The 43,445-nt window shown below is 61.5% G+C and carries 40 protein-coding genes (1 of these 40 cut by a window edge); 10 read left to right on the forward strand and 30 right to left on the reverse strand.

What is annotated here, in order from left to right; genetic code table 11:
- Nucleotides 1–104, forward strand: partial view of a 1,4-alpha-glucan branching protein GlgB gene (glgB, locus tag B597_RS37480; protein WP_024162156.1) — the end only. The gene continues 2,110 nt to the left of window position 1, outside the view; the window shows 104 of its 2,214 coding nt (coding positions 2,111–2,214); the start codon falls outside the window, past its left edge; the stop codon is at nucleotides 102–104.
- Nucleotides 105–407: 303 nt separating this feature from the next.
- Here glgB and B597_RS37485 read toward each other — a convergent pair whose 3' ends face one another.
- From B597_RS37485 to B597_RS37510, 6 genes are all read right to left on the reverse strand, one after another.
- A complete protein-coding gene (locus B597_RS37485) occupies nucleotides 408–1,415 on the reverse strand; it encodes a lysylphosphatidylglycerol synthase domain-containing protein (RefSeq protein ID WP_024162157.1) in 1,008 nt (335 codons plus the stop codon).
- A complete protein-coding gene (gene clsB / locus B597_RS37490; protein WP_024162158.1) occupies nucleotides 1,412–2,653 on the reverse strand; it encodes a cardiolipin synthase ClsB in 1,242 nt (413 codons plus the stop codon). Before clsB ends, B597_RS37485 begins: the two co-directional genes overlap by 4 nt.
- Entirely contained in the window at nucleotides 2,650–3,453 is an 804-nt protein-coding gene (locus B597_RS37495; protein WP_003294929.1) for an endonuclease/exonuclease/phosphatase family protein, read from the reverse strand. The genes clsB and B597_RS37495 overlap by 4 nt, the downstream gene beginning before the upstream one ends.
- Nucleotides 3,450–4,367, reverse strand: coding sequence for a DUF72 domain-containing protein (locus tag B597_RS37500; protein WP_003294928.1), 918 nt, complete (start codon nucleotides 4,365–4,367; stop codon nucleotides 3,450–3,452). Before B597_RS37500 ends, B597_RS37495 begins: the two co-directional genes overlap by 4 nt.
- 7 nt (nucleotides 4,368–4,374) lie before the next feature.
- Nucleotides 4,375–5,628, reverse strand: a complete 1,254-nt coding sequence (locus B597_RS37505) for a zinc-dependent alcohol dehydrogenase (RefSeq protein WP_003294927.1) — start codon at nucleotides 5,626–5,628, stop codon at nucleotides 4,375–4,377.
- Nucleotides 5,629–5,908: 280 nt separating this feature from the next.
- The gene (locus tag B597_RS37510) at nucleotides 5,909–6,820 is read right to left on the reverse strand and encodes a LysR family transcriptional regulator (protein ID WP_003294926.1); all 912 of its coding nucleotides are present in this window, start codon (nucleotides 6,818–6,820) and stop codon (nucleotides 5,909–5,911) included.
- 123 nt (nucleotides 6,821–6,943) lie between these two features.
- On the opposite strand from B597_RS37510, the gene B597_RS37515 reads away from it, so the two are divergent.
- Genes B597_RS37515 through B597_RS37525 form a run of 3 tightly spaced genes read left to right on the forward strand, consistent with a single transcriptional unit; the run spans nucleotide 6,944 to nucleotide 8,593 of the window.
- A complete protein-coding gene (locus B597_RS37515; RefSeq protein ID WP_192939403.1) occupies nucleotides 6,944–7,735 on the forward strand; it encodes a DODA-type extradiol aromatic ring-opening family dioxygenase in 792 nt (263 codons plus the stop codon).
- Between the two features lie 29 nt (nucleotides 7,736–7,764).
- Complete coding sequence (locus B597_RS37520; protein ID WP_003294922.1) at nucleotides 7,765–8,046, forward strand: DUF2218 domain-containing protein; 282 nt, start codon at nucleotides 7,765–7,767, stop codon at nucleotides 8,044–8,046.
- Between the two features lie 25 nt (nucleotides 8,047–8,071).
- The gene (locus B597_RS37525) at nucleotides 8,072–8,593 is read left to right on the forward strand and encodes a cytochrome b (RefSeq protein ID WP_003294921.1); all 522 of its coding nucleotides are present in this window, start codon (nucleotides 8,072–8,074) and stop codon (nucleotides 8,591–8,593) included.
- Nucleotides 8,594–8,600: 7 nt separating this feature from the next.
- On the opposite strand, the gene B597_RS37530 is transcribed toward B597_RS37525, so the two are convergent.
- The 7 genes from B597_RS37530 to glgA all read right to left on the reverse strand — a co-directional run bounded on the left by B597_RS37530 (nucleotide 8,601) and on the right by glgA (nucleotide 20,443).
- Nucleotides 8,601–9,446, reverse strand: coding sequence for a M23 family metallopeptidase (locus tag B597_RS37530; RefSeq protein ID WP_003294920.1), 846 nt, complete (start codon nucleotides 9,444–9,446; stop codon nucleotides 8,601–8,603).
- A gap of 188 nt (nucleotides 9,447–9,634) precedes the next feature.
- Entirely contained in the window at nucleotides 9,635–11,785 is a 2,151-nt protein-coding gene (glgX, locus tag B597_RS37535; protein ID WP_003294919.1) for a glycogen debranching protein GlgX, read from the reverse strand.
- 99 nt (nucleotides 11,786–11,884) lie between these two features.
- Nucleotides 11,885–12,229, reverse strand: coding sequence for a DUF2934 domain-containing protein (locus tag B597_RS37540; protein WP_003294918.1), 345 nt, complete (start codon nucleotides 12,227–12,229; stop codon nucleotides 11,885–11,887).
- Nucleotides 12,226–15,036, reverse strand: coding sequence for a malto-oligosyltrehalose synthase (locus tag B597_RS37545; protein WP_024162160.1), 2,811 nt, complete (start codon nucleotides 15,034–15,036; stop codon nucleotides 12,226–12,228). The genes B597_RS37540 and B597_RS37545 overlap by 4 nt, the downstream gene beginning before the upstream one ends.
- Nucleotides 15,033–17,108, reverse strand: coding sequence for a 4-alpha-glucanotransferase (malQ, locus tag B597_RS37550; protein WP_024162161.1), 2,076 nt, complete (start codon nucleotides 17,106–17,108; stop codon nucleotides 15,033–15,035). Before malQ ends, B597_RS37545 begins: the two co-directional genes overlap by 4 nt.
- On the reverse strand, nucleotides 17,105–18,880 hold the full coding sequence (gene treZ / locus B597_RS37555; protein ID WP_003294917.1) for a malto-oligosyltrehalose trehalohydrolase: 1,776 nt from the start codon (nucleotides 18,878–18,880) through the stop codon (nucleotides 17,105–17,107). Before treZ ends, malQ begins: the two co-directional genes overlap by 4 nt.
- 12 nt (nucleotides 18,881–18,892) lie before the next feature.
- Complete coding sequence (glgA, locus tag B597_RS37560) at nucleotides 18,893–20,443, reverse strand: glycogen synthase GlgA (RefSeq protein WP_003294916.1); 1,551 nt, start codon at nucleotides 20,441–20,443, stop codon at nucleotides 18,893–18,895.
- Nucleotides 20,444–20,743: 300 nt separating this feature from the next.
- Between glgA and B597_RS37565 the strand changes: the two genes are divergently transcribed.
- The gene (locus tag B597_RS37565) at nucleotides 20,744–21,250 is read left to right on the forward strand and encodes a CinA family protein (RefSeq protein ID WP_003294915.1); all 507 of its coding nucleotides are present in this window, start codon (nucleotides 20,744–20,746) and stop codon (nucleotides 21,248–21,250) included.
- 34 nt (nucleotides 21,251–21,284) lie between these two features.
- Here B597_RS37565 and B597_RS37570 read toward each other — a convergent pair whose 3' ends face one another.
- Nucleotides 21,285–22,397, reverse strand: a complete 1,113-nt coding sequence (locus B597_RS37570; RefSeq protein ID WP_031323526.1) for a mechanosensitive ion channel family protein — start codon at nucleotides 22,395–22,397, stop codon at nucleotides 21,285–21,287.
- 201 nt (nucleotides 22,398–22,598) lie between these two features.
- Between B597_RS37570 and B597_RS37575 the strand changes: the two genes are divergently transcribed.
- On the forward strand, nucleotides 22,599–23,129 hold the full coding sequence (locus B597_RS37575) for a ferritin-like domain-containing protein (RefSeq protein ID WP_003294911.1): 531 nt from the start codon (nucleotides 22,599–22,601) through the stop codon (nucleotides 23,127–23,129).
- Nucleotides 23,130–23,218: 89 nt separating this feature from the next.
- The gene (locus tag B597_RS37580; RefSeq protein WP_003294909.1) at nucleotides 23,219–23,503 is read left to right on the forward strand and encodes a DUF2061 domain-containing protein; all 285 of its coding nucleotides are present in this window, start codon (nucleotides 23,219–23,221) and stop codon (nucleotides 23,501–23,503) included.
- A gap of 15 nt (nucleotides 23,504–23,518) precedes the next feature.
- Here the strand turns inward: B597_RS37580 and B597_RS37585 are convergent, their stop codons facing one another.
- The gene (locus B597_RS37585; protein ID WP_003294908.1) at nucleotides 23,519–23,794 is read right to left on the reverse strand and encodes a DUF1652 domain-containing protein; all 276 of its coding nucleotides are present in this window, start codon (nucleotides 23,792–23,794) and stop codon (nucleotides 23,519–23,521) included.
- Between the two features lie 275 nt (nucleotides 23,795–24,069).
- Between B597_RS37585 and B597_RS37590 the strand changes: the two genes are divergently transcribed.
- Entirely contained in the window at nucleotides 24,070–24,363 is a 294-nt protein-coding gene (locus B597_RS37590) for a hypothetical protein (protein WP_003294906.1), read from the forward strand.
- Nucleotides 24,364–24,393: 30 nt separating this feature from the next.
- A complete protein-coding gene (gene ligD, locus B597_RS37595; RefSeq protein WP_024162162.1) occupies nucleotides 24,394–26,955 on the forward strand; it encodes a DNA ligase D in 2,562 nt (853 codons plus the stop codon).
- A 229-nt stretch (nucleotides 26,956–27,184) separates the two neighbouring features.
- On the opposite strand, the gene B597_RS37600 is transcribed toward ligD, so the two are convergent.
- The 4 genes from B597_RS37600 to B597_RS37615 are packed head-to-tail and all read right to left on the reverse strand — an operon-like array spanning nucleotide 27,185 to nucleotide 33,424.
- Nucleotides 27,185–27,547 carry a copper-binding protein gene (locus B597_RS37600; RefSeq protein ID WP_024162163.1) on the reverse strand — a complete coding sequence of 121 codons (363 nt, stop codon included), beginning with the start codon at nucleotides 27,545–27,547 and terminating at the stop codon, nucleotides 27,185–27,187.
- Nucleotides 27,544–30,723 (reverse strand): efflux RND transporter permease subunit, encoded by a 3,180-nt coding sequence (locus B597_RS37605; RefSeq protein WP_024162164.1) that lies wholly within the window; start codon nucleotides 30,721–30,723, stop codon nucleotides 27,544–27,546. The genes B597_RS37600 and B597_RS37605 overlap by 4 nt, the downstream gene beginning before the upstream one ends.
- Nucleotides 30,720–32,183, reverse strand: coding sequence for an efflux RND transporter periplasmic adaptor subunit (locus B597_RS37610; RefSeq protein ID WP_024162165.1), 1,464 nt, complete (start codon nucleotides 32,181–32,183; stop codon nucleotides 30,720–30,722). The genes B597_RS37605 and B597_RS37610 overlap by 4 nt, the downstream gene beginning before the upstream one ends.
- On the reverse strand, nucleotides 32,180–33,424 hold the full coding sequence (locus B597_RS37615; protein ID WP_003292006.1) for a TolC family protein: 1,245 nt from the start codon (nucleotides 33,422–33,424) through the stop codon (nucleotides 32,180–32,182). The genes B597_RS37610 and B597_RS37615 overlap by 4 nt, the downstream gene beginning before the upstream one ends.
- 113 nt (nucleotides 33,425–33,537) lie before the next feature.
- On the opposite strand from B597_RS37615, the gene B597_RS37620 reads away from it, so the two are divergent.
- Complete coding sequence (locus tag B597_RS37620; RefSeq protein WP_024162166.1) at nucleotides 33,538–33,795, forward strand: hypothetical protein; 258 nt, start codon at nucleotides 33,538–33,540, stop codon at nucleotides 33,793–33,795.
- 237 nt (nucleotides 33,796–34,032) lie between these two features.
- Here B597_RS37620 and B597_RS37625 read toward each other — a convergent pair whose 3' ends face one another.
- From B597_RS37625 to B597_RS46480, 11 genes are all read right to left on the reverse strand, one after another.
- The gene (locus tag B597_RS37625) at nucleotides 34,033–35,325 is read right to left on the reverse strand and encodes a tyrosine-type recombinase/integrase (protein ID WP_003292004.1); all 1,293 of its coding nucleotides are present in this window, start codon (nucleotides 35,323–35,325) and stop codon (nucleotides 34,033–34,035) included.
- A 118-nt stretch (nucleotides 35,326–35,443) separates the two neighbouring features.
- Complete coding sequence (locus B597_RS46455; RefSeq protein WP_226924974.1) at nucleotides 35,444–36,625, reverse strand: integrase; 1,182 nt, start codon at nucleotides 36,623–36,625, stop codon at nucleotides 35,444–35,446.
- Between the two features lie 470 nt (nucleotides 36,626–37,095).
- On the reverse strand, nucleotides 37,096–37,317 hold the full coding sequence (locus B597_RS37635) for a hypothetical protein (RefSeq protein WP_003292001.1): 222 nt from the start codon (nucleotides 37,315–37,317) through the stop codon (nucleotides 37,096–37,098).
- A 1-nt stretch (nucleotide 37,318) separates the two neighbouring features.
- Nucleotides 37,319–38,602, reverse strand: coding sequence for a type II secretion system protein GspD (locus B597_RS37640; RefSeq protein WP_003292000.1), 1,284 nt, complete (start codon nucleotides 38,600–38,602; stop codon nucleotides 37,319–37,321).
- 5 nt (nucleotides 38,603–38,607) lie between these two features.
- Nucleotides 38,608–39,699, reverse strand: a complete 1,092-nt coding sequence (locus B597_RS46460) for a zonular occludens toxin domain-containing protein (RefSeq protein ID WP_082321531.1) — start codon at nucleotides 39,697–39,699, stop codon at nucleotides 38,608–38,610.
- Nucleotides 39,699–40,073, reverse strand: a complete 375-nt coding sequence (locus B597_RS0223480; protein WP_003291998.1) for a hypothetical protein — start codon at nucleotides 40,071–40,073, stop codon at nucleotides 39,699–39,701. Before B597_RS0223480 ends, B597_RS46460 begins: the two co-directional genes overlap by 1 nt.
- A 79-nt stretch (nucleotides 40,074–40,152) precedes the next feature.
- Nucleotides 40,153–41,517 carry a hypothetical protein gene (locus B597_RS46465; RefSeq protein ID WP_082321533.1) on the reverse strand — a complete coding sequence of 455 codons (1,365 nt, stop codon included), beginning with the start codon at nucleotides 41,515–41,517 and terminating at the stop codon, nucleotides 40,153–40,155.
- Nucleotides 41,518–41,521: 4 nt separating this feature from the next.
- Complete coding sequence (locus B597_RS37650) at nucleotides 41,522–41,782, reverse strand: hypothetical protein (RefSeq protein ID WP_003291997.1); 261 nt, start codon at nucleotides 41,780–41,782, stop codon at nucleotides 41,522–41,524.
- Nucleotides 41,783–41,807: 25 nt separating this feature from the next.
- Complete coding sequence (locus B597_RS47830; RefSeq protein WP_024162171.1) at nucleotides 41,808–41,930, reverse strand: hypothetical protein; 123 nt, start codon at nucleotides 41,928–41,930, stop codon at nucleotides 41,808–41,810.
- A 118-nt stretch (nucleotides 41,931–42,048) separates the two neighbouring features.
- Nucleotides 42,049–42,390: a hypothetical protein gene (locus B597_RS46470; RefSeq protein ID WP_003291996.1), complete on the reverse strand. Its 342-nt coding sequence runs from the start codon at nucleotides 42,388–42,390 to the stop codon at nucleotides 42,049–42,051.
- A 430-nt stretch (nucleotides 42,391–42,820) separates the two neighbouring features.
- On the reverse strand, nucleotides 42,821–43,445 hold a 625-nt coding region (locus B597_RS46480), incomplete at its 5' end, for a phage/plasmid replication domain-containing protein (RefSeq protein ID WP_024162174.1).

Consider the following 43,445-nt stretch of genomic DNA (forward strand, 5'->3'; position numbering starts at 1 on the left):
GCGGCGGCATGCTTGCCGAGCCGGTGGAGAGCCACGGCGAGAAGGTCTCGCTGTCGCTGACCCTGCCGCCACTGGGTGTGCTGGTGCTGCGGCCGCAGGTTTAGCAAGATGAGGAGAAACGCCACTCGGGGCAGCCCGGGTGGCGTTTTTGCTTCTATCGCAGCTCGATCGGTGGGCTGAAGCCCACCCTACGGGGAGTCCGCCACGCTGTAGGGTGGGCTTCAGCCCACCAGATACCCACCTCGGTAGTCCGCCACGCTGTAGGGTGGGCTTCAGCCCACCAGATGCCCACCTCGGTAGTCCGCCACGTTGTAGGGTGGGCTTCAGCCCACCAGAGATGCCCACCTCGGTAGTCCGCCACGTTGTAGGGTGGGCTTCAGCCCACCAGGCGTTCAAATTCGGCAAGCTCAAGCCGATTCCTGCGAGGCCGCCTGTTGGGTTTCGGCCTGGTTACCGCTGCGCAGCTTCTTCGCGCGGGCTTCCAGCACGACGTAGACCAGCGTGGCCAGCAGCAGCGGAATCAGGAAGTAGATCACGCGGTAGCCGATCAGACCGCCGACGATGGCGCCCTTGCTCATGTCGTCGGCGAGCATGGCGACGAACACCGCCTCGATCACTCCCAGCCCGGCGGGGATGTGGGTGACCACGCCGGCGATGCTGCTGATCAACAGGATGCCCAGTACCTCCGGATAGGCCGCCTGCCGGGACAGCATGAAATACACCACAAGCGCCATCAGCGACCAGTTCGCCGCACCCAGTACCAGCTGTACCAAAGCCAGGCGCAGGGACGGCAACTGGATTTCATGCTTTCGGATGGTCCAGGAGCGTCGCTTGGAAAAACCACACAGTCCCAGGTACACGACGCACACCAATAACAGCCCGAAGCCCAGGAAGCGCAGGGCGGTGAAGCCGATTTCCCAGTTCGCTGGCGGTGTGACCCAGCCCATGGCGAAGATCAGCCCGGCCAGCCACATGTAGCCCAGCCAGTTGGTCAGCAGGCTCAGGGTGAAGACCCGGGTTATCTGCGATGGACGCAAGCCGAGGCGCGAATAAAGACGAAAGCGCAGGGCGATGCCGCCAACCCAGGCGCTCAGGTTGAGGTTGAAGGCATAGCAGACGAAGGTCACCGGCAGAATCTGTCGCATGGGCAGGTCGTGGCGCGCATAGCCCTTGCCCAGCACGTCGAAGAAACAGTAGACGACGTAGCTGCCAAGCGCCGCCGCACCGGCCATCCACAGGGTTTCGGCGCGGTAGTTGCGCAGGGTGCTAAAGACCTCCTGCCAGTCCAGATTGCGTGCCAGCCCGACCAGCAGGCCGGCAACGAGGATGAAGAAGACGTAGGTCAGTATCTTCTTGATCAGCGGCCAGCGCCGCCGCCAGCCGCTCTTTGCCTCGCCTTGGGTCGTATGGCTCATCGTTGTTCTCGCTGCAGGGGGGCGGGCACCGGGTCCAGTGGCGGGCTCTCGGGTTCGAGCAACTCCAGACGTGGCTTGTGGGTGGGAAACAGATCCACCAGGCCGGGGAAATGACGCAGGAAGTGGAAGATCAGGAAGGCCAGCGGCGCCCGCCACCAGAAGCCGCGGATGATCCGCTCAAGCGGGATGCGCCGGCAGTCGGTCTGCAGCAGATGATCGAGGCGCTCGTGCAGGTGGCGGTTGAACAGGTGATCACGAATGATCAGGTTGGCCTCCAGGTTGAGCGACAGGCTCAGCGGGTCGAGGTTGCTCGAGCCAACCGTCGACCATTCGTAGTCGGCCAGCGCGACCTTGCCGTGCAGCGGCCGGCGACAGTATTCGTGGATCTCCACGCCGTCGCGCATCAGGTAGTTGTAGAGCATGCGTGCGCCGAACTTGGCGATGGGCATGTCCGGTTCGCCCTGGAGGATCAGCCTTACCCGTACTCCGCGCCGTGCGGCGTTACGGATTTCCCGCAGTACGCGATAGCCGGGGAAGAAATAGGCGTTTGCAATCAATAGCCTGGAGCGTGCATCTCGAATGGCTTGCAAGTAATGCTGCTCGATGTCGTTGCGGTGCTGGTCATTGTCCCGGGTAACGAACAATGCCCGCGCCTCGCCGCGGCTTATGCCGCCATAGCCCGGCGTAGGCTGCCGCAGGCGCCGCCGCCACCAGCGTTGCGGTGGCCTGTCCGGTGCGATCTGGCTCAGGGCGAAATGATGGATGTCGCGTACCACCGGCCCTTCGACCTGCAGGGCATAGTCCTGCTTGGCAGCCGGGCCGAAGTCGCTCAGATGATCGGCGGAGAAATTGATTCCGCCGATGAAGGCGGTTTCACCATCGACCACGACGATCTTGCGGTGCATGCGGCGGAACACGTTCAGCCGCCGGCCGAGCAACCGCTTACCCGGGTCGAACATGTGGATACGCACGCCGACACGGGTCATGTTCGTGACGAACTCACCGCACAGGTCGGCCGAGCCGTAGCCGTCGACGGTAACATCGACGCTGGCGCCGTTCTCGGCGGCCGCGATCAGCGCCTTCTGCAATTCGGTGCCGACCTTGTCCTGGAACAGGATGAAGGTTTCCAGAAGCACCTCTTTCCTGGCCAGGGCGATGGCCTCGAATACGCGAGGAAAGAATTCCTCGCCGTTTTCCAGCAACTGAAGGCGATTGCCGTCTCTCCAGTGGTAACTCATAGGTGTATCTCCACCGCTAGGGGCAGATGATCGGACAAGTGTGTCCAGGGTTTGTTACCGAGGATCTGCGCGCGGTGACTGCTGGCATGGCGCACGTAGATGCGATCCAGGCGCAGCATTGGCCAGCGTGCGGGAAAGGTTTTCGCCACCTGGCCCTGGGACACCGCGAAGACTTCGTGCAGTCCGGCGCAGCGATCGAGCGTGCGCGTGGCCTTCAGCCGCCAGTCGTTGAAGTCGCCGGCAACCACCACTGGCGCACCTTCGGGGAGCGAATCGAGCAGATTACAGAGCAGCTCCAGTTGCTGCTGGCGGTGCGATTCGCGCAGGCCCAGATGGACGCAGATGGCATGGAACTCGTCGTGTCCCGGTACCTGCAGCACGCTGTGCAACAGGCCGCGGCGTTCGGGGCCGGCGATGGAAATGTCCAGGTTTTCGTAGCGGATGATCGGAAACTTCGACAGCAGGGCGTTACCGTGGTCGCCATCGGGATAGACCGCATTGCGGCCGTAGGCGAAGTCGGTCCAGATGCTGTCGGCGAGAAACTCGTAATGCGGGGTCTTCGGCCAGTTGTGAAAGCGCATCGCGTGTTTTTCATGGGTGCCGAGCACTTCCTGCAGGAACACCACGTCGGCGGAGACGCTGCGTACCGCTTCGCGCAGTTCGGGCAGGATGAAACGGCGGTTCAGCGCGGTGAAGCCCTTGTGGGTGTTCACCGTGAGGATACGGATGGCATTGACTGCCGTGGCCATGTGCGCATCGAGGTCGGCACTTGCGATCGGATGGTCTTTATCCAGAGTCAATCGACAGCTCCTTCCAGTTGTCCAGGGGTGGCCTGCAGGTGTTCGTCCAGGCCCAGCCTGTGCAGCAGTTGCCGCGCGTCGTAGGGCGCGCGAACCTTCACGTCGTTGTCAAAATAGCAATAGACGTCGCGCGATCGTCGCGCTCTGGGCTTGCGCGAACTGATCAGCCGCGCGTCGTCGGGCTGGCCGCCGCTGCTCCAGCTGCGGATGCGCTGGTACCAGGCATCCAGCGCCGCATCGGTGTAGCCGCTGGTGTAGAGCTCTTCGGCGCCATGCAGGCGGATGTAAGTGAAGTCGCTGGTCAGGTCCTCCTGATGCGGCCACTTGCCAGCGGTATCGGCTATCACCAACGCCACCCGATACTTGCGCAGGAGATCGATGAAGTCCGGATCGATGAAGCTCTCGTGCCGGATCTCCACGGCGTGACGCATGCGCCGCTTGCGATCGATCGACAGGTGAAGACGACCTTCCATACGCGCTTCGCATTGCCTGGCAATGGCCAGCGCCGCATCGGTGTCATGAGGCAACTGGCGGAGAAACGCTTCGAAAAGCTCGGCATCGAATCGGAACGACGGCGGGAACTGCCAGAGGATCGGACCCAGCTTCTCCTTGAGCAGGAAAAGCCCCGAGGCAAAGAAGTTGGCGAGCGGCTTGTCCACCTCGCGCAGCCGGCGCACATGGGTGATGTAGCGCGGTCCCTTGACGCTGAAGACGAAGCCCTTGGGCGTATCGGCATACCAGGCGGCGTAGCGTTCAGGCGTCTGCAGCGAGTAGAACGAGCCATTGATCTCGATGCTGTTGACCGCCCGCGAGGCGAAGCGCAGTTCGTTCTTCTGCGTCAGCCCCTTGGGATAGAAATCACCACGCCAGGGTGCATAGCGCCAGCCGGAGATGCCGATGTGGATGGCGGCCATGCGCGAGCTACCTGGGGTTCTGCACGGTCGTCGGATCGCTGGCCGGGAAGGTATCGGCCACCGCCTCGTCGAGCACCTTCTCCTCGCTGCCGTGCGAGTCGCCTCGCTGTGGCTGCAGCTCGACCTTGATCCAGCCGTTTTCGCGGCGATCGAAGGCTTCGAAGGCGGCAATCACGTCGGTCATCGGCTTTACCTGGGTGAGAATCTTTGCCGGATCGATGCGGCGTGCCTGGATCATCTCGATCAACAGCGGGATGTATTTGCGGTGGTGGCAGTTGCCCATGTTGATGGTGATGTTCTTGTTCATCGCCATGCCAATGGGGAAGGTCATCGCGTCCGGAGGGTAAACCCCGATGATCGACAGCGTGCCGGCCTTGGCGATGCTCTGTACCGCCCATTCCAGCGCCTGCGCCGGGGCATCGCCGGGCTGCCACAGGCCGCCAGCAGTGGCGCCATCGGCAGGCTTGCCGCCACAACAGCCATGCTCGGCATCGATGCCAACCGCGTCGATCACCCGATCCACGCCGATCCCGCCGGTCAGGCGCTTCAGGGTCTCGACTGGGTCCTCACGGTTGAAGTTGATGATTTCCGCTCCCTGGCGCTGGGCCATGCGCAGACGGTCGTCATGCTGGTCGATGGCGAATACACGGCCGGCGCCCAGCAACTTGGCACTGGCGATGGCGAACTGGCCAACCGGACCGCAGCCATAGACCGCCACCGTATCGCCACTACACACTTCAGCCATTTCCGCGCCGAAATAGCCGGTCGGGAAGATGTCGGAGAGGAGAATGGCCTGATCGTCGTTGATCTCCGGCGGCAGCTTGACCAGGCCGATGTTGGCGAACGGGATCCGGGCCTTCTCGGCCTGCAGGCCGTGGAACGGGCCGGTGGTTTCCGGTCCGCCGTAAAAGGAAGTACCGGCCTCCTTGCCATTCGGATTGGCGCCGTCGCACTGGGCGAAATAGCCGGCACGGCAATAGGAGCAGTTACCGCAGGCGATGGTGGAAGGAATCACCACACGATCGCCGACCTGCAGGTTGCGCACGTCCGCGCCCAGCTCCTCGACGATGCCGACGCCTTCATGGCCGAGAATGGTGCCGGGTTGCATGCCACTGACGGTGCCCCGCACGAAGTGCAGGTCGGTGCCGCAGATGGCCGAAGCGGTGATGCGAACGATGGCATCGGTAGGGGCGAGGATGCGCGGTTCGGGTACGTCTTCGAGACGTATATCGCCGACGGCATGGTAGACCACAGCTTTCATAGCGACTCCATATCGGCCCGTGACGTGCACGGCACGGCCACCGGGCGTTGACTGTCGGGGCGAAACGGGCAGCGCGGCAGACGAAGCGAACCGGCGCGATGCTCGAATCTCATGCCCCGCGGGGTTACGAGAAAATTCGAACGTGCGCGACCCGATGGCGGCCGGGCACATCTGTTCCGACTTGTCCCGGCCTTGGCGGTTCATCTTTTCTGTCGTCGAGGGCGTATCCGGCGGGTTTCAGCAACAGGCCAGGCGACTGCCGGCCGTTCGGAGCGGCGATTCAGTCGAGGCTCCAGGGTTGCCTCTCGGCAAATGCGTCGACCAGGTAGTCGATCATCACTCTGACCTTGGCCGGTGGGCGGCGGTCCGCCGGGTAGACCGCATGGATGCCAAGGCCCATGCATGGCTGGTCCAGTTCCAGTGCGACCAGTTCGCCGCTACGCAGCGCGGGAGCGACGATGAATTGTGGCTGGTAGATCACGCCCTGGCCGCCCACTGCGGCGGCCACCAGGGCCTCGCCGTTGTTGGCCAGCAGGTTGCCGCTGACGGCCGCCCGCACCTCGCCGCGCTCGCCGAAAGCCCAGTGCTTGCCGCCGCCCAGGGAAGAGAGGCTGTAGCCCAGGCAGTTATGCTTGGCGAGGTCGGATACGCTGCGTGGTAGACCCCACTGGTGCAAATAGCGCGGCGCAGCGCAGACCTGCAACGGGCAATCGGCCAGGCGCCTGGCCTGCAGCGGACTGTCACGCAGCCAACCGATGCGCACGGCCATGTCCCAGCCGCCATCGAGCAGGTCGACCTGACGATCGGTCAGTCCCAGCTCCACTTTCACGGCTGGATGCCGCCGACTGAAGTCGGGAATGAGCGGGGCAATGAAGCGGGTGCCGAACGTCAACGCCACGTTCATGCGCAGCAATCCGGTGGCCTCGATCCGCTGCGAGGCAACGCTGGCCTCGGCCTCATCGATGTCCGACAGGATCCGCTGGCAGGCGTCCAGGTAATGGCTGCCGGCCTCGGTGAGGCTGAGCCGGCGCGTGCTGCGATGGAACAGCTTGACGCCCAGGCGGCTCTCCAGGGCATCCACATGTTTGCTGGCCATGGCCGGCGACATGCCCAGGTGCCGCCCGGCTGCCGAGAGACTGCCCGCGGCTGCGGCACGCGTGAAGACGCGCATGCCGGTGAATCGATCAAGCATCCGGGCTCCTACTCTCAGTTAAAAGTGTTGATGGATCAGGCGAGGTTCTCATTCCGTGAAGTGTAATTCATGCTTGCCCGCATCGTAGTTGCGAGTGTTTTCCATATGTCCACAGGCCAGCTCATGCCAACCCTGTTCGTGCCGCACGGCGCCGGCCCCTGTTTCTTCATGGACTGGAATCCGCCGACCGCCTGGCACGCCATGGCCGTGTTTCTCCAGGGCCTGGCCTCCACGCTGCCGGCAAGGCCGAAAGCCATCGTACTGATCTCGGGACACTGGCTGCAGCCGACCTTCAGCGTCACCAGCGCCGCACGGCCCGGGCTCATCTACGACTATCACGGCTTCCCGCCGCACACCTATGAGCTGCGCTACCCAGCGCCGGGGCAGCCGCAGTTGGCGGCGCGTATCGTCGCGCTGCTGGATCAGGCAGCGCTGGCCGGCCACGCGGATGCGCAACGCGGTTTCGACCATGGCACATTCATTCCGCTGAAACTGATGTTCCCCGAGGCCGACGTGCCGGTGGTGCAGCTGTCCCTGCGCAGCGACCTCGACCCTCTGGCGCACATAGAAGCCGGTCGCGCCCTGCATGCACTGCGCGGGGAAGGGGTCCTGATCGTCGCTAGCGGGATGAGCTTTCACAACATGCGCGGCTACGGCGATCCGCGTTTCGCAGCGATTTCCGACGAATTCGATCGTTGGCTCACTGCCGCGGTCGAGTCCGCGCCCGCGCAACGCGATCTCGCGCTGCAGCGATGGGAGCAGGCGCCCGCCGCGCGCCTGTGCCATCCGCCGCGTGCCGAGGAACATCTCATTCCATTGCTGGTGGCCGCTGGCGCCGCTGGGCACTCGAGCGGGCACCGGGTCTTCAGCGATCGCGTCATGCACACCACGCTGTCGGCCTATCGCTTTGGCTGAGGCAAGGCGTTTTCAACTGGAGAAAGCCTATGTATCGATCCACAGCCCACATCGTCGAGCAAAACCCGGAACGCCTGATCAAGCGCCTGTGCAACCACTGGCGGCACAAGTTCGCCGTACAGCTGGACGAGCAGGGCGGGGTGATCGAACTGCCGCTCGGCCGTTGCAGTCTGCGCTGGGGCGAGGGCTGCCTGGATGCAGAGCTGCAGTGCGCCGATCAGCAACAGCTGCAGCGCCTGCAGACGGTGGCAGCCGACCACCTGATTCGCATGGCCGGTGACGAGCCGCTGAGCATCGACTGGCAGTCCTGATTCACTCAAGGGAGGCAATATCGAGATGGTCAACGATTCGAAAGCGAAGTACGGCAGCGTATCGCGAGCCTTTCACTGGCTCATGGCGCTGCTGATCGTCTGGCAGTTTCTCAAGCTGGGTGACCGTATAGCCGAGGGCGAGCACTGGATCGGCCAGACGCTGGTGCCCTGGCATGTGTCGCTGGGTGCCGTTCTGATGCTGCTGGTGGTGTTGCGGATCATCTGGTCGGCCCGTCAGCTGGAGCGGCGACCGCTGCACGATCCCGCCACCGCCTGGCTGGTCAAGGCCGGTCACCTGGCACTATATGCGTGCATGGTGCTGATGCCGATCACCGGTGTGCTGTATCTGGTTGGCAACGGCTATGGACTGAAGGTGTTCGGCCAGCAACTGCTGGCAAAAGGGCCAGAAAACGGCTGGATGGCTTCGGTCGGCAGCCTGCACTCAGTGTTGGCCTGGCTGACCCTGTTGCTGGTCATCGGGCATATCGGCGCGGCGCTCTATCACCGGCTGGTCAAACGGGACGACATCATGCAGCGCATGCTCTGAGCGGCCCTCACTGGCTGCTCAGCGCGAAGTTGGGCAGCGACTCCACCGGCTGGCTGAAGCGAAACGGAATGGACAGCATCGACTTGCCGTAGGGCTTCTGCACCACGAAGTGCAGATGCGGGCCGGTGCTGCGACCGGTGCTTCCGGACTTGCCCAGCAGTGTGCCGACCTCGACCCGTTGCCCCGGACTGACCCGCACCGAGCCGCGGCTCAGGTGCAGGTAGGCGCTGTGCGTGCCGTCGTCATGCTCGATGCGCACGTAGTTGCCGGCAGGGTCCGGCAGACGCCCCGCCTGACCGTTGCGAACCTTCACCACGGTACCCGCACGCGCAGCGGCGATCGGCGTGCCGACCGGCATGGCGACATCGACTGCGTAACGACCGCTCGGCGAGTTGTGGCTGAAGTCGCCTCCCGCGCCCTGGGATATTCGAAAAGGGCCGCCTCGCCAGGGCAAGGCGTAGGCCTGCCCATCGACCGAGCCGGGCTGGTCGGGCTCCGGGGAGTACAGCAGGGCATAGCTGAATGCATGCTTGAACATGATCGGCCCGCCTGCCTGACGCTTGCTCAGCGTGGCCACGCGTACCCGGCTGTTGGCCGGCACGGTCTTGCGGATCACGCCTTTGCCAACGCCCGCCACGTTGACCATGCGCGTCAGACGAAGCGTGACCTCGACCGGCACCTGCAGGGTGTTGCTGACATCCATCGCCTTGCCGCTGCCGGCTCGGCTGACGAACAGCCGCACGCTGCCGGGCTTGTCGGTGGCTTTCGGTTGGGTAGAAGCCTGGGCCGAGTACAGCGGGGCGAGGCCCAGCAGGAAAAGAAGCGAGTACAGAAGCGGTTGCGAAGAGAGCATGGCGTGTGATCCGTCACGGAAGAAGCTGCCGGCGACGAGCAGAACGAGTCCGTTGGTTGGTTAGGTGAGCCGCGCTGGTTTTGGGACTTGAGTCACACACCGAGGTTCACTACCGCAGGTCGCTTTTTGCTGGCTGACGGGCGACTCGCCCCCGGCATGACCGGGGCCGAGCCGCCCGACGGATCAGTTCACTCGTCCGCCTTGATCAGTTCCAGCAGCAACAGCGAACGGCCGGTCACGGCATATTCGTCGTTGAAGTTGAAGCGCTCCGGCCGGGCGCTCGGGTGGTTGGTGTCGATCAGGCGGTTCCAGTAGATGCCCTGGGGCACCTCCGGCAAGGTGAAGTTCACCAGGTCATGATAGGCGTTGACGATCAGCAGCAGGGTCGCATCGGAGCCTGCACGGCGGATGCCGGTGGGTTGGGCGCGACCGTCGAGCAACATGCCCATACAGCGATTGTTGGCGTCTTCCCATTGCTCGATGGACATTTCTTCGGCATGGGGCGCAAGCCAGGTGACGTCCTTCACGCCCAGCTCTTCGTTGTAGGCGCCCACCAGAAAGCGCCCGCGACGCAGCATTGGGAAGCGTTGGCGCAGCCGGATGAGCTTGCGTGCGAAACCCAGCAGGCCGTAGCTTTCTTCGCTGATATCCCAGTTCACCCAGCCGATTTCGCTGTCCTGGCAATAGGCGTTGTTGTTGCCGTGCTGGGTGCGGGCGAATTCATCGCCGGCGACGATCATCGGCGTACCCTGGGAGAACAGCAGCGTGGCGAGGAAATTGCGCATCTGCCGATAGCGCAGCTCGTTGATCTCCGGGTCGTCGGTATGGCCTTCGACGCCGTGGTTCCACGACAGGTTGTTGTCGCTGCCGTCGCGGTTGCCTTCGTCGTTGTCCTCGTTGTGCTTGTGGTTGTAGGACACCAGGTCCTTCAACGTGAAGCCATCATGGGCGGTAACGAAGTTGATCGAGCTGAAGGGCCGGCGTCCGCGCTGGTTGAACAGATCGCCGGAGCCGGTGAGGCGGCTGGCAAAGTCGGCAAGCTGCCCGTCATCGCCTTTCCAGAACGCCCGTGCGGTATCGCGGTACTGATCGTTCCATTCTGCCCAGCCAGGCGGGAAACGTCCTACCTGATACCCCCCGGGGCCGCAGTCCCAAGGCTCGGCAATCAGCTTGGTCTTGGCCAGCACCGGGTCCTGGCGGCAGGCCACCAGGAAGCTGTGGCGCTCGTCGAAACCTTCATGCTCGCGCCCGAGAATGGTCGCCAGATCGAAGCGGAAGCCGTCGACGTGCATCTCGGTGGCCCAGTAGCGCAGCGAGTCGGTGACCATCTGCAACACGCAGGGATGACTCATGTCCAGCGTGTTGCCGGTGCCGGAATCGTTGATGTAGTAGCGCTTGTCGTCCGGCATCAGGCGGTAGTAGGAAGCGTTGTCGATGCCGCGCATGGACAGCGTCGGCCCCAGCTCGTTGCCTTCGGCGGTGTGGTTGTAGACCACGTCGAGTATCACCTCCAGGTCGGCGTTGTGCAGATGCGCGACCATTTCCTTGAACTCGGTGATCTTGCCGCTGGCCAGGTACTTGGGATGCGGCGCGAAGAACGCGATGCTGTTGTAGCCCCAGTAGTTGGTCATGCCTTTCTCCAGCAGGTGCTGGTCCTGCACGAAGGCATGAATCGGCAGGAATTCGATCGAGGAGACGCCGAGCTTGCGGATGTAGTCGATCACTTCCGGCGTCTTGAGCCCGGCGAAGGTGCCGCGCACATCGTCGGCGACCGCCGGGTGGCGCATGGTGTAACCACGCACGTGGGTTTCGTAGATGATCGTCTGATCCCAGGGGACCTGCACCGGATGATCCCGACCCCAGGTGAACGCCGGGTCGATGATCTTGCATTTCGGCACGAACGGCGCGCTGTCACGCTCGTCGAAGCTGAGATCGCCATCGGCATGGCCGATGGTGTAGCCGAACAGTGCTTCCGACCAGCGCAGCTCGCCAACCAGCTGCTTGGCATAAGGGTCGATCAGCAGCTTGTTCGGATTGAAGCGGTGGCCGTTCTCCGGGTCGTAGGGACCATGCACGCGGTATCCGTAGATCTGGCCGGGATGAGCGTCGGGCAGATAGCCGTGCCATATCTCGTCGGTGTACTCGGGCAGCTCGATGCGCTCCAGTTCGGTTTCGCCACTGGAGTCGAACAGACACAGCTCCACCTTGGTGGCATGCGCGGAGAAAATGGCGAAATTCACGCCCAGCCCGTCCCAGGTGGCGCCGAGCGGAAAGGGCTGGCCTTCGCGGATCCTGGATGGGGTCATGACCTGTGGCGCATGGGACTTTCTCTTACTCATGAAATCTCCAGTGATGGATGCTCGAAGGCATGCGGGCGAGAGTGCCGACATGGGGGCGATCATTCGACCGGTCTGCTGCGGACAAGGTGCAGCCGCCGGTCAGCTCTCCTTCTTCGCCCGCGGCGCGCGTGGCTTTTTGATGGTTTCCGGGGTACCGGCCTTGGCTTCGGTGTCGGCCTTCGGCGCCGCTCGGCTCGCACGCGGCGGCTTGGATGCCGGAGCAGCCTTGGCCGCCGGTGCGGTCTCGGTCTTCGCTATGGCGTCGGTGGGCTTGGTAGCGGTCTTGCGGGTACGGCCGGGGGCTTTCGTGGCGCCGCCGCCGTTCTCCGCTTCGACCAGCTTGCGGGCCATCTCCCAGTGCCGCTCTTCCTCGCCGTGGGGGCACCCCTCGGATTGCCAGATCTGATAAGCGAACTCGCGGATTCTTTGCTCTTCTGAATTCATTGTTGGGGTTCTCCTTTTGCACAGATGGACGTATGCAGGACGGCGACCGAAAGTCCGTCCAGAACATGCGCAGCCTCGAGGCTGGCTCGTTGGGATGTGACTGTCGTTCCGTCGAAAAGTCGCTGGAACTCCCGACCGTCCAGCGCCTCGGGCAGCGCGATACGGGTATCGCCCCAATGTTGCTGCGGTACTTTCGGCGTTCTCTGCCCGGCCAGCAGGCCGGCTGCCAGATGCGGTACCACGACCACCAGCCACTCGCCGTCCAGTTCGCGGGCAAAGGCGAGCAGGTGCGATGCTTGGGCGCCCACCGTGGTCAGCGGCAGATAACGGCCCTCGCTGAACAGCCGCGGCTGGCTCCGACGCAACTGCAACGTGCGACTGACCACGAACTGTTTGATGTGGCCGTTGTGCCAGCTCTGCAGCAGCTGCTCGAGCGGGACGTCCAGCTCGAGGCTGGCACGGCGTGCGCCGAAGTCGACCGGCCGGCGATTGTCCGGGTCGACCAGGCTGAAGTCCCAGTATTCGGTGCCCTGGTAGAGATCGGGCAGGCCTGGGGTGGTCATGCGCAGCAGGCACTGGGCAAGGCTGTTCAGTGCGCCCGCCGGCGCCAGTTCGGTTGCCGCCGCGGCGATGTCGTCGCGCAGCACGGCACCTTCTCGACTCGCCAGAAGGTGCTCGACGTAACGCCGGCAAGCGCCTTCGTAGTTGCCATTGGGGTCGGCCCAGGTGGTGCGCAGCTTGGCCTCGCGCAGGGCTTTCTCCTGCCATTGCAGGATGCGCTCGCAGTACTGCGCCATGCCTGTCTCATCGTCGCTACGCAGGTCGAGCGGCCAACTGCCGAGCAGAATCTGAAACAGCATCAGTTCGTCGGCAGGTGAAGGAGCCGGCCCATCGTCCTGCTGCTGGATCAGCTTGGCGGCCATGTCGCGCCAGCGGCGAACCTTGCCGGCGAACCACTCGGCACGCTCGCTGATCACGGCGATCCGCGCCCGGGTATCCTCGCCACGCTTATGGTCGTGGGTGGCGGTGGTCAGCAGGTTGCGCGGGAAATGCTCGGCGCGCTGCCGGCATTCGTCGTGGAAGGCTTGCGGCGGTGCACTGAAGTGCTGGGGGTCGAAGCCGACATCGTTGCGTGACAGCAGGATACCGGAGCGATAGCAGGCGGTATCCTCCACGGCCTTGGCTGCCGCTGGCGAAGTCAGCTGCTGGAAGCGCGTGCAGGCATAGCGGCGAATCTTGCGCAAACTGCGCGGCAGCTGCCGCAAGCTTTGGCCACCGAGCCAGCGCTGCAGATGCTCGAGCAGCGGCCAGTCAGCCTCGCCCAGCGTCGTACGGGCACCATCCAGCGCCTGCTGGAAAAATGGCTCGTCCGCCTCGCGGCGCCCCGATGCGGCGATGTAGGTGCGATAGACCGGGAAGTGGATGATCAGCTCCAGCAGCGCCCGACGGATCGCGCCGAGGGTGATGTCGCGGGTCATCACGTCACCACGCGCCACCTGCAGCAGGGCCAGGGCGACGGTTTCGAAGTCGCCGGCCAGCGGGCCGGTCAGCACCAGTTGGCGCGCCTGGCGGGCTTCCTCCATGAAGTCGGTGGTGCGTCCGCTGGTTTCGCTCCACAGCGCGCAGAGCGAGGATTCACCGGCAGGATCATGCTGCAGCAGCGAAACCTGATTCATGAACTCGTAGCCGGTCGTCCCGTCCACGCCCCAGTCATCGTGCAGGCGCTCGCCACCGGCGAGGATCTTCTCGACATAGATCGGCACATGGCTTTGCGCCGCTTCCGGGGGACGCCCGGCATTCAGGCGGTCGACGCGCCGACGCAGACGTCGGCAATAGCCGCGCGGGTCGGCCAGACCGTCGATATGGTCGATGCGCAGGCCATCGACCAGGCCGTCGCCGATCAGCTCGAAGATCTTCGCGTGGGTTTCCTCGAACACGACGGGGCGCTCGACCCGCAGGCCGCCCAGCTCGTTGATGTCGAAAAAACGCCGCCAGTTGATGTCATCACCCGCGGTGCGCCAGCTGGCCAGCCGGTAGTGCTGACGCTCGAGCAGTGCATGCAGGCGGCGAAAGCCTTCTTCGCTGGTCGAGTCATAGCCGTTGAGCGCCTGCTCCAGCGCCTGGCGAGTATCGGCATCCTCCAGCTGCTGGGCCAGCTCGCCGCGCAACAGTCGCGCGGTCTGGTAGGGCGCAGGTTCGGTCTTCAGTGCATCGAAGTGCTGTGCCAGGGCGCGCAACTGCGGGTGGTCGGCGGCGCGAAGCACCTCGCCATAACTCGGCGGAGTAATCGGGAAACGGTGTTCGTAGTGTTCGGCATACAAGGCACCGGTGTCGATATCCAGACGCAACGCCACGCTTCCCTGGAGCAGGGCGTCGCCATAGTCGCTGCCAAGGAACGGCACCAGCAGCTGGCCTTCCAGCAGCGGGTCGGGTGAGTTCCACTCGATGTCGAAGAACTGCGCATAGGGGCTGCGACGGCCCCATTCGAGCACGTCCAGCCACCAGGCATTTCCGGCACCGCCGACGGCCATGTGGTTGGACACGATATCCAGGATCAGCCCCATGCCTCTGGTCCGCAGCGCGTCGACCAGACGCTGCAGCGCGGGCTCGCCGCCCAGCTCCGGATTGATGCGGGTCGGGTCGATCACATCGTAACCGTGCATCGAGCCCGGGCGTGCCGTGAGCAACGGGGATGCATAGATGTGGCTGATGCCCAGCTCGGCGAAGTAGTCGACCAGCGCTGTGGCATCGTCCAGGGTGAAGTCGCGATGGAATTGCAGTCGCAACGTTGCGGTGAGGTCTTTCATCGATGCGCAGCTCCACGATGGTTGCGGCGGGCCTGCGCGAGGCATTCGAGGCGGCGCCGGCTGGCTTCTCCGTCGAGCAGCGTCGCGCTGTCGCCGGGGTAGCGGCGTCGCCAGTTGGGATGGGTTTCGACAATGCCGGGCATGTTGGCCTGCTCCTCCAGACCGAGGGCATCCTCGATGGGCAGCAGCACCAGCGGTGCCGGCGTGTGACCGAGAAAACAGGCGGCGGCATCCACGGCCTGCTCCGCGCTCAAAAGGTGTTCGGGATTCTTTCCGCTGTCTTCGCAGAGCACCCGGTTCAGGCCGGCACGCTCGTGTTCGCGCGAGTGCCGTTGCTTGGCGCGATCCTGTTCCTGAACCTGGCCGACCTTGATGCGCCAGTCGATATCGTGGCCGTTCCACCAGCCCGCCAGCGGCGGGATGTCATGGGTGGTGGTGGTCGCCAGCGCCTGGGGCGAGTACTGCCCTGCACGCTGGAAATGCCCGTCGTGCTGTTCGAACAGCAGCACGCGCATGCCGAGAATGCCGCGCGCGGCGAGCACGTCACGCAGGCCCGGAGGTATGGTCCCCAGGTCCTCGCCGAGGATCACCGCCCGGTGCCGCCAGGCTTCCAGGCACAGCAGCCGGAGCATCTCGTCGAACGGGAAGTTCAGGTACACGCCATGCCTGGGATCGGCACTGGCGGGCATCACCCAGAGGCGCTTGAGCCCCAGCACGTGGTCGATCCGCATGCCTCCGGAGTGGGCCAGGTTGGCGCGCAGCATCTCGATGAAGGCACGGAAGCCATTCTGCCTCAGTCCCCACGGCGAGAAGGCGGAGATGCCCCAGTTCTGGCCGTCGCGGTTCATGATGTCGGGCGGTGCCCCCACGCTCAGCGAGGCCAGCAGTTCAGCCTGTCGGCTCCAAGCCTGGCTGCCTCCACCATCGGCGCCCACGGCCAGGTCGGAGATCAGGCCGATACGCATGCCGGCACTGCGCGCTGCCACGTGGGCACGTTCCAGCCCACGGGCCATCAGCCACTGGCCGAACGCGTGGTAGCTGACCTCGTCGGCATGCTCGCGAGCGAACGCCTCCACGGCCGGGCTCGCCGGGTCGCGGTAGTCGTCCGGCCAGTCGTTCCATTGCTGCGGATGCCCTTGCGCATCGCGCAGATGGTCATGCAGCGCTTCGAAACGGCAGTGATTTTCCAGCGCTTCGCCGCCGCTCGCGCGAAAGATGTCGAAGTCCGCCTGCTGGGCGTTGCCGCCGGTGCGAAAGTCGTCGAACAGACGTCGCAGCAGTTGCTGGCGCGTCCGGGATACGGCCGGCCAGTCGATCAGGTCGAGACGCTCCAGGCGCTGCAGTTCTTCACCCAGCCCGCAGGATTCGATGGCCTGGCGCAGGGGCCGCTCGCCGAGTATCGAACCCGGCGCGGCATGCAGCACGTTGTAGAACAAGCGGCTGGATGGCGAATAGGGACTGTACTGATCGAGGTGCGCGCCGAACATCGCATGCACCGGACTGATGCCCAGCGCATCGGCGCCTTGCGCGGCAGCGCTACGGACCAGCGTTTCCAGTGCCTGGGTATCACCAAGGCCTCCATCGCCGGGGCGCCGCAGGCCGTACAGCTGCGCGGTCAGGCCCCAGGCGCCGGTTCCGGCTATTTCCGCGACCGTGGGGCAGGAGCGGGGGGCGACGGCAACCGTCAGTTGGTATTTGTCGATGGTCAGCCGGTAGTAGCCGGGTGTGTCGATGGCCGGCAAGCGAGCCTGTTCGTCGAGCGAGCCATGTCGAACGCTTCCGTCTTCGCCTTCCAGCTCGAAGGAGCTCGACGGCGGGAAGAACGTGGCCAGTTCCAGGGCGGCATGCTGGTCGCAGGTCAGCAGCGGTGGAACGCCACCGTGATTGTTCTTGTGCGCGAGGATTTCCAGACTGGCGTCGATGTCCTCGGCGCTTTCCGCTGTCAACCCGAGGCAGGCGAGTACCTGCCGCAGCACCGCTGGCTCCACGCGCTGCTGGCAGTTGTCGGCGTCGACCCAGTCGATGGACAAGCCAGCGGCTTCGGCCAGGCGGATCAGGGATGCGTCGCTCATATGGCTTTCTCCAGATACAGCTTGGCCATACGAGGCGCTAGCAGATCTTGCGCCTGGTCGGTCGATTGGCGACTGGCGAAGAGCAGCGTGGCGGCTTCCGGGGCAGCATGCAGCGGCACATCCGCGTCGCTCAGATTCAGCTCCAGCCGCAGGCGACAGCCATCGCCGAGCTGCCAGCGGGTCATGACGGCGGCTTCGCCCAGTACCCTGGAGTCGAGAAAGCGGGCACCCGGCAGGCGCGGCACGATCTCGGCATGGCGGATCCTCAGCAGTTGGCGGTACAGCGCGTACCAGTCGGCGTGGCCCGGCTCGTTGCGGGCGGTGAAGTCGGGGCGTGAATCCTCGAAGGTGGATACGGCATTGGGATCGGGAATCCGCTCGCGGGTCGCCTCGTCGGCGAACTCGGCAAATTCGGCGAACTCGTTGCGACGGCCTTCACGCACGGCATCGGCCAGCTCCCCGTGATGGCTGGTGAAGAACAGGAAAGGCTGCCGCGCACCCCATTCCTCGCCCATGAACAGCAGCGGCACCATCGGCGACAGCAACAGCACGGCGGTCGCGGCCCGGAGTGCGTCCGGATCGGCGAGGCTTACCAGACGCTCGCCGAAGGCGCGGTTGCCGGTCTGGTCATGATTCTGCAGGAACAGCACGAACGACGTCGGCGACAGATGGCCGCTGGGCTCACCGCGGCCCTCGCCGCGACGGTTGTTCTGGCCCTGATAGATGAAGCCTTCGCCGAGAAAGCGCGCCAGCTTGGTGGTCGCGTCCTGATGGTAGTCGGCGTAATAGCCCTGGCTCTCGTCGGTGAGCAGCGTGTGCAGCACGTTGTGGCCGTCATCGTTCCACTGCGCGGTGAAGCCCTGGCTGAGCAGGCTGGAGCGGTTGTCCTCGTTCTCCAGCACCAGATGCACGTGGCGGCCCGGCTCGACGCTGGCATGCACGCGGCTGGCCAGCTCGGTGAGGAAGCTGCGGTCGGTGATGGCGTGCACCGCGTCGAACCGCAGCCCGTCGAAGCGGTAATCCATCAGCCACATCAGTGCGTTGTCGATGAAGAAGTCGCGTACTTCACGGCGCCGGAAATCGATGGCGTCGCCCCAGGGCGTCTGCTGATCGTGGCGGAAGAAGTGCTTGGCATAACGGCCAAGGTAGTTGCCGTCCGGACCGAAGTGGTTGTAGACGACGTCCAGGAAGACCATCAGCCCGAGGCCGTGGGCGGTGTCGATCAGATGCTTGAGTTCTTCCGGGCTGCCGTAGGCCGCTTCCGGGGCATAGGGCAGCACGCCGTCGTAGCCCCAGTTCCGGTCGCCGGGAAACTCGGCGATCGGCATCAGCTCGATAGCCGTGACACCGAGGTTGGCCAGCTCCGCCAGGTGCAGTTCCATCGCCCGGTAGCCGCCGTACAGGCCCACATGCATCTCATAAAGCACGGTTTCGTGCCAGGGCCGGCCCTGCCACTGGCCGTTGCGCCATAGATAGTCGTTACCGGTATCGACCACCAGGCTTGGCGTGTGAATGTCACCGGCTTGCGCGCGCGAGGCGGGGTCCGGCACGTGGAGTTCGTCGTCGATCAGGAAGCGGTAGAGCGTTCCGGCACCATAGGGCGCATCGATGCTGTACCAGCCATCTTCTGCGGCGATCATTGGCAGCGTTTGTGCGCCTACTACGATCAGACTGACGTTTCGTGCATCTGGTGCCCAGAGGCGGAAGCGGGTGGTCCCGCTATCCAGCAACTCCGGCCCGTGATGCCCGATATAGGCACGCTGCTTCTGCATTGAACACCCTCTTCAGATGATTAGACGAACCTCACGGCGCTCCGCGAGCAACTTCCGATAGAGCACGTCGTATTGTTCGATCGCGTGACGCCAGAAGAAGCCGGCGGCCATCGCCCGACAGCGCATGGCACCGAGCAGCTGCGCCCGCTGATGGCATGCCAGCGCCCGCTGGACTGCCTGCCGATAGCTGTGGGCACTCGGCTCGTCGAACAGGAAACCGGTGATGCCATCCTCGATGGAGTCGGCCAGCCCGCCGGTGCGGCGCGCGATCGGCAGCGAGGCGTAGCGCTGCGCGTACATCTGACTGAGACCGCAAGGCTCATAGCGCGACGGCATCAGCAGAAAGTCGCTGCCGGCGAACAGCCGGCGGGCATCGGTTTCGTTGAAGCCGATATGCGCCGCGACACGCCCCGGATACTGGCGAGCCAGTTGGCGCACCTGCTCCTCGATATGGCTTTCACCCTGGCCGAGAATGGCTAACTGACCGCCGCCGTCGACGATGCTGTGGGCGACCTCAAGGGTCAGATCCACGCCTTTCTGGTGGACCAGTCGCGACACCACCGCGAACAACGGCGCCTCGCCGGCGTCGAGCCCGAACGACTCGCGGATGTAGGTCGCGTTTGCCGTCTTGCCTGCCCAGTTGCGCGCGCTGAAACCCTTGACCAGATAGGGATCGCTTTCCGGCTCCCAGCTCTCGTCGATACCGTTGAGCAGGCCGCTGAGCAGTCCCTGCCGGGCCTTCATGCTGAGGAAACCCTCCATGCCGCAGCCGAACTCGGGCGTGGTGATTTCCCTGGCATAGGTCTCGCTGACGGTGGTCACCTGATTGGCGTAGGCGATACCGGCCTTGAGGAAGGAAAGCTGGCCGTAGAACTCCATCCGCTCCGGATCGCAGGCTTCGCCCGGGATGCCCAGATTGCGACGCAGGCCCATGTCGATGTTGCCCTGATAGGCCAGGTTGTGAATGGTGAAGACGCTGGGCGTGGACAGTCCGCGCCAGTGCATGTAGGCCGGGGTGAGCCCGGCAGGCCAGTCGTGGGCGTGGACCAGTTCCGGGGCCCAGCTGATGCAGGCAGTGCCGGAAGCGATTTCGGCAGCGGCCAGGCACAGGCGGGCGAAGCGGACCGGGTTGTCTGGCCAATCCTCGCCATGCTCGTTGCCGTAGGGCGAGCCGTCGCGCTCATAGAGTTCGGGGCAGATCAGCACATAGATGATCAGGCCGTCGGGCATGTCCATCCGGCCGACCCGGCATCCGGGAATCTCGGCGTAGCCGCCAAGCGTGCCAACCATGCGAATGGCATGGCCGCTGTCTATCACCTGTTTGTAGCCGGGAATCAACACGCGCACATCGTGCCGGGCACCCAGGGCGCGGGGCAGGGCAGCGGAGACGTCGGCGAGGCCACCGGTCTTGACCAGATCGGTCAGTTCCGAGGTAACGAAGAGGATTCGGCGTTTGTCGTCGTGGCTACTGCGAATCTGCAGGGCTGGGCGAGTAACCGGGGGTAGAGCGGATTTGGCCTTCGGCAATCCGACAGGCTGGGTGTTCACAGCGGCAATACTCATCAATATCTCCCCAGAGCGCCCGGCTTCCAGGTGCCGGGGCCAGCTACGAGCATATTTCTCCTATGCAACGATCTTGTGACCGCTGCACACCATGAACACGACAAGGCTGAAATCTTGTTCGGAGCTGCCGCGAGGGCAGGAGGGGCTGCACTGGCCCTACCAGAAACCAGACCCGGCTTCGCGGAAGAAGTTCTTGAAAATCCGATCAATAGCGCATGTCGGAACTCACACCTGGCCAAACTGCTCCGACTACAGACGTAGCCGAACTGACCAGCCCCCAGTAATAGCGGAGCAAAAAGCATGCAAGAGATCGAACAAGTGGTTGCATTTCTCAAACGCGAGGCGCTCAGCCTGACCACCGCCGAGTCCTGCACCTGTGGCCTGATGGCTTCGCTGCTGGGCGACATTCCCGGCTGCGGGCAGGTGCTGGACAGCGGCTTCGTGGTCTATTCACCGAAGGCCAAGAACCGCCTGCTCAGGGTCGAGTTCGAAACCATCGAGCAGTTCGGCCTGACCAGCGAAGAGGTCGCCCGGGAAATGGCCATCGGTGCGCTGAATGCCAGCGGCGCCACGCTGGCGGTGGCCATTACCGGTGTTGCCGACGATGACCAGGAGGATGAGGGCGGCACGCAGTGCTATGCCTATGCACTGATGCAGGGCGAGCGGCAGGTGGTGGTGAGCGAAACGGTGCAGTTCGATGGCGACCGGGTCGCGATTCGCAAGCAGGCCGCCCGACATGGGTTGGCCCAGCTAGCGCAGAAATACGCCCTGTTGCTGGAGAAACTCAGCGCCATCGATGCCCCCTGATACCGGGTCGGCATTGCCAGCATGGGCGAGCCGCTCATACCGGCGGCTGCCGTTCCGGCTCGGCGTGCTCGGGCTGCGTCATGTCGACGCGCGGCTTATGACCGACACTCAGGTCCGCGCGAACCTGCGGCAGCGCGTGGGGATACTGGCGCTGGATGAAGCCCAGCAGGTTCTCGCGGATGTGGCAGCGCAGATCCCAGTTGCGTGAGGAATCCGACGAGCTGACCAGTGCGCGGAGCTGGATGGATTTTTCGCTGGTATCGGTCACCTGCAGCACGCAGACCCGGCCATCCCACAGTTCCGGAACTTCCTTGCACAATCGACGAAGTTCCTCGCGCAGCGGTTCGAGTGGCAATGAATAGTCGGCCCAGAGAAACACCGTGCCGATCAGGCTCGAGCCTCGCCGCGTCCAGTTCTGGAACGGCTTCTCGATGAAGTACTGCAGGGGCACGATCAACCGCCGGTCATCCCAGATGCGCACGACGACATAGGTGCCGGTGATTTCTTCGATGCGGCCCCATTCGTTCTCGACGATGACCACATCGTCCATGCGGATCGGCTGGGTCATGGCGATCTGCAGGCCGGCAATCAGGTTGGCCAGCACCGGACGTGCGGCGAAGCCTACCGCCAGACCGGCGAGTCCTGCCGAGGCCAGCAGACTGGCACCGAACTGCCGTGCACCAGGGAAAGTCATCAGCATCGCTGCGGCACCCACCAGCAGCACGAAGAAGCCCAGGGTGCGCAGCAATACCCGGGATTGCGTCTGTATCTGCCTGGCGCGCAGATTGTCCTCGACATCCAGCGGATTGCGCAGCTGGATGAACTGTTGCAGTCCACGGAGCAGGCGCATCACCAGCCAGGTCAGCGTGGCGATGATCAGCAGCGTCGTGATGTGTCGGGCGGCATCGATAAGCAGCAAGTCGTTTGGCGCAGATGCCCAGACGCCTTGAATGCCCGCCAATGGCAGCAGCACCCGAACGGGCTTTTCCATCTGCTCGGAGAGTTCGCGGATGAACAGGAAAGCCCGGGCCAGACGCAGCATCAATGCGCTCAGCAGCCGGCCGAACAGGCTCAGCACCAGGGCCACGAACAGCGCGGCGGCGATGGTGCGCAGTGCCGGCTGGCTGATGTACTGATCCCATTGCAAAAGGAAGGCAGGAAGGTCGATAACGCGGGCTCCGGTTTGCCGTTCGTCAGGGCCAATGACTGGCAGCATCCGGCAAAGTTCAGGAAAAGCACTTCCCGGCAGGGCCGGACGGGTGGGGGGAACTCCTGCTGGCAGGGTCTTTCACAAACTCAAGCGGGCCGAAAAGACGGCTCGAGTTGCAGACCTGACAGGAGTAGAGCCATGCAAAGTGCACAGACCGGCAATGACGTCCGTACCGAACGCCTGATCGAATGGCTACGCGATGCGCACGCCATGGAGGCCCAGGCCGAAACCATGCTGAACAAGCAGGCCAGTCGTATCGAGCATTATCCGGAACTCAAGGCGCGCATCGAACAGCACATCACCGAGACCCAGAGCCAGGCGAGGCTGATCGAAGGCTGCCTGCAGCGTTACGACAAGTCCTACTCGGGTCTCAAGGACCTGGGCGGCAAGATGATGGCGATGGGGCAGGCCATGGGCGGCATGATGGTCAATGACGAAATCGTCAAGGGCGCCCAGATGGGTTACGTCTTCGAGAATCTCGAGATCGCCTCCTACACGATCCTCATTGCCGCGGCCGAGGCCGTGGGCGACATGCAGACCAAAGAGGTGTGCGAGCGCATTCTGGTCGAGGAAGTGGCAATGGCCGACTGGCTGCGCGAGCACCTGGCGGAACTCACCCAGGCCTATCTCACCCGAGCGGCTGAACCTGAAGTGGAAGCCAAGCGCTGACCGGCACGATACCCGGTCGCATTCGCGCCGGGTATCCCCTCTGTTTTTCCCTTGAGGCCGGCGCGAGCCTGCCCGGTGGCACACGACACATGAAGCAACGACCGCTAATCAAGACCCTGACCTTCGCCGTACTGCACTTCGCTACCGCGTTCATCGTGGTCTATGCCCTGACCGGCAGCCTGGTGCTGGGCGGTGCTGTCGCATTGATCGAACCGCTTTGCAACACGCTGGTGTTCTATCTGCACGAGCGGGCGTGGCAGCGTTTCGGACGCCGCAAGGCCGAGCGGTCCCACAGCTACGGTCACGACGTGTTTCTCAAGTACATGGGCGGCGGGCAGGGCACCGAAAGCCGCATCGCTCGATCGCAGCGCTGAAGCCTGGCACGGCACTCAGCTCAGCGGCTCGCTGGACGGTACATCGGTCGTCAGCGTGCTGCGAGTCGCGCGCATTTCGATGCGCAACTCCTGAGCCAGGCGCACCAGATTGGCCGCGTCTCGGCATTGATCGTAGGAAATTCCGAGGACGGTCAATTCCTCGTCCGGGGGCTCATGGTAGAGACGCACACTGAGCGAACTGTCGGGTTCGGCGCGGCACTCGCACTGAAACGGGCGAAGGTAGGTGTGCAGGATCGCTTCGATCTTGAACAGAGGAAGACGCGTGCTCATAAATCCTCCCTAAATGTACGGAGGTTGCTGAAGCGCAGCGCAATGGCCGCTGCGCGTCCCTGGTTACCCGACGTCCATCAAACCGTAGCAGTCCCGGTCGGGATGTAAATGCGGCGATATGTCCACTGAGCGGATTAACTCCGGCAACGCTCTGCAACGCCTTTGCAGGCGGTGCCGTTTGTCGGAGCCGCCGATGCACCGCAAGTCTCGCCAGCTGAACTCGTATCAGCGGGGGATGACCAAATGAAGTACGCAACCCTTCGCGGAGATCTGACATGAACAGGCTATTGCTGACGGCCATCCTGAGTGCCTTGATGACGACATCCGCCATGGCGCAGTTTCCGGCCGGCACCCCCAGGGACGATACGGGTTCGCGGCCCAGTCCGATGGGCAATCCAACCCCGCAGGAAGAGGTTGAGACGCGCAAGGATCACAAGGGACGCACAGTCACCGAGGATGGACGTCCAGTCGCGCCACCGATGAACGGTGAGTCGTCGACCGATCCAACCCGCCATTCCGCGCCGGGTGGTCCCAACGATCCCTCCACGGACGCCGGCAAGCTGGAATAACCGCAAGGCATCGTCCGCTGGAGACCAGCCATGGCCCTCGACGAATACCAGCGCATACGCGATTTTGCCGCGACCCCGGAGCCGGCAGGCAAGGGGCACGGCAAGCGACGCGGCAAGACCGAGGCGCTGCAGTACTGCATCCAGAAACACGACGCCACGCGCCTGCATTACGACTTCCGGCTGGAACTGGACGGCACGCTGAAAAGCTGGGCCATTCCCAAGGGGCCGAGCCTGGACCCGGGCGTGCGCCGGCTGGCGGTGCACGTGGAAGACCATCCGCTGGAATACGCGAGTTTCGAAGGCAGCATTCCCGCGGGGCATTATGGCGCCGGAGACGTGATCGTCTGGGATCGTGGCATCTGGATACCGCAAGGCGACCCGCATGACGGCTACCGCAAGGGCAAACTCAAGTTCAGGCTCGAGGGCGAGAAGCTCGCCGGCAGCTGGAATCTGGTGCGTACGCACCTGGATGGCAAGAAGGAACAGTGGTTCCTGATCAAGTCCCGCGACGAGGCCGCGCGCGCGGAGGATGACTACGACATCGTTGCTGCCGAGCCCGACAGCGTGCTCAGCGACCGCACGCTTGTACCACGCAAGCGCGGCACGGCCAGGCAGCGCATCGCTGAAGCGCCCGCCGAGGCGGTCAAGGCACCTGCCAGCAGTCCGCCCCGCGAGCGGCCTTCGACGCTGGTGCTGGAGGGGGCCGCTCCCGCGGAGTTGCCGGACAGCCTCAAGCCTCAGCTGGCCACGCTGGTCGACTCGGTGCCGCCGGGTGACTGGCACTACGAAATCAAGTTCGACGGCTATCGCATGCTCGCGCGTATCCAGGCAGGCAAGGTCAGGCTGTTCACCCGCAACGGCCATGACTGGACCGCGAAGATGCCGCAGCAAGCGGCGGCCCTGGCCGGGCTGGGGCTGGAATCCGGCTGGCTGGATGGCGAAATGGTGGTACCGAACGAGGAGGGCACGCCGGATTTCCAGGCCCTGCAGAACGCCTTCGAGGCGGGACGCAGCGGCAACATCCTCTACTACCTGTTCGACATGCCATACCTGAACGGCATGGACCTTCGTGCGGCACCGCTCGAGCAGCGGCGTGCAGCACTGCGTGAGGTACTGGAGCACGGTGACAGCGAACTGCTGCGCTTTTCCGAAGACTTCACCGAGCAGCCCGACAGCATTCTCGAGAGCGCCTGCCAGATGAAGCTCGAAGGCCTGATCGGCAAGCGCGCCGGCAGTACCTACAGCTCCCGGCGCAGCAGCAGCTGGGTCAAGATCAAATGCAGCAATCGCCAGGAATTTATCATCGTCGGCTACACCCAGCCCAAGGGCACGCGCGCGGGTTTCGGCGCGCTGCTGCTGGGGCTGCACGACGAGGCAGGCACGCTGCGCTACGCCGGCAAGGTCGGCACCGGCTTCAATCACGCCACGCTGCAAAGTCTACATAAGCAGTTGAAGCAGCTGGAGAGCGACCACAGCCCGCTAGCCAAGGCACCACCAGCGGCCGATGCACGCGGCGCGCAATGGCTGCGGCCCGAGCTGATGTGTGAAGTCGGCTATGCCGAAATGACCCGTCAGGGTGTCGTTCGCCATTCGGTGTTCCACGGCCTGCGTTCGGACAAGCCGGCCCAGGCCATCACCCATGAGCGCGCCGAAGCGGTCGGCGGCCAAGGCAAAGCGCCCGCTGGACGTGCCGGCACCTCCGTTGGCGACGGCCGGATCAGGATTTCCAATCCCGAACGGGTCATCGACCCCAACAGCGGCACGACCAAGATCGAACTGGCCCGTTTCTACGCGCAGATCGCGCCTTGGGCGCTGCCACAGCTGCAAGCACGTCCACTGGCGCTGGTGCGCGCACCGGAAGGCATCGATGGCGAGCTGTTCTTCCAGAAACACGCCGACAAGCTGGCCATACCGCATATCACCCAACTTGATCCGGCGCTCGACCCGAAGCATGGCGCCCTGCTGGTCATCGACAGCGTCGAGGCACTGATCGGCGCCGCGCAAATGGGCACCATCGAACTGCATAGCTGGAACGCCGTGGCGCCCGATCTGGAGCACCCGGACCGTTTTGTCCTGGACCTGGACCCGGACCCGGCGCTGCCCTGGAAACGCATGATCGAGGCGACCCAGCTGACCCAGACCCTGCTGGACGAGATCGGTCTGGCATCCTTTCTCAAGACCAGCGGCGGCAAAGGGCTGCATATCGTCGTGCCGCTCGAGCCGGTCCATGACTGGGCCGAGGTCAAGCGCTTCAGCCAGGCCATCGCCAGGTACCTGGCGAAGTTGCTGCCGACGCATTTCTCGGCGGTCAGCGGGCCGAAGAACCGGGTAGGCCGCATCTTCATCGACTACCTGCGCAACAGCCGCGGCGCCAGCACGGTGGCGGCCTATTCGGTGCGTGCGCGAGAAGGGCTGCCGGTTTCGGTACCGGTCCACCGCGACGGGCTTTCCGAACTCCGGGGCGCCAACCAGTGGACGGTTGCCAATCTGCTCGATCATCTGCGCGAACAGGGCGCTGACGACCCCTGGGCGGATATCGGCCAGACGAAACAGGTCATCAGCGCCCTGATGCGCGAGCGGCTGGGGCTCTAGGTTCTGTATGAAAAGTCGTCGAGCGAAGGTCAGGCGAGGCAAAAACGGGTGAGGAAGCGGAGTTTACGTGCTGTAAATGAGCATTCCGAACCCGTTTTTAACGAAGCATCACCGAGCGCAGGCACTTTTCGTACAGAGCCTAGGTCGTAACCGATCGAGGGCGCCACGTGCCAGCGAACCGGCCGAACGCCATAACCGTCGCCCGACCAACTGCTGGCAGCCTGTTCCTCTAGCGCTTGCTCAGTGACGTCAGCCTGGCCGTCATGCCGCTGGCGGATAGAAACTCGAACGTCACCTCATCGCCGATCTCGACCTGCGCAAGTTGCTCGGTACTGGCCTTGAAGGGCATGACCATCGCCGGCCATTGCAGGGACTCCACTGGCCCGTGAGCAATCGTGATGTAGCCCCGGTCCGGGTCGATCTTCTTCACCGTGCCGGTGGCGCTGGCGGTCTGCGCCGCCTGCTCGTGCTGCATCTGGCTGTGGTTCATGCTCGAGTGGTCCATGGGCATGCTGCCTGAGTGCTGCATGTCGGCGGCGTAGGCGGCCGGGACCAGGGCGAGGGTGGCGAGGGTGCTGATCAGGGTTTTCATGGCGTGACTCCCGTTTCGGTAACAGTGGTGTTGGCGGTGGCTGGCACGACGGCCGAGGACTGGCGGCGGCGCATCAGGAGATAGGCCGCCGGCAGGACGAACAGGGACAGCAGGGGGGCGGTGATCATGCCGCCGACCATGGGCGCGGCGATGCGGCTCATGATCTCGCTGCCGGTGCCGCTGCCCCAGAGGATCGGCAGCAGTCCTGCGATGATCACCGCCACGGTCATCGCCTTGGGGCGCACGCGCTGCACCGCGCCGAAGCGGATGGCATCGAGCAGCGCCGGCTCGCCGACGTGCCCGGCGAGCTGTTTCTCTTCCCAGGCGTTCTTCAAGTACAGCAGCATGATCACGCCGAACTCGGCGGCCACGCCGGCCAGGGCGATGAAGCCCACCCCGGTGGCGATCGACAGGTTGTAGCCGAGCAGCCAGAGGAACCAGACCCCGCCGGTGAGGGCGAAGGGCAGGGTGGCCATGATCAGCGTGGCCTCGCCGGCACGGCCGAAGGTCTGGTAGAGCAGCACGAAGATGATCGCCAGGGTCGCCGGCACCACCAGTTTCAGCCGCGCGTTGGCCCGCTCCATGTACTCGAACTGCCCGGAGTAGCTGAGGCTCATGCCCGGGGCGAGTTCGAGCTGCGCGTCGATGGCCTGGCGCAGGTCGCCGACCACAGAGCCGATGTCGCGCCCGCGTACGTCGATGTACACCCAGCCAGACAGCCGGGCGTTCTCGCTTTTCAGCATCGGCGGGCCGTCAGAGACGCGAATGTCGGCGACCGTACCGAGGGTGATCTGGCTGCCCCGGGGGGTGTAGATCGGCAATTCGCGCAGGTCGCCGACCGAGTCGCGCCACTCGCGGCCGTAGCGCAGGTTGATCGGATAGCGGGCCAGGCCCTCCACCGTCTCGCCCACCTTCGCCCCGCCGATGGCGCCGGCGACGATGGCCTGTACCTCGGCGATGTTCAGCCCGTAGCGCGCCGCCGCGGCGCGGTCGATGTCTACGTCGATGTAGCGGCCGCCGGTCATCCGCTCGGCCAGCGCCGAGGACACGCCGGGAATCTCTTTGGCGATCCGCTCGACCTGGGCGGTGGCCTTGTCGATCTGCGCCAGGTCGCTGCCAGCCACCTTGACCCCGATGGGGCTCTTGATGCCGGTGGCGAGCATGTCGATGCGGTTGCGGATCGGCGGAATCCACAGGTTGGCCAGACCCGGCACCTGCACCGCGCGGTCCAGTTCCTCGATCAGCTTTTCCGGGGTCATCCCTTCGCGCCACTGGTCCCTGGGCTTGAACTGGATCGTGGTCTCGAACATCACCAGCGGTGCCGGGTCGGTGGCGCTGTCGGCACGGCCGGCCTTGCCGAAGACCCGCGCCACCTCCGGCACGGTCTTGATCAGCCGGTCGGTCTGCTGCAGCAGCTCGCTGGCCTTCTGCGCCGACAGGCCGGGCAGGGCGGTAGGCATGTACAGCAGGTCGCCTTCGTCCAGCGGCGGCAGGAACTCGCCACCCAGCCGGCTGACCGGATAGAGCCCGGTGAGGAAGATCGCCAGGGCCACGGCCAGGGTGGTCTTGGGCCACTTGAGCACCGCATTCAGCGCCGGTCGGTAGATGCGGATCAGCCCGCGATTGAGCGGGTTCTTCGCCTCGTCCGGGATCTTGCCGCGAATCCAGAAGCCCATCAGCACCGGCACCAGGGTCACCGACAGCGCCGCGGCGGCGGCCATGGCGTAGGTCTTGGTGAAGGCCAGCGGGCCGAACAGGCGGCCTTCCTGGGCCTCGAGGGTGAATACCGGGATGAACGACAGGGTGATGATCAGCAGGCTGAAGAACAGCGCCGGGCCGACTTCCACCGCCGCTTCGGTGATCACCTTCCAGTGCGCGGCGCCCTTGAGCGCCTCGCCCGGATGCTTCTCGCGCCAGTGCTCAATGTGCTTGTGGGCGTTTTCGATCATCACCACCGCGGCGTCGACCATGGCGCCAATGGCAATGGCGATCCCGCCGAGGGACATGATGTTGGCGTTGACTCCCTGCTTCTGCATGATGATGAAGGCCACCAGAACGCCAACCGGCAGCGAGACGATGGCCACCAGCGACGAGCGCAGGTGCCAGAGGAAGAGGGCGCAGACCAGCGCCACCACGATGAACTCCTCGATCAGTTTGTGGCTGAGGTTCTCCACCGCGCGGTCGATCAGCTGGCTGCGGTCGTAGGTGGTAACGATCTCCACGCCCGCCGGCAGGCTCTTGCCCAGCTCGTCCAGGCGCGTCTGCACCGCGGCGATGGTTTCGCGGGCATTCTTGCCGCTGCGCAGGATCACCACGCCGCCGACTACTTCGCCCTCGCCATCCAGCTCGGCGATGCCCCGGCGCATTTCCGGGCCGAGCTGGATGTGGGCGACGTCCCCCAGGGTCACTGGCGTGCCGGCGGCATCGAGCTTCAGCGGGATCTGGCGGAAGTCCGTCAGCGACTGCAGGTAGCCCGAGGCGCGCACCATGTACTCGGCTTCGGCCAGGGCCAGCACGCTGCCGCCAGTTTCCCGGTTGGCGGCGTCGATGGCCTGGGCTACCTGCTGCTGGGTGATGCCGCGACTGGCCATGCGCACCGGGTCGAGCACCACCTGGTACTGCTTGACCATGCCGCCGATGGGCGCCACTTCGGCGACGTTGGGCAGGGTCTTCAGCTCGTAGCGCAGGAACCAGTCCTGCAGCGAGCGCAGCTGGGCCAGATCATGCGTGCCGCTGCGGTCCACCAGCGCGTACTGGTAGATCCAGCCGACGCCGGTGGCGTCCGGCCCCAGTGCCGGGGTTGCGCCCTCGGGCAGGCGGCCCTGCACCTGACTCAGGTATTCCAGCACCCGCGAGCGGGCCCAGTAGAGGTCGGTGCCGTCCTCGAACAGCACGTAGACATAGCTGTCGCCGAAGAACGAATAGCCGCGCACGGTCTTGGCGCCCGGCACCGAGAGCATGGTAGTGGCCAGCGGGTAGGTGACCTGGTTCTCGACGATCTGCGGTGCCTGGCCGGCATAGGGCGTGCGGATGATCACCTGCACGTCGGACAGGTCCGGCAGGGCGTCGATCGGGCTGTTCTTCACCGACCACACGCCCCAGGCCACGGCGAACAGGGTGGCCAGGATGACCAGGAAGCGGTTGGCCACCGACCAGCGAATGATGGCGGCGATCATGGCTGATGCCCCCCATGCCCAGCGTGTTCATCGAGCTTTTCCAGGCGCTCGATGAACAGTCCCTCGTCGGTCTGGGACACGCCGACGCGGACACGGTCGCCGGCCTTGAAGCCCTCCAGCACGACCATGTTCGCCACAGGGAAGGGCATGGTCATGCCCGGCATGCCCAAGGTCTTGAACGGGCCATGGGACAGGCCGACCATGTCGCCGTCGATCTCGACGATGGTGCCTTCCGCCTCATGCAGCGCTGGCCCCGCGATGGCCGGTGCACTGACTGCCTGGGCGGTGATGCCCCGCAGGCTGGCTTCGGAGTCCAGCAGGAACTGGCCGGAGGCGACCACCTGCTGGCCTTCCTCGAGCCCTTCGAGCACCACGGTGAAGTCACCGGCCTCGCGCCCGGTGCGAATCCCCACCGGGCGATAGCGGCCGTTCGCCTCGGCCAGCATCACGATGCTGCGTTTGCCGGTACGGATCACCGCTTCGGTGGGCACCACCAGGGCCAGTTGCTCCTCGGCGTTCAGGGTGACTTCGGCCGTCATGCCCGGGCGCAGGCGCTGCTCGGGGTTGGGCAGCTCGACCCGCACCCGCACCGTACGGCTCTGCAGATCAGCGAGCGGCAGCACGGCCTGGATGCGGCCTTCGACCGGTTCGCCGGGGAACGCCGGCAGGCGCGCCTGGACCGGTTGGCCCTGGCTGAGGCCGGCAGCCTGCGCCTCGGGTACGGCCACTTCCAGCCAGACCGTGTCCAGCCCGTTGACCCGCGCCAGGGTGGCGCCGGCCGTGAGGGTCATGCCCTCGCGCACCTCCAGTGACTGCAGCACCCCGCCGATGGGGCTGGTCACGGTCCAGGTGGTCAGCGGCTGGCCGGTCCGCTCCAGGCGGGCGATCAGCTCGGCCGGCATCCCGGCCAGGCGCAGGCGCTGGCGAGCCGCGGCCAGCAGGCCCGGCTCGCCGAGGTCGCGCAGGGCCAGGTATTCGGCCTGGGCGGCGCCCCATTCCGGTATCAGCAGATCGGCCAGTGGCGCGCCTTTTTCGATGACATCTTCCGGCGCGCGGTCGTAGACCCGCTCGACGAAGCCGCCCGCGCGCGCCTGCACCAGCGCAACGTCGCGGTTGTCGAAGGCCAGTGCGCCCACTGCATCGAGGGTCTGGCTGATGTTCTGTCGGCTGGCCGTGGCCACGCGCATGCCGAGGTTCTGGGCGATGCCCGGATCGATACGGATGCTGGCGGCATCGCCGCCCTCTTCGGCGTAGCGCGGCACCAGGTCCATGTCCATGAAGGGTGACTTGCCGGGCTTGTCGAACTGCTGCTGCGGGTACATCGGGTCGTACCAGTAGAGCACTTCGCGGCCGTCGCTATCCGGCTTGTCGGCATGGCTCGATACGGCGAAGACATCGGTGGCACTGAGCAGCATCGGGAGGCTGACCATCAGGGCCAGACGCTTGAGACGCGGATTCATTGTTCGGCTCCAAAGGCGAAATACAGGCGGGCATTGGCGAGGGCGCTGTCACGGGTGACGTCGATACGCCGCAGGCGCGTCTCGACCAGGTCCTTGCGGGCCTCGAGCACGGCAGCCAGGCTGCCGCGCCCACCTCGGTAGTCGGCCATGGCCAGGCGGACCTTCTCTTCGGCCAACGGAACCAGCGTTTCATCGAGACGGGCGAGGCTGCGCTCCAGGCGCTCCATTTCGGCGAGGCCCGCGCTCAGATCCTCGCGGTGCATGCGTGATGCGGCGTCACGTTCAGCCGCGACCTGGGCGATGCGGGCCCGTTCCGCGGCGATGCGTGGGTCCTGGCGGGAGCCGGCGAATACCGGCAGATCGAAGCTCAAATTGAAGCTCATCATGTCGCCGTAGGCTTCGCGACGGCCATACTCCACGCCCCAGGCCCAGTCCGGACGCTTGTCGGCGATGGCTTCCTGCATTCGGGCCTCGGCTTCACGGGTCAGCGGATCGTAGGCCTGCAACTCCGGATGATGTTGCAAGTGGTCCTGGTAAAACGCGGCCTCGGTCGGCCAGCGCGGCCACTCGTCGCTCAGCGATTGCTCGGCGACGTCGCCAATCCAGCGACGCAGAGCAGCGCGCGCCACCTGGCGATTCCGCAACAGCTGATCTTCCTGCTCGGCAAGCAGTGCGGCTTCCTGCCTGGGCAGAATGCTGTCGGCGGCATTGCCGCCACCGCCAGCAATGCGTGCCTGAACCGCACGAGCGAACAGGCGGTTCTCGTCATACAGCGTCTCGAACAGCTCGAGCTTTTCATCGACCGCACGGGCGCTGATCCAGGCTTCGGCGGTCTGCCGGCGGACCTCGAGGCGGGTCAGGTGCTGCTGAGTCCGCGCCAGTGCAACGGCAGCCTGCGCCACATCTGTTCTAGCGCGGCGCTTGGCTCGATTGGGCACCTCCTGCATCAGGCCGATCGTCTGCATGGTCATCGGCTCAGCATTGGTGCGCCAGGCCGGATCGCCCTCAACGGGCAGGTTGCTCAGGCCGATGGCCAGTCTGGGATCGGGCAACTCGGCAGCCGGTATGGCCGCATTGAGGGCGGCATCGACGCTCGCTGCCTGAGCTGCAAGGGAAGGGGCGTCGCGTTCGGCGAGGCGCAAGGCCTCATCCAGGCTCAGCGCACTGGCCATGGCAGGGAGCGCCAGTGCGACCGCCAGCGCGACCGTAGACGGCCGCGCCTGAAGGCGTAGGGATTTCATGCGTAGGGATTCCAGTAACGTTCCAGGCGAGCCAAAGGGCGCGCAATACCTGTCCGAACGAACGAACGTATGGAACAGGAGCTAGGGCAGAACGGAAATCAGGCGCGGGGGGGATGCCAGACGGCATCCGGTATCAGAGCGGGAGCGTTGTCGCTGGGGTGAAGAAGCAATGGCTGGCCAAGTGGCAGCGCCGGCGGCTTGCCGAGAGAGATCTGCAGCAGGCTGCTGCTTTTGCACTCATGGCCGGACTTGCAGACGAACGAACCGTGGCCGGCTTCGTGCTGGTCCACGCAATCCGAACCGCCATCGTTCATGCCGTGATCGGCGTAACTCTGAGTGGGTACGTGTTCGACATGCGCCTGCGGCATTAACTGTCCCACGGACATGAGCATCTGTGCCATCCCATTCACGGGAAGCACGATGCTCAGCAGCAGAAGGAAAAGCCTTACACGTATTCTCATGCGGGAGATTCTAGGCAAAGCGAAACCGCCAGACAACCCGCATCCAAGTGATCGGCATGCACGCCACGACAGGCCGGCAAGGCTTTTGCTGCAACGGCGAATACCTCGCAAGTCATGGTTTTTCCAAACTGGATGGAAGACAAACCGTCAGCCTTTTATTTTCAATCGTTTGATAGAGTGCGCTCGCTGCTCATCGAGAGAGTTGTAATAAGTATTCTGTGTCGTACTAAGGCTGTTATGACGTAAATCGGCCTGTAGATCCTTCATGTCTCGATGAGGGGCATCGAAAGTCGCAGATGTGTGGCGCAACCAATGGAGCGAAGCCGATCGAAGCTGGTCAACTTCATCATCGCTCCAGCCATCTTCAGTCATTCGCAAAAGAGACTGATCGAAAACTTGCTGCAGTAGTAGCCTGATATGACGGTCAGAAAGGCCACCTCGGCCTTTAAGTGTACTGAGCAACGGCCGTTTCTCATGCGCCGAAGGGAGCGGAGGCAACTTCAGGTACCTGCGATAGCGGGTCAGATAAAACTCAATGAACTCATCGCGCACACTGATTTTCGCAGCCTTGTTGCCTTTTCCTACAACGTGAAACCACCAATTTCCAGTGCTGTCTCGGCGAAAATCGCCCATTACCGGTTGCCAGTTTTCTCGGCCAACGAGGTCGGACACGCGGAGGTACATGGAAAAAAGCGTGGCGACGATGAATAGCGTTCGCTCGTGCACAGGGTCTGTTGCGGCCATTAATTCGGCCGTCTCGATAACGAAGCTCCATTGCAGCTGAGTTAGCGAACGAGATGCAACGTCAAGGGTGTTGCGCTGCTTATAAATCGACTTCTGCTTAACTGCCCTGAACGGGTTTACCTCGGTAAACCCTTCATCTATCGCGTGCTGGAAGAAACTACCGCACACTGCGAACACCTGAGCCACCGAGCCCTGTGACATCTTGTAGGCGCTCGAGGGGAGGGCGGTTAGCATTTCCGAGGCTATTTTCCGATCCCGCTTTGGCACTGTGGTAGCGAATGGACGCCAATTTCCATTGACGCTGTAGGAGTCAGTATCACTTTTCTTCCTGCCTCCAATCCGTACAAAACGCGACTTTACGATGGGACCGATCCAGTCAGCAGGCGGGTTCAGGCAAAACTCCATGAAGGCTTCCGCATCTCGGCGACGCAGCTCAATGAGAGGCTTTTCGACGACCAGGGCAGACCAGAGAAGCAGCCGCTCGACGTGAGTGCGGTACGAGTTGTATGTAGCTTCGTTTCCTGCGTAAGACTTGAGGAAGCCGCGCACAGCCAGGTAGCTATCAATGGCCATGGCTCGAGCCGGCAGGTCTCGCAGATAGCTGAGCACTGCTGGAAGCTCAGAGCCAAGCCCGAGGAAATTGAGTTCGTGGAAGCGTTCGAAGGTATCGAACAAGGGCTGAGGACTTTGAGGCATGACGTCCGTTACGGTTGTGTAATGCGTCTAGGATGCGGACTTTCAGGCACTTCCGCAATATCCGGGTCTAGCCATTATCGGATATTACAAGCACCTTGACCGCAAGCTGGTCGTTACTTCACTCACGGTAATATCTGCCGTAGGTGTAAGCGATACTCGTAATACGTAGATCTCGCTGCAGTTCGGCGGGCTCGCGGGTTTGAGCAGCACTCCTCGCGCCACTGTCCCTCAAAAACCTGAGGCTAGATCCAAGTAAAACATTCCAATGATCACCACATTCTCCTGAAGAGGTAATAGCCGCATGCACCTGTCTGAGAGCTCCTTGAACAATATCTCGAATTTGACGAACAGAAAGCCCCGGACGCCCATAGCTAGTCTCCAACATGGGTACTCCCTCATCTTGCTCCGGCAACGGCGATAGACCTCGGCTTTTCCGGTAGCGTTTCAGATAGGGCAAGAATTTTGGGTTGACTGCGAGCCTTTGCGACGGCGTGCCTGGAGCATCTAGCACCAGCCACCACTTGCCGTCCTCAAGCACGAAGCAATCCATACTTGGACAGTATTCGCCAGATTTTGCGAGATCCGCAGCTCGCAAGTACATAAAAACCGTCGCCGCCACTATAAAAAGAGCACGCTCGTCTGTCGGATTGACTACTGCGCGGCACTCTAGAATCCGTAATACATGATATAGCTGGTCTGAACTAAGATATCTGCGAACAGGGTAAATCCCACTCTCTGCATTTCCATTGTGCGATCGAGACGCAGTGACAGGATTGAGTGCTGCCGCATCTTCTGCATGGAGAAAATTGTAAAAAGAACTACAGATGCTGTGTATCTGTCGCAAGGTACCCGTAAACGGTCGATAGGAGTCAGCCTCTGTTTGGCTTCGAATATCGAAAGGTCGCCAGCCTTCGTTAAAAGTCCAATTCCCATCATCTTGAATAAATCGGACCGCCGGCGAAGCACCGACCCAATTCGAAGGTGGCTTTTTGCAGAAAGAGAGGAACTGTCCAAATTGATCACGGTTTAACGTCAACGCCGATTTTCCGGCAAAAACCCAGCTCCAAAGAAGCAAGCGCTCAACAAATGTACGGTAATTACCGAAAGTCCCCGGGGCACGGTTATGGCGCGCAAGGAAGCGCAGGCTCCATTTAAAATCCTTCTCGACATCAAGCTCAGTCGAGAAACTCTTGAGGTAGGCCGCAACACAGGGGTAGCGAGCATAATACTGCTCGATGCCCAGGACCATTGACTCGGGACCGGCAAAGAGTGGATGCGGGTCTATGGTGTATGCTGGCATCGGAGACTCCAGCGGCCGGTGGCGAAATCTAGAGTTGCTTTCCGTAACCGTAGCAGAGCATTTCTAGTCTTGTTTTTATTTTTTTTAACCAGTCAAAATTGCTTCAGGAGTCCACTTTTTTGACTGTATATCGGCGGGCAACGAAAGGGTCTCCAGGATCCTGCAGCTTCCATATCATTGATTAATCTGTATTTTTTTTGAGCAAGATTTGTCTCTTTTATTGTCAGGAGCCACAAATGGCGAACGCTGCATGACTTACGAAGCTCATGAACATTTCTAACATGGCATCTGGTTTAACATAATATAGATTATGCGAAGCGCCTTAGCTGACCTCAACAAGAGTAGCTACCAGCATGAATGCAACCAAAAGCACCGGCCCGGCAAAAATGAAACGGTACGGGTGACGGTCAATCATCTTCTCAAACCAAGTCATACATGAATATCCATATCGATGCCGGCCGGTAACGAGATCAGGACCAGCCGCGGCCATCAACGTATTTGCCAACAGCCAGCGGGATGGTTCCGTCTGCCTCGATGTGCTCCAGGACCATAGAAGCAAATTCGCACGCTTCCGCCTGCCATCGAGTACGAGCCAAAGCCAGTTGCTCAGGGTCATCGTGTGACTGATGGAAATAGGCGAAATGGGCCTTCTTGAATTCGCGAGCCTTGTAGAACAGTTCATCGGATAACACGTCAGTCGTCTCCTAAGACACCAAGCAAGGGCAAGACAGGATCAGGCACCTGGACAACATCGTTGTCGCCGTGAACACGAGCGGTGAGCAGGACAACGAGATTGGTGGCCCGATCACGGGTTGAATCAAAACGGAAGAGCCGGCCAACAACAGGGATCGACGAAAGGACCGGAACACGAGAGGCAGTCCGCTCAGTCTCTTGGGATCGGAGGCCACCAAGCAGCACACCGCCACCGTCCTGGAGCTGGACAGTAGTTTTAATACGGCGCGTATTGGTGATGATGTCAGCGGCGGATAGGTCAGACGAAACAGACGATGCACTCTGCTCGACCTGGAGTTCGATAGAGCCGGACGGAGTGATCAGAGGACGCACACTCAAGGTGACGCCTACATCCTGCCGGGAAATGGTCCGGAAAGGGTCAGACGCAGGCGTTGCACCGCTAGTTGTCTCACCAGTGATGAAAGGGACGTTCTGACCTACAACGATGCTGGCAGGCTCCCGATTGAGCGTCAGGAGCTGAGGAGTCGAGAGGATACGATTACGGCCAGTCGATTTGACAGCCTGTAGAAATGCGGAAAGTGTCGGCCCGTTGAATGTAAGGCTGAAACCCAAATCAGACACATCACGAGAAGCCACAGCACGGCCAGAGACGTTGAAGTCGGACGAATCACCACCAAGGGCAGCGCCGACATTAAGGCCAAGCGACTCGAAATCGTCGTCGGCCAGCTCGGCCACAACCGCAGTAATAACCACCTGACGGCGTGGTCGATCTATTTCATCCAGGACGCGACGGACAGCGGCAATCTGCGACTGGGTGGCGGTGATGATGACGGAGTTAGTTGTAGGTGACGCAGAAACCTGAACGCCAGTAACGGGAGTGTCGGAGCCTGGAACATTAGACAAGGACGACAAGAGTTCACGAATAGAGCCGGCAGCGAAATCGCTTTGCAAATGCTGCAACTGCAAAACAGCGGTTTCCAATTCGAACGTCTCAGGAATGGGCTGTGAGCTAATACGAATGACGCGGCCGGAATCAGAATAAAAGAGGCCAGACGACAGAACGGTCTGCTCCAGGAGCGCAGCTAACTCCCCTGCCCCATCAAAGGAAGCAAAAACCGATACAGGAACATTACTTACGTCAGCACCGACAACAACAGGACGACCGATGATAGGGCTAGACCACTCGACAAGATCACGAAGTGAACTGTCGAAAAACTCGACGCGTTCCTGGGCGAATGCAGAAGAGGCAAAAAAAATAACGAAAAACAACAGATAGCGAACCATAGCAACTACCGAGTGAGAGTCAAAGATTCATCGCCGCGACGAAGCACGGCAGACCGAGGACCAGCAGGAACAACGAGAACACCAAGCGATATCAGATCATTTGTAGTAACGCGAGAACCGGATTCATCCATAAACGTATAGTCATGCCGGCCATTAACAAATGAATAGAAGGCGACACGATAGCCACGATATTTCTCTAACTGATGAAGGGAATCAGAAGAAACAGACTGGACACCAGATACAGCAGCAGGAGAAGAAACAAAAACCAAGCCAGAAAAGATCACGAACGACAAAACCAGAGAAAGAACCCCGCCAAGAAAAAAGGAGTTAATAAAACGAGTGCGGCGAAAAAATATCTTTGTCATACGCATAAGGAAACGAAGTCCACGCTTTGCGGCAGGAATAGGCGAACGCCAGTAACCGGGAGGCAACATGGAATATGACCCCTTGTCATATCCTTGGTTATATTCTTGAGTCGTGTCGTAAAAACTATAAAACTCCTCGCCCCGATATGCCCATGTGTCGACAGTGGGAGCAAGATGTTTGCAACCAAGCTTGACAGTTGCTAGATGGACCTTAGGCAGCCTGCCCTTAAATCGCCCAAGAGTGAAAATACGAAGAAGAAGGCCGAAAGGAAAAGGCAACTTAAGCTTATCGAGGCGACTTATATAAACAACATGCTCGGCAATAGATTCGCGAATTTGCTTGTCAATAACGTTGACGTTTTGAACGCACAACCACAAATCCCAACGACGTTTACGGAGAAAAAGAAAAAAGTTGAGTAGATCAGTTCGACCCTTTGCATTCCAATCACGAGAGTTGAGCCAGACACCGGCCTCATCGAGAAATATACCGCCAAACTTTTCTTCGTCGTAAACATCAGAGCCGAAACCAAGGCCAAGCAAATCATTAGCAGTCGGCAAGCCAGGAAGACGGACGAGCCTAGAATGTTTATTAGACTTGCGACACAGCTTATTCATTCTAACGTCGACGTTTACGGCAACAGGCCGGCCAGCCTTCAAGTAATCCATTATCTTTTGGATGCAAAGAAGAGTTTTGCCTGCACCTAACTTTCCGGTAACAATATAAACAGCCATTATTTAGCAGCCGTAAGAGTTTCGAGAATTTTGATCTTCCAAAGCAACGTAATCTGGTAGAACTTTGCAGCGGATACAACACCCATGCAAAGGGCCAAATTGTCAGGGACAAACATTCTAGCTACAGAAACATATTCGGCAGGGACAAACGACATAACGGAAGCGGCAAGCGCAGTCATGACGCCAATAAATATGGCTATATAACCGGCTATAGTAGCGAACATAAGAAGAAAGCGGGCGCGGTTAGAGAATAACTTTCCGATACCCTTAATAACAGGGACAACAAGAGGAGAAAGGAAGGCGAGAAGAAAAGTACCAACCCAAGAAAACAATCTGAAAAAGAAACGAGCAAAGAAACCGACAAGAAATTGCATATTAATAACCCATTACGAGTGATGAAACGCGCCGACTACCGCCGCCCCGGCTGCGCCGAGTTGCGGCAGTCATCGCGTTTTAAGCCGCGTTGCGGACAGCGTTAGTAGCAGATTGATTAAGCGTATTCATTATCGTGCGCCAGACATAAATAGCAGTCAGGATGCCGAATAACCATTCCAAGATCGATTTAAGTCTGGTGAGCTGGCAGACAGGAAGAACTAACGGCGCGTAATCAGGATTCCAAGTAACTGTATAGTCGGAACAGGAAGCGGCAGCAGGAAATAGACCATCAATAATGTCGCCACCGATACTAGAGGCATCATCGCCAAGCATGTCGGAAACCATGCCGTCAATTTGGGCTAAATCTTCATCATAGGCATCAGATCGCGCCTGGACCTCTGCGTCGACGGCCTGGTTAATCTGGTCGGCCAGACTAGTACCAGCATCGTCGCCGATGCCTTCAGCGTTACCAGGCGCCTCGCCCTCTCCCTCTGAATATGGGTCACCGTTGAGAGCGTCGATTTTGTCGCCTAGACCGTCGACCTTATCGCCAACAGCATCAACCTTATTGCCTAGACCATTGATAGCGGATATGACGCCATTTGCAGCCTCATAAGTGGACTCAACGAGACGATTACCGAGAGTCGCGACATCACCAGTTGTAGCAGCGTCAGGATCAGACGTATCGACAGGATCGGGAGGCGTTACAGGATCACCAGCGTTGCCGCCACCAGTACCAGGATCAGTGGGATTAGTGGGGTCCGTGGGGTCGGTGGGGTCGGTGGGGTCAGTCGGGTCGGTTGGCTGGTTTGGATCAACAGTAGGCAAGGAGTCACCAACTACAGCAGTCGGAGCATTACCGGAACAGGATTTAGTACCAAGACTACCAACATAAAAATTACAATAACCAAGATCAGTGGAACCAGAGGAAGCATAACAATTAGTTTTAGATGCGCCGGTATAAACACAGGCATCAACACAATATTCCGCATCAGGATCAAACGTAGAAATTACATAAGGGGAACCACCAGACCAAACTATAGGGGATTCAGGGCCTTTTAGCTCCTTTGTCTGCCCAGCAGTACCAGAACAGTTACCAAATAAATTAACACGAGAATTAAAACCGCCAACCTTAACTTCGCCAGTTGTAGGATGTTTATAGTTATAGCGGCAATAACTGTCAGCGTATGCAAAGCCGACAAAGGTCCAGTTAGTACCGTTTGAGTACCAAGTGGAATATTGCGACGTAATATCAGACTCAGGAATCTGCCTACAAGCATTCTCTTTAGTGTCGCCAAGATAACGATTGGAAACACCATTTAAAACAGCATCGGTATAGTAAATACTGCCATCATCGGCAGCATATAAATTCGGAAAAAACCCCCACGCCATCAGCGTGAGGGTCAGAGTTAGGCCGATAGACCTGCGCGAACTACCGGCCATCGTCTTAGGCTCCAGCCGCGCCGAACATGGTCCGGGCGAGTTTGAACAGAGCAACACCACCACGGATAACACCGAACAGCACAGCGCCCGCAGCCATCAAAGTACCGAAGGCGGTAGCCAGATCGGTGAAGACGGCCAGCATTTCCGGCGGCACTTCGATAGCAGCATTGGCGGCCACCGGAACAGCGGAGGCAGCGCCGACAGTGATGACGGCGACCGACTTGGAACCCGCAGCGCGGGAGAAAAGCTTTTTCAGTTGTTGCATAGGAATAATCCTTGTTGAGTTTGAGTTAAACAGAGGCATCGAGAACTTCCTTCCAGCCGAGCCGGAACATACCCCAGGCGATGCCGATCCCGAGACAACCTAGATAGACACCAGCAACGAAGAGATAAACAGACCAGGACAACGCCATGTGACCTCCTATCGCTGGTGACCATGAATAAGGCCAAGGCCAATTATCTGAGCCATGCCAGTAACGAACTGCAACGCCCATAAATCGCCGAGCGTGATATTCGCTAGAAAAACGTCCATTACGATGCTTTATCGACTTGCTTTAAGCCGTTACCGGCAAGAGCCTCTTGCAAGCGAAGCGGTATTCCGCCAAGGGTGTATCGAATACGAGGATTGTCCTTATAGTACGTATCAATCTCATCGCTATATGGGGCATAAACTTCGGTGCCTTTAAGCTGGCGATATACGTTGTGCAGACCGTTTTTAAACTGTTCGCCACGAACAGTAAATTCCATAATGGCTGTTTCCTCAAAGCCATTACGATTTGTCTTAGTAATGCTGATACCAATAATAGCGAACGCCTTGTCGCCCTCTCCCTTATCAACAACACCCTGGACGAAACCGTTAGCAATCTGAGTCATAGAATCACCTATTTAAAAGCCGAACATATCGGCAACACATGGAGTGCCTTGCGCTTGGAATTCGCAACGGCCATATTGACGGAACCGATTTTCAAGGTCCCGGTACCAATCATTACTAACATCATCAGGAATAACAGGAGAACGCGTAGTCTCGCGAGACTTGAGAGTTTGGCGAAGAGAATCCCAATCAATGGAGTCATACGGTTTTTGGGAGGCAATGCGTGCGCGCTGCTTGGAGCTTAACGCAGTTCCTTGAAAACTTACCTTCCGCATTCGAAATCCTCGACCGGATCAGGAAGAACGCCAAAAACGCAAAGCTCGCATACATGCTCAGCTTGATTAGCCCAATCAACAGCGCCGCGAGCATCAAGCTCAATGTCCAGCACTAGTTCAGCGCCGCAACAATCGCAGGCGTATCCCTTAAGAGTTTTCATGCAGCCACCAATTGAAGATGACGAGGCACTACGGCATGACGGTAGAAGCTCGGAATCTGGACATCATGAGATACGTTAACCTCACGACAGTTGGTAATAAACACAACGCCGGACTTGGTGGTGTCATAGGGCAACTTAATATCTATGCCGATCTGACGAAGACGAGCACGATGGTCTTGAACAGCGCTTTTGTTAAAGTCAAAGGTTTTTCCGTTCATCCACTCATAAGCATAAGTAGCTGTACGGGTTGCAGCCTGCATAGAGGCGCAAATTTTCTCAGCCAATAACTTTTCGCTGATCGACTGTATGTCGTAAGCATCTAAGGTCATTTTCTCACCTACTCGTAAGAATTCGTCATGTATTGCGGCCAATCTGGCCTCATCAAATAGCCCCCAATAGGAAAGGCACTCTCGCTTAAGGTACTCAGAACGTAACTTAATTTCGGATCGCAACATCCCAACAGATGCACACCAATCGCGCAGCTGTTTAACGTAAGAGTACTCGTCAGATTCTTCGCCATATGTGCGCTTTACTTTCGGAAGAAGGTGCGCATCTAGTTCTGCTGCCTTGTTGTAATTACCTGGATAAACCAAGCGCCCCGCCCTCTCGCCACCCTTAGGG

This window comes from Stutzerimonas stutzeri KOS6 (assembly GCF_000307775.2).
Taxonomy (GTDB): Bacteria; Pseudomonadota; Gammaproteobacteria; order Pseudomonadales; family Pseudomonadaceae; genus Stutzerimonas; species Stutzerimonas stutzeri_B.

Excerpts from the sequence above, each read along its gene's own strand:
- B597_RS37485 (WP_024162157.1), bottom strand. The coding sequence starts at position 1,415 with ATGAGCCATACGACCCAAGGCGAGGCAAAGAGCGGCTGGCGGCGGCGC.
- clsB (WP_024162158.1), bottom strand. The coding sequence starts at position 2,653 with ATGAGTTACCACTGGAGAGACGGCAATCGCCTTCAGTTGCTGGAAAAC.
- B597_RS37500 (WP_003294928.1), bottom strand. The coding sequence starts at position 4,367 with ATGGCCGCCATCCACATCGGCATCTCCGGCTGGCGCTATGCACCCTGG.
- B597_RS37505 (WP_003294927.1), bottom strand. The coding sequence starts at position 5,628 with ATGAAAGCTGTGGTCTACCATGCCGTCGGCGATATACGTCTCGAAGAC.
- B597_RS37510 (WP_003294926.1), bottom strand. The coding sequence starts at position 6,820 with ATGCTTGATCGATTCACCGGCATGCGCGTCTTCACGCGTGCCGCAGCC.
- B597_RS37515 (WP_192939403.1), top strand. The coding sequence starts at position 6,944 with ATGCCAACCCTGTTCGTGCCGCACGGCGCCGGCCCCTGTTTCTTCATG.
- B597_RS37520 (WP_003294922.1), top strand. The coding sequence starts at position 7,765 with ATGTATCGATCCACAGCCCACATCGTCGAGCAAAACCCGGAACGCCTG.
- B597_RS37525 (WP_003294921.1), top strand. The coding sequence starts at position 8,072 with ATGGTCAACGATTCGAAAGCGAAGTACGGCAGCGTATCGCGAGCCTTT.
- B597_RS37530 (WP_003294920.1), bottom strand. The coding sequence starts at position 9,446 with ATGCTCTCTTCGCAACCGCTTCTGTACTCGCTTCTTTTCCTGCTGGGC.
- glgX (WP_003294919.1), bottom strand. The coding sequence starts at position 11,785 with ATGAGTAAGAGAAAGTCCCATGCGCCACAGGTCATGACCCCATCCAGG.
- B597_RS37540 (WP_003294918.1), bottom strand. The coding sequence starts at position 12,229 with ATGAATTCAGAAGAGCAAAGAATCCGCGAGTTCGCTTATCAGATCTGG.
- B597_RS37545 (WP_024162160.1), bottom strand. The coding sequence starts at position 15,036 with ATGAAAGACCTCACCGCAACGTTGCGACTGCAATTCCATCGCGACTTC.
- malQ (WP_024162161.1), bottom strand. The coding sequence starts at position 17,108 with ATGAGCGACGCATCCCTGATCCGCCTGGCCGAAGCCGCTGGCTTGTCC.
- treZ (WP_003294917.1), bottom strand. The coding sequence starts at position 18,880 with ATGCAGAAGCAGCGTGCCTATATCGGGCATCACGGGCCGGAGTTGCTG.
- glgA (WP_003294916.1), bottom strand. The coding sequence starts at position 20,443 with ATGAGTATTGCCGCTGTGAACACCCAGCCTGTCGGATTGCCGAAGGCC.
- B597_RS37565 (WP_003294915.1), top strand. The coding sequence starts at position 20,744 with ATGCAAGAGATCGAACAAGTGGTTGCATTTCTCAAACGCGAGGCGCTC.
- B597_RS37575 (WP_003294911.1), top strand. The coding sequence starts at position 22,599 with ATGCAAAGTGCACAGACCGGCAATGACGTCCGTACCGAACGCCTGATC.
- B597_RS37580 (WP_003294909.1), top strand. The coding sequence starts at position 23,219 with ATGAAGCAACGACCGCTAATCAAGACCCTGACCTTCGCCGTACTGCAC.
- B597_RS37585 (WP_003294908.1), bottom strand. The coding sequence starts at position 23,794 with ATGAGCACGCGTCTTCCTCTGTTCAAGATCGAAGCGATCCTGCACACC.
- B597_RS37590 (WP_003294906.1), top strand. The coding sequence starts at position 24,070 with ATGAACAGGCTATTGCTGACGGCCATCCTGAGTGCCTTGATGACGACA.
- ligD (WP_024162162.1), top strand. The coding sequence starts at position 24,394 with ATGGCCCTCGACGAATACCAGCGCATACGCGATTTTGCCGCGACCCCG.
- B597_RS37600 (WP_024162163.1), bottom strand. The coding sequence starts at position 27,547 with ATGAAAACCCTGATCAGCACCCTCGCCACCCTCGCCCTGGTCCCGGCC.
- B597_RS37605 (WP_024162164.1), bottom strand. The coding sequence starts at position 30,723 with ATGATCGCCGCCATCATTCGCTGGTCGGTGGCCAACCGCTTCCTGGTC.
- B597_RS37610 (WP_024162165.1), bottom strand. The coding sequence starts at position 32,183 with ATGAATCCGCGTCTCAAGCGTCTGGCCCTGATGGTCAGCCTCCCGATG.
- B597_RS37615 (WP_003292006.1), bottom strand. The coding sequence starts at position 33,424 with ATGAAATCCCTACGCCTTCAGGCGCGGCCGTCTACGGTCGCGCTGGCG.
- B597_RS37620 (WP_024162166.1), top strand. The coding sequence starts at position 33,538 with ATGCCAGACGGCATCCGGTATCAGAGCGGGAGCGTTGTCGCTGGGGTG.
- B597_RS37625 (WP_003292004.1), bottom strand. The coding sequence starts at position 35,325 with ATGCCTCAAAGTCCTCAGCCCTTGTTCGATACCTTCGAACGCTTCCAC.
- B597_RS46455 (WP_226924974.1), bottom strand. The coding sequence starts at position 36,625 with ATGCCAGCATACACCATAGACCCGCATCCACTCTTTGCCGGTCCCGAG.
- B597_RS37640 (WP_003292000.1), bottom strand. The coding sequence starts at position 38,602 with ATGGTTCGCTATCTGTTGTTTTTCGTTATTTTTTTTGCCTCTTCTGCA.
- B597_RS46460 (WP_082321531.1), bottom strand. The coding sequence starts at position 39,699 with ATGGCTGTTTATATTGTTACCGGAAAGTTAGGTGCAGGCAAAACTCTT.
- B597_RS0223480 (WP_003291998.1), bottom strand. The coding sequence starts at position 40,073 with ATGCAATTTCTTGTCGGTTTCTTTGCTCGTTTCTTTTTCAGATTGTTT.
- B597_RS46465 (WP_082321533.1), bottom strand. The coding sequence starts at position 41,517 with ATGGCCGGTAGTTCGCGCAGGTCTATCGGCCTAACTCTGACCCTCACG.
- B597_RS37650 (WP_003291997.1), bottom strand. The coding sequence starts at position 41,782 with ATGCAACAACTGAAAAAGCTTTTCTCCCGCGCTGCGGGTTCCAAGTCG.
- B597_RS47830 (WP_024162171.1), bottom strand. The coding sequence starts at position 41,930 with ATGGCGTTGTCCTGGTCTGTTTATCTCTTCGTTGCTGGTGTCTATCTA.
- B597_RS46470 (WP_003291996.1), bottom strand. The coding sequence starts at position 42,390 with ATGACTCAGATTGCTAACGGTTTCGTCCAGGGTGTTGTTGATAAGGGA.